The organism is Cytobacillus firmus DS1 (genome assembly GCF_000565285.1).
In the GTDB taxonomy this organism is placed as follows: Bacteria; Bacillota; Bacilli; order Bacillales; family Cytobacillaceae; genus Cytobacillus; species Cytobacillus firmus_A.
Genome location: NZ_APVL01000004.1, coordinates 57672 through 115342, shown reverse-complemented (window position 1 = coordinate 115342; position 57671 = coordinate 57672). Strand labels below are relative to the sequence as shown.

61 protein-coding genes (2 of these 61 cut by a window edge) are annotated in these 57671 nt (G+C 40.0%); 18 read left to right on the top strand and 43 right to left on the bottom strand.

The window, feature by feature from the left end:
- From ctaG to cyoE, 6 genes are all read right to left on the bottom strand, one after another.
- Window positions 1-583 carry the 5' portion of a cytochrome c oxidase assembly factor CtaG gene (gene ctaG, locus PBF_RS06720; RefSeq protein WP_035328688.1) on the bottom strand. 320 nt of this gene lie to the left of the window's left edge, so 583 of the gene's 903 nt are visible here — the first part of the coding sequence; the start codon lies at window positions 581-583; the stop codon falls past the left edge of the window.
- Window positions 584-763: 180 nt separating this feature from the next.
- On the bottom strand, window positions 764-1099 hold the full coding sequence (ctaF, locus tag PBF_RS06715; RefSeq protein WP_035328686.1) for a cytochrome c oxidase subunit IVB: 336 nt from the start codon (window positions 1097-1099) through the stop codon (window positions 764-766).
- A 4-nt stretch (window positions 1100-1103) separates the two neighbouring features.
- The gene (locus tag PBF_RS06710) at window positions 1104-1733 is read right to left on the bottom strand and encodes a cytochrome (ubi)quinol oxidase subunit III (protein WP_035328684.1); all 630 of its coding nucleotides are present in this window, start codon (window positions 1731-1733) and stop codon (window positions 1104-1106) included.
- Window positions 1733-3601, bottom strand: coding sequence for a cytochrome c oxidase subunit I (ctaD, locus tag PBF_RS06705; protein WP_035328682.1), 1869 nt, complete (start codon window positions 3599-3601; stop codon window positions 1733-1735). The genes PBF_RS06710 and ctaD overlap by 1 nt, the downstream gene beginning before the upstream one ends.
- Window positions 3602-3629: 28 nt before the next feature.
- Complete coding sequence (gene coxB, locus PBF_RS06700; RefSeq protein WP_035328679.1) at window positions 3630-4706, bottom strand: cytochrome c oxidase subunit II; 1077 nt, start codon at window positions 4704-4706, stop codon at window positions 3630-3632.
- 111 nt (window positions 4707-4817) lie between these two features.
- Window positions 4818-5756: a heme o synthase gene (cyoE, locus tag PBF_RS06695; protein WP_035328676.1), complete on the bottom strand. Its 939-nt coding sequence runs from the start codon at window positions 5754-5756 to the stop codon at window positions 4818-4820.
- A 638-nt stretch (window positions 5757-6394) separates the two neighbouring features.
- Between cyoE and PBF_RS06690 the strand changes: the two genes are divergently transcribed.
- A complete protein-coding gene (locus PBF_RS06690) occupies window positions 6395-7372 on the top strand; it encodes a COX15/CtaA family protein (RefSeq protein WP_035328673.1) in 978 nt (325 codons plus the stop codon).
- Between the two features lie 45 nt (window positions 7373-7417).
- Here the strand turns inward: PBF_RS06690 and pyc are convergent, their stop codons facing one another.
- From pyc to PBF_RS06675, 3 genes are all read right to left on the bottom strand, one after another.
- Complete coding sequence (gene pyc, locus PBF_RS06685) at window positions 7418-10858, bottom strand: pyruvate carboxylase (protein ID WP_035328671.1); 3441 nt, start codon at window positions 10856-10858, stop codon at window positions 7418-7420.
- A gap of 182 nt (window positions 10859-11040) precedes the next feature.
- A complete protein-coding gene (locus tag PBF_RS06680; RefSeq protein ID WP_035328668.1) occupies window positions 11041-12243 on the bottom strand; it encodes an FtsW/RodA/SpoVE family cell cycle protein in 1203 nt (400 codons plus the stop codon).
- A 258-nt stretch (window positions 12244-12501) separates the two neighbouring features.
- On the bottom strand, window positions 12502-12783 hold the full coding sequence (locus PBF_RS06675) for a YlaN family protein (protein WP_035328665.1): 282 nt from the start codon (window positions 12781-12783) through the stop codon (window positions 12502-12504).
- Window positions 12784-13058: 275 nt separating this feature from the next.
- On the opposite strand from PBF_RS06675, the gene PBF_RS06670 reads away from it, so the two are divergent.
- On the top strand, window positions 13059-13556 hold the full coding sequence (locus tag PBF_RS06670) for a hypothetical protein (RefSeq protein WP_035328662.1): 498 nt from the start codon (window positions 13059-13061) through the stop codon (window positions 13554-13556).
- 88 nt (window positions 13557-13644) lie between these two features.
- Here the strand turns inward: PBF_RS06670 and PBF_RS06665 are convergent, their stop codons facing one another.
- Window positions 13645-14976 (bottom strand): PhoH family protein, encoded by a 1332-nt coding sequence (locus tag PBF_RS06665; protein WP_200870022.1) that lies wholly within the window; start codon window positions 14974-14976, stop codon window positions 13645-13647.
- 332 nt (window positions 14977-15308) lie between these two features.
- On the opposite strand from PBF_RS06665, the gene PBF_RS06660 reads away from it, so the two are divergent.
- Window positions 15309-15914 carry a YhcN/YlaJ family sporulation lipoprotein gene (locus PBF_RS06660; protein WP_035328657.1) on the top strand — a complete coding sequence of 202 codons (606 nt, stop codon included), beginning with the start codon at window positions 15309-15311 and terminating at the stop codon, window positions 15912-15914.
- 76 nt (window positions 15915-15990) lie between these two features.
- On the opposite strand, the gene PBF_RS06655 is transcribed toward PBF_RS06660, so the two are convergent.
- A complete protein-coding gene (locus PBF_RS06655) occupies window positions 15991-16446 on the bottom strand; it encodes a pyridoxamine 5'-phosphate oxidase family protein (protein ID WP_035328654.1) in 456 nt (151 codons plus the stop codon).
- Window positions 16447-16967: 521 nt separating this feature from the next.
- Here PBF_RS06655 and PBF_RS06650 point away from each other — a divergent pair.
- Entirely contained in the window at window positions 16968-17168 is a 201-nt protein-coding gene (locus PBF_RS06650; RefSeq protein WP_035328651.1) for a YlaI family protein, read from the top strand.
- 65 nt (window positions 17169-17233) lie between these two features.
- Here PBF_RS06650 and PBF_RS06645 read toward each other — a convergent pair whose 3' ends face one another.
- Genes PBF_RS06645 through typA form a run of 3 tightly spaced genes read right to left on the bottom strand, consistent with a single transcriptional unit; the run spans window position 17234 to window position 19720 of the window.
- The gene (locus PBF_RS06645) at window positions 17234-17524 is read right to left on the bottom strand and encodes a hypothetical protein (RefSeq protein WP_035328648.1); all 291 of its coding nucleotides are present in this window, start codon (window positions 17522-17524) and stop codon (window positions 17234-17236) included.
- Between the two features lie 15 nt (window positions 17525-17539).
- The gene (locus tag PBF_RS06640; protein ID WP_035328645.1) at window positions 17540-17854 is read right to left on the bottom strand and encodes a YlaH-like family protein; all 315 of its coding nucleotides are present in this window, start codon (window positions 17852-17854) and stop codon (window positions 17540-17542) included.
- A 27-nt stretch (window positions 17855-17881) separates the two neighbouring features.
- A complete protein-coding gene (gene typA, locus PBF_RS06635; protein WP_035328642.1) occupies window positions 17882-19720 on the bottom strand; it encodes a translational GTPase TypA in 1839 nt (612 codons plus the stop codon).
- Window positions 19721-19938: 218 nt separating this feature from the next.
- On the opposite strand from typA, the gene PBF_RS06630 reads away from it, so the two are divergent.
- On the top strand, window positions 19939-20124 hold the full coding sequence (locus PBF_RS06630) for a YlaF family protein (RefSeq protein ID WP_035328639.1): 186 nt from the start codon (window positions 19939-19941) through the stop codon (window positions 20122-20124).
- A gap of 56 nt (window positions 20125-20180) precedes the next feature.
- Here PBF_RS06630 and PBF_RS06625 read toward each other — a convergent pair whose 3' ends face one another.
- The 3 genes from PBF_RS06625 to PBF_RS06615 form a co-directional block, all read right to left on the bottom strand.
- Window positions 20181-20627 carry a GNAT family N-acetyltransferase gene (locus PBF_RS06625; protein ID WP_235192214.1) on the bottom strand — a complete coding sequence of 149 codons (447 nt, stop codon included), beginning with the start codon at window positions 20625-20627 and terminating at the stop codon, window positions 20181-20183.
- Window positions 20614-21414, bottom strand: coding sequence for an inositol monophosphatase family protein (locus tag PBF_RS06620; protein WP_035328637.1), 801 nt, complete (start codon window positions 21412-21414; stop codon window positions 20614-20616). The genes PBF_RS06625 and PBF_RS06620 overlap by 14 nt, the downstream gene beginning before the upstream one ends.
- A gap of 253 nt (window positions 21415-21667) precedes the next feature.
- Window positions 21668-21862, bottom strand: coding sequence for a hypothetical protein (locus tag PBF_RS06615; RefSeq protein ID WP_035328635.1), 195 nt, complete (start codon window positions 21860-21862; stop codon window positions 21668-21670).
- A 195-nt stretch (window positions 21863-22057) separates the two neighbouring features.
- On the opposite strand from PBF_RS06615, the gene PBF_RS06610 reads away from it, so the two are divergent.
- Window positions 22058-22678: a YktB family protein gene (locus PBF_RS06610; RefSeq protein ID WP_035328633.1), complete on the top strand. Its 621-nt coding sequence runs from the start codon at window positions 22058-22060 to the stop codon at window positions 22676-22678.
- Window positions 22679-22754: 76 nt separating this feature from the next.
- Here the strand turns inward: PBF_RS06610 and PBF_RS06605 are convergent, their stop codons facing one another.
- Both PBF_RS06605 and PBF_RS06600 read right to left on the bottom strand, forming a co-directional pair.
- Complete coding sequence (locus tag PBF_RS06605) at window positions 22755-23030, bottom strand: UPF0223 family protein (protein WP_035328630.1); 276 nt, start codon at window positions 23028-23030, stop codon at window positions 22755-22757.
- Between the two features lie 42 nt (window positions 23031-23072).
- Complete coding sequence (locus PBF_RS06600) at window positions 23073-24032, bottom strand: NAD(P)H-dependent flavin oxidoreductase (protein ID WP_035328625.1); 960 nt, start codon at window positions 24030-24032, stop codon at window positions 23073-23075.
- A 242-nt stretch (window positions 24033-24274) separates the two neighbouring features.
- Here PBF_RS06600 and PBF_RS06595 point away from each other — a divergent pair, with 242 nt between their 5' ends.
- Complete coding sequence (locus PBF_RS06595; protein WP_035328623.1) at window positions 24275-25744, top strand: aminotransferase class I/II-fold pyridoxal phosphate-dependent enzyme; 1470 nt, start codon at window positions 24275-24277, stop codon at window positions 25742-25744.
- 48 nt (window positions 25745-25792) lie between these two features.
- On the opposite strand, the gene PBF_RS06590 is transcribed toward PBF_RS06595, so the two are convergent.
- Together PBF_RS06590 and PBF_RS06585 are read right to left on the bottom strand one after the other, a co-directional pair.
- Window positions 25793-25921, bottom strand: a complete 129-nt coding sequence (locus tag PBF_RS06590; protein WP_035328620.1) for a GapA-binding peptide SR1P — start codon at window positions 25919-25921, stop codon at window positions 25793-25795.
- Between the two features lie 210 nt (window positions 25922-26131).
- On the bottom strand, window positions 26132-26431 hold the full coding sequence (locus tag PBF_RS06585) for a DUF3055 domain-containing protein (protein WP_035328617.1): 300 nt from the start codon (window positions 26429-26431) through the stop codon (window positions 26132-26134).
- A gap of 175 nt (window positions 26432-26606) precedes the next feature.
- On the opposite strand from PBF_RS06585, the gene PBF_RS06580 reads away from it, so the two are divergent.
- A complete protein-coding gene (locus tag PBF_RS06580; RefSeq protein WP_235192213.1) occupies window positions 26607-27041 on the top strand; it encodes a DUF1885 family protein in 435 nt (144 codons plus the stop codon).
- Between the two features lie 37 nt (window positions 27042-27078).
- Here the strand turns inward: PBF_RS06580 and PBF_RS06575 are convergent, their stop codons facing one another.
- Window positions 27079-27927 (bottom strand): polysaccharide deacetylase family protein, encoded by an 849-nt coding sequence (locus tag PBF_RS06575; RefSeq protein ID WP_035328614.1) that lies wholly within the window; start codon window positions 27925-27927, stop codon window positions 27079-27081.
- 364 nt (window positions 27928-28291) lie between these two features.
- On the opposite strand from PBF_RS06575, the gene PBF_RS06570 reads away from it, so the two are divergent.
- Complete coding sequence (locus tag PBF_RS06570) at window positions 28292-29806, top strand: glycine betaine uptake BCCT transporter (protein WP_035328612.1); 1515 nt, start codon at window positions 28292-28294, stop codon at window positions 29804-29806.
- A 64-nt stretch (window positions 29807-29870) separates the two neighbouring features.
- Here the strand turns inward: PBF_RS06570 and PBF_RS06565 are convergent, their stop codons facing one another.
- Window positions 29871-30116 carry a hypothetical protein gene (locus PBF_RS06565; protein WP_035328609.1) on the bottom strand — a complete coding sequence of 82 codons (246 nt, stop codon included), beginning with the start codon at window positions 30114-30116 and terminating at the stop codon, window positions 29871-29873.
- A 285-nt stretch (window positions 30117-30401) separates the two neighbouring features.
- On the opposite strand from PBF_RS06565, the gene PBF_RS06560 reads away from it, so the two are divergent.
- Entirely contained in the window at window positions 30402-30788 is a 387-nt protein-coding gene (locus PBF_RS06560) for a hypothetical protein (protein WP_035328607.1), read from the top strand.
- A 46-nt stretch (window positions 30789-30834) separates the two neighbouring features.
- Here PBF_RS06560 and lpdA read toward each other — a convergent pair whose 3' ends face one another.
- From lpdA to PBF_RS06535, 5 genes are all read right to left on the bottom strand, one after another.
- Complete coding sequence (gene lpdA, locus PBF_RS06555; protein ID WP_035328603.1) at window positions 30835-32244, bottom strand: dihydrolipoyl dehydrogenase; 1410 nt, start codon at window positions 32242-32244, stop codon at window positions 30835-30837.
- Between the two features lie 6 nt (window positions 32245-32250).
- Window positions 32251-33597, bottom strand: coding sequence for a dihydrolipoamide acetyltransferase family protein (locus PBF_RS06550; protein WP_035328600.1), 1347 nt, complete (start codon window positions 33595-33597; stop codon window positions 32251-32253).
- A gap of 84 nt (window positions 33598-33681) precedes the next feature.
- Window positions 33682-34659: an alpha-ketoacid dehydrogenase subunit beta gene (locus PBF_RS06545; protein WP_035328599.1), complete on the bottom strand. Its 978-nt coding sequence runs from the start codon at window positions 34657-34659 to the stop codon at window positions 33682-33684.
- A 3-nt stretch (window positions 34660-34662) separates the two neighbouring features.
- Window positions 34663-35778 (bottom strand): pyruvate dehydrogenase (acetyl-transferring) E1 component subunit alpha, encoded by a 1116-nt coding sequence (pdhA, locus tag PBF_RS06540; RefSeq protein ID WP_035328597.1) that lies wholly within the window; start codon window positions 35776-35778, stop codon window positions 34663-34665.
- Between the two features lie 598 nt (window positions 35779-36376).
- Window positions 36377-37045 carry a YkyA family protein gene (locus PBF_RS06535; RefSeq protein ID WP_035328593.1) on the bottom strand — a complete coding sequence of 223 codons (669 nt, stop codon included), beginning with the start codon at window positions 37043-37045 and terminating at the stop codon, window positions 36377-36379.
- A 263-nt stretch (window positions 37046-37308) separates the two neighbouring features.
- Between PBF_RS06535 and PBF_RS25345 the strand changes: the two genes are divergently transcribed.
- Both PBF_RS25345 and def read left to right on the top strand, forming a co-directional pair.
- On the top strand, window positions 37309-37443 hold the full coding sequence (locus PBF_RS25345) for a YjcZ family sporulation protein (RefSeq protein WP_081757237.1): 135 nt from the start codon (window positions 37309-37311) through the stop codon (window positions 37441-37443).
- A gap of 176 nt (window positions 37444-37619) precedes the next feature.
- Window positions 37620-38171 (top strand): peptide deformylase, encoded by a 552-nt coding sequence (def, locus tag PBF_RS06530; protein ID WP_035328591.1) that lies wholly within the window; start codon window positions 37620-37622, stop codon window positions 38169-38171.
- 68 nt (window positions 38172-38239) lie between these two features.
- Here the strand turns inward: def and PBF_RS06525 are convergent, their stop codons facing one another.
- The gene (locus PBF_RS06525; protein WP_035328589.1) at window positions 38240-39016 is read right to left on the bottom strand and encodes a Cof-type HAD-IIB family hydrolase; all 777 of its coding nucleotides are present in this window, start codon (window positions 39014-39016) and stop codon (window positions 38240-38242) included.
- Window positions 39017-39643: 627 nt separating this feature from the next.
- Between PBF_RS06525 and PBF_RS06520 the strand changes: the two genes are divergently transcribed.
- Together PBF_RS06520 and rnjA are read left to right on the top strand one after the other, a co-directional pair.
- Window positions 39644-39856: a DNA-dependent RNA polymerase subunit epsilon gene (locus PBF_RS06520; protein WP_035328587.1), complete on the top strand. Its 213-nt coding sequence runs from the start codon at window positions 39644-39646 to the stop codon at window positions 39854-39856.
- Window positions 39857-39859: 3 nt separating this feature from the next.
- On the top strand, window positions 39860-41527 hold the full coding sequence (gene rnjA, locus PBF_RS06515) for a ribonuclease J1 (RefSeq protein WP_035328584.1): 1668 nt from the start codon (window positions 39860-39862) through the stop codon (window positions 41525-41527).
- A 74-nt stretch (window positions 41528-41601) separates the two neighbouring features.
- On the opposite strand, the gene PBF_RS06510 is transcribed toward rnjA, so the two are convergent.
- From PBF_RS06510 to PBF_RS06500, 3 genes are all read right to left on the bottom strand, one after another.
- The gene (locus PBF_RS06510; protein ID WP_035328582.1) at window positions 41602-42261 is read right to left on the bottom strand and encodes a potassium channel family protein; all 660 of its coding nucleotides are present in this window, start codon (window positions 42259-42261) and stop codon (window positions 41602-41604) included.
- A gap of 470 nt (window positions 42262-42731) precedes the next feature.
- A complete protein-coding gene (locus PBF_RS06505) occupies window positions 42732-44555 on the bottom strand; it encodes an ABC transporter ATP-binding protein (RefSeq protein ID WP_035328581.1) in 1824 nt (607 codons plus the stop codon).
- Window positions 44556-44566: 11 nt separating this feature from the next.
- Window positions 44567-46321: an ABC transporter ATP-binding protein gene (locus PBF_RS06500; RefSeq protein WP_035328579.1), complete on the bottom strand. Its 1755-nt coding sequence runs from the start codon at window positions 46319-46321 to the stop codon at window positions 44567-44569.
- 256 nt (window positions 46322-46577) lie between these two features.
- Here PBF_RS06500 and PBF_RS06495 point away from each other — a divergent pair, with 256 nt between their 5' ends.
- Window positions 46578-47438 carry a mechanosensitive ion channel family protein gene (locus PBF_RS06495; protein WP_035328578.1) on the top strand — a complete coding sequence of 287 codons (861 nt, stop codon included), beginning with the start codon at window positions 46578-46580 and terminating at the stop codon, window positions 47436-47438.
- Between the two features lie 179 nt (window positions 47439-47617).
- Here PBF_RS06495 and PBF_RS06490 read toward each other — a convergent pair whose 3' ends face one another.
- The 8 genes from PBF_RS06490 to PBF_RS06465 all read right to left on the bottom strand — a co-directional run bounded on the left by PBF_RS06490 (window position 47618) and on the right by PBF_RS06465 (window position 53513).
- Window positions 47618-48742, bottom strand: a complete 1125-nt coding sequence (locus tag PBF_RS06490) for an N-acetyldiaminopimelate deacetylase (protein ID WP_035328576.1) — start codon at window positions 48740-48742, stop codon at window positions 47618-47620.
- 121 nt (window positions 48743-48863) lie between these two features.
- On the bottom strand, window positions 48864-49574 hold the full coding sequence (gene dapD / locus PBF_RS06485; RefSeq protein WP_035328575.1) for a 2,3,4,5-tetrahydropyridine-2,6-dicarboxylate N-acetyltransferase: 711 nt from the start codon (window positions 49572-49574) through the stop codon (window positions 48864-48866).
- Window positions 49575-49676: 102 nt separating this feature from the next.
- Window positions 49677-50561: a LysR family transcriptional regulator gene (locus tag PBF_RS06480; protein ID WP_035328572.1), complete on the bottom strand. Its 885-nt coding sequence runs from the start codon at window positions 50559-50561 to the stop codon at window positions 49677-49679.
- A 145-nt stretch (window positions 50562-50706) separates the two neighbouring features.
- A complete protein-coding gene (locus tag PBF_RS06475) occupies window positions 50707-52206 on the bottom strand; it encodes an MDR family MFS transporter (RefSeq protein WP_035329106.1) in 1500 nt (499 codons plus the stop codon).
- Window positions 52207-52333: 127 nt separating this feature from the next.
- Complete coding sequence (gene cbpB, locus PBF_RS06470; protein ID WP_035328570.1) at window positions 52334-52780, bottom strand: cyclic-di-AMP-binding protein CbpB; 447 nt, start codon at window positions 52778-52780, stop codon at window positions 52334-52336.
- Between the two features lie 71 nt (window positions 52781-52851).
- Window positions 52852-52995, bottom strand: a complete 144-nt coding sequence (locus tag PBF_RS26420; RefSeq protein WP_200870019.1) for a hypothetical protein — start codon at window positions 52993-52995, stop codon at window positions 52852-52854.
- Between the two features lie 51 nt (window positions 52996-53046).
- The gene (locus PBF_RS26090) at window positions 53047-53196 is read right to left on the bottom strand and encodes a hypothetical protein (protein WP_160169246.1); all 150 of its coding nucleotides are present in this window, start codon (window positions 53194-53196) and stop codon (window positions 53047-53049) included.
- Window positions 53197-53276: 80 nt separating this feature from the next.
- A complete protein-coding gene (locus tag PBF_RS06465) occupies window positions 53277-53513 on the bottom strand; it encodes a YkuJ family protein (RefSeq protein WP_035328567.1) in 237 nt (78 codons plus the stop codon).
- Window positions 53514-53696: 183 nt separating this feature from the next.
- On the opposite strand from PBF_RS06465, the gene PBF_RS06460 reads away from it, so the two are divergent.
- Together PBF_RS06460 and PBF_RS06455 are read left to right on the top strand one after the other, a co-directional pair.
- Complete coding sequence (locus tag PBF_RS06460; RefSeq protein WP_035328565.1) at window positions 53697-54647, top strand: MBL fold metallo-hydrolase; 951 nt, start codon at window positions 53697-53699, stop codon at window positions 54645-54647.
- Between the two features lie 60 nt (window positions 54648-54707).
- Window positions 54708-54944 carry a glutaredoxin family protein gene (locus PBF_RS06455; protein WP_035328562.1) on the top strand — a complete coding sequence of 79 codons (237 nt, stop codon included), beginning with the start codon at window positions 54708-54710 and terminating at the stop codon, window positions 54942-54944.
- A 38-nt stretch (window positions 54945-54982) separates the two neighbouring features.
- Here PBF_RS06455 and PBF_RS06450 read toward each other — a convergent pair whose 3' ends face one another.
- The 3 genes from PBF_RS06450 to PBF_RS06440 form a co-directional block, all read right to left on the bottom strand.
- Window positions 54983-55684, bottom strand: a complete 702-nt coding sequence (locus tag PBF_RS06450; protein WP_035328559.1) for a DUF3993 domain-containing protein — start codon at window positions 55682-55684, stop codon at window positions 54983-54985.
- Between the two features lie 258 nt (window positions 55685-55942).
- On the bottom strand, window positions 55943-56182 hold the full coding sequence (locus PBF_RS06445; RefSeq protein ID WP_035328557.1) for a hypothetical protein: 240 nt from the start codon (window positions 56180-56182) through the stop codon (window positions 55943-55945).
- Between the two features lie 75 nt (window positions 56183-56257).
- Entirely contained in the window at window positions 56258-57472 is a 1215-nt protein-coding gene (locus tag PBF_RS06440; protein ID WP_035328554.1) for an EAL domain-containing protein, read from the bottom strand.
- Between the two features lie 197 nt (window positions 57473-57669).
- Here PBF_RS06440 and PBF_RS06435 point away from each other — a divergent pair, with 197 nt between their 5' ends.
- Window positions 57670-57671, top strand: partial view of a C39 family peptidase gene (locus tag PBF_RS06435; protein ID WP_035328553.1) — a 2-nt sliver only. The gene runs 781 nt beyond the window's last position; just 2 of its 783 coding nucleotides fall inside the window; only part of the start codon is in view: it crosses the right edge, with 2 bases visible at window positions 57670-57671; its stop codon lies beyond the right edge, outside the window.

The window sequence follows — 57671 nt, the reverse complement described above, 5'->3', positions numbered from 1 at the left end:
ATAAAACTCCATTTGCAAAAATGTATCCCACCTTTTTCAAGCCGTCCAGTGACTCCATTTCAGGAAGCTCATTAATAGTCGGCCACCACATAAAGATTGCCAGAAGAAACAGGCCAGATGTATACACAGTATGAAACAACATATCCGTTTTTACCACGTCAAAAACATCTGGTATGTGGTATATAGAAAATACTCCATTAAACAGGATAATGGCGATTAATGGCTTTGTAAAAATACTGAATACAGGTTTAATAGCTTTGCGATTAACCACTCTTCTCCACACCCACTGAGGGATTCCCATGACTACAAGGGGAGGAACAACTAAATACAGGATAGCCATCTGTATCATATGGGCATAAAACATTAAATGGCCCATCAGATCCAGCGGAGAGCCTTTGATCGCATACAACACAATCATAGCGATTGTAAAATACACACCCTGCCTTTTAGTTAATGGCTCACTATCATTGAACTTTCCACGATACTTCACTGTTAACATAAAGTAGCCTGCAAGAATCACTGCTACAAATAAAAAGAAATATGGACTCCAAAGTGCACGGAAACCGAATATTTCCAAAGACATGCTATCACCTCATTAAATAATTCCCAACCGGCCTTATACGTTCCCAATACTAAGCGATATTGACAAGTACTATTATACTCTCTTCAGTCTGCAATCTCAATAAATCGGAAATTGGGTATTAATTGCAAATACTTCATTACATAAAAAGAAAATCGGCCAACAGCCGATTTTCTTTTTAACTTACCACCAAATAACAGTCAAGAAAGCAATGATTGTGATAAATCCGACAAATGCTCCTGAGTATAAGAACAAAGACGGTGCTTCATGACCTTTGTGGCTCATATGCATGAAATAATATAATTGGAAGATTACTTGCACAAGAGCAAGAATCAGGATGAACGGCACTATAAACCATCCGGAGAAACCTTCATAACCTGCTGCTACGAACGCAACAATTGTCAGGAAGATCATTAGTGCAAACGTGATAACTTGATGTCTCATCTCTTCTGCACTTTTTTTGCGTCTATATTCAATGTCTACTCTTGGGTTACCTGAGTTTGGTTGTTGATTGGCCATCAGTTTATCCCACCATTCCCATTAAATATACTACTGTGAAGATGAATACCCATACAACGTCGATAAAGTGCCAGTATAGGCTGGCGACATAAAACTTAGGAGCATTGTAAAGGCTCAATCCTCTTTTGCTGTTTCGGATCATCAAAGTAGTGATCCATAATAAACCGAATGCCACGTGAGCACCATGGAATCCAACTAACGTGTAGAAGGCTGAACCAAAGGCACTGCTTGTGAAGCTATGATGGAATTCATGCACATAGTGATTGAACTCGTAAATTTCCAAACCGAGGAATCCAAGTCCAAGCAAAACAGTAATTCCAAGCCATAGCTGCATTTTTTTGAAGTTGAAGTTCTTCATGTGATACATAGCATATACGCTTGTGAGCGAGCTTGTTAATAGCAGCATTGTCATAATAAATGCCAGTGGAATTTCAAACAAGTCTTTCGCAAGAGCCATGTCACTGCTAGGTACTTTGTCTTTTAAAGCAAGGTAAGTGGCGAAAAGGGAGGCGAATAAAACCGTCTCTCCCCCAAGGAAAAACCAGAAACCTAAGAATTTGTTCTTGGCTTCGAGGGTTTGCTTTTCAGGCGACGCAGGCCATGTTTCATAAGTCATTTTTTGCTCAGTAGCCATTATGCCTTAACCCCCTTATCATTAGTGTCTTCCAAATCTTCTTTATGAATGTGGTATCCATGATCATCTTTGACAGAACGCACAAACATGGAGCCTAGAGTAATAAGCATACCCACGATTAGTACTGGGATACCCCAGCTGTGTTCTGCGCGGTACATTGCACCAAATGCAGCAACAAATAAACCGAAAGAAATCACAAATGGAATGAACGAGTTGTTTGGCATATGGATATCACCAAGCGGCTCAGCAGGCGACATGCCTTTTTTACCTTCCATTTTTTCAAGCCAGTATGCATCAAGGCCGCGAATAAGCGGAAGCTGCTTGAAGTTATAGAATGGAGGCGGTGATGGAATGGCCCATTCTAGTGTACGGCCGTCTCCCCAAGGATCATTGCCAACTTTTTCATTTTTAACGCTGGTAATAACAATATTTATTAACAAGATGATTACTGCAGCTGCCATGAAGAAAGCACCTACAGTACTTACCATATTCGACGTTTCAAATCCCTGTCCAGGAAGGTAAGTGAAAATACGGCGCGGCATTCCCCAAAGTCCAAGGAAATGCTGGATAAAGAATGTTAAATGGAATCCAATAAAGAATAATACGAACGTAATTTTTCCAAGGAATTCGTTTAACATTGTACCGAACATTTTTGGCCAGTATAGGTGAGCACCTGCAAATAATGCAAACACAACACCTCCGACAATAACATAATGGAAGTGGGCAACTACAAAGTAGCTGTCATGGTACTGGTAATCCTGTGCAGCAGACGCCAGCATAACACCAGTAACACCTCCGGCTACGAATGAAGGAATAAAGGCAATAGCCCAAAGCATCGGTGTTGTAAAAGTGATGCTTCCGCCCCACATTGTAAATAGCCAGTTAAAGATCTTAATACCAGTCGGTACGGCAATTGCCATTGTTGCAACAGCAAAAATCGCGTTTGCAATCGGCCCCATACCAGTTGTAAACATATGGTGAGCCCATACCATGAATCCTAAGAAGCCAATAAGAACCGTTGCGAATACCATTGAAGAGTATCCGAAAAGGCGTTTTCTTGAGAAAATTGCAAAAATCTCGGAGAAAATACCGAAAGCCGGCAATACCAGGATGTAAACTTCAGGGTGTCCAAAAATCCAGAAGAAATGCTCCCAGATAATTGTATTACCACCCATTGCAGGATCAAAAAAGTTAGATCCAAACATGCGGTCGAAAATTAATAGGAATAATCCTACTGTTAAAGCAGGGAATGCAAATAAAATCAATGCTGATGTAACAAATGTAGCCCAAGTGAACATAGGCATACGCATGTATGTCATACCAGGAGCACGCATGTTAATGATGGTAACAAGGAAGTTGATACCCCCGATTAACGTACCAGCACCTGATATCTGCAGTCCAAGTGCATAGAAGTCGATCCCATGCCCTTCAGAAGCAATTGATAAAGAAGCATAAGAAGTCCAGCCGGCATCAGGAGCTCCGCCTAAGAACCATGATAGGTTCAAGAAAACTCCGCCAAAGAAAAACAGCCAGAATCCTAAAGAGTTCAAGAATGGGAATGCAACGTCACGCGCACCGATCTGAAGCGGCATAACAGCATTCATAAAAGCAAAAATCAGTGGCATAGCTGCCAAGAAGATCATCGTTGTACCGTGCATAGTTAAAATTTCATTATACAATCCGGCACTTACAAAGTCATTATTTGGTACTGCAAGCTGGATACGGATGAACATGGCTTCCAATCCGCCAAGCAAGAAGAAAAATCCGCCAGCTATAAGATAAAGGATTGCGATTTTTTTATGATCAACCGTTGTTAAGTAATCCCATAAAACCGCTCCGAAACCTTTTTTTTGTGCTAAGGTACTCACAATTTTACCTCCCTTTTCAAAAAATCCCCTATTGTTCCATAACCTTTAAGCCCATTAAATATTCTGTCAGGGCATCAAGCTCTTCTTCAGACAATTCACCATAAGTACCTGTCATTTTATTTCCAGGTTTGAATGTTTCCGGATCTCTTAACCAATCCTTAAGATCTTCTTCAGTATGATCAAGGATACCGGCTATACGGTCACGATCACCGAAGTTTGTTAAGTTAGGAGCTAAACGAGCTGCTTCAGGAGCAGTGTTTGCCGGTGTTACAGCATGACAGCCGATACAGCTGTTATTGAAGACTTCCTGACCAGCTTGTGCCAGATCTGTCTCTGCCTTTTTAGGTTCTTTTACTTCTGCCATTGCAGTTGCCCATTGATCGAATTCATCACGTGGAACCGCTTTAACTTTGAAATCCATTAATGCATGGGAAGGACCGCAAAGCTCAGCACATTTTCCATAAAAGTAATTATCGGCTTCTGCAGCCTTTTCACTGTCAAACTTCAGCCAGAACTTATTCACGTTGTCCGTGTTTGTATCCAGCTTACCGCCTACAGCAGGTATCCAGAAGGAGTGCTTAACATCAGAAGCAATAAGATTGAAATAAACTTTTTCATCCGTTGGCACAACTAATTCCTGGCCAGTGATAATTTCCTGGTTTGGATACTCAAATTCCCACCAGTATAAGTTTGCACGCACATTAACAACAAGTGCATCTGTTTTGCCTTCTTCATTCTTTTTTTCCATTGGGCCTACATCAGCAAGCTTAAAGGTAGCTGAAACTGTCGGTACAGCAAGAATAAGAAGCAAAAGAATAGGAATAACAGTCCAAATGATTTCCAGTTTGTGGCTTCCTTCAACTTGTTTTGGAATTCTGTCGTCCTTGCGGCGGAATTTAAAAACAACAATAAAGAAGATTACTGTTACGACCGCAATTACTCCTACCATTATTACAGTACTTAACACCATCAAATCAAATTGTGTCTGCGCCACTTCGCCGGCAGGTTTAAGCGTAGATAAATACGGTTTGCCGGAGCAAGCGGAAAGAATGAGCGCCATCATTGCAAACAGAGAAAAAAGACGCCACTTTGCAAGCCTTTTCATAGCTTAATCAAACCCCTCTTTCGTAAAGATTTCATTTTTTGAATTGTTTGATCAAAAAATATGGATAAATCCCCTCTCGTTATTAACGAAAGAAGGAATTTCCTAACTAAGTTAAATAAGTGTGATAATTACCATGGCTACAAACATGATGGTCAGATATTGCAGGGAGTATACAAACATTAATGTAGCCCATTTAATATCATCATTAAACTTCCTTGCATATAACCCAGTCAATAACCAGCCAATGTTTAAAACCCCAGCAAGTATCATGAATGGCAATCCAAGTGATGGCATAAGAAACGGAAGCGGCAATAATGCTGCAACCCAAATGTAGATATGCCTTTTAGTGGTTTTAAACCCTTTTACAACTGGGAGCATTGGAACTCCCGCGGCCCGGTATTCCTCCGCCCTTCTCATAGCCAGTGCATAAAAATGAGGAGGCTGCCAGATAAACACGATAGCGAACAGCATCCAAGCCATAGGGTCAAGATTGCCATCCGCAGCGGCCCACCCAATCAATGGTGGAACTGCCCCTGAAATGCTGCCTACAATCGTATTGGAAACAAACCTGCGTTTCGTCCACATTGTATATAGGACAACATAGCTGAAAACACCAATTAATCCAATTACAACTGCTGCTGCTGTTGTAAACATTAAAAAGGCGGTACCAAGGCCAATAAGCAGAAAACTCAAAAGTGCCACCTTGCCCGGGTTCACTTTCCCTGTAACAGTTGGCCTCCCTTTTGTCCTTTCCATTAATGGATCAATGTCGCGGTCAATATAATTATTTAAGCTGCAGGAGCCTGCAATAATCAATGAGGAGCCGATTACCGTATAAAGAACCAAGTCCAGATTATTGAAAAATCCGTTTCCGGAAAAATGCAATGCAAGCCAAAGACCGGTGAAGGTTGTAATCAGATTGGAATTCACAATGCCAATTTTGATAAGAGCAAGGAAGTCTTTCCAAACTGTAGTCTCAGGTATATCTTTTTGAAGGCTTCGCTCTCTATTCTCAAAAGCAGCATCACTCAAAGCCCGTGAATCAGACATATCTTTTCCTCCTTAATCCCTTATCGTGAACATTACACCTACTATAAAGGATAAATGCCCTGAAAGCCATATTCACGATAAAAAACGAGGGTGAACCCTGGATGAATAATAATCATACTAATAGTTTTCTACCATTAATAATGTATTTAAACTGTTTACTATCTAAATGAATCTAAACCATTTCTCTGTATATTAAATCACACTTTAAAACTCTTTTGTGAATTTTTTTAGAATAATTTATGACTAATTTGTGTCAAAGTCTAAATTCACTTTAAAGAAAGGGTTTATTTTTGAGATAATAAAACAGCTTCTGAAAACTATGGAGGAAAGAAAATATACTCACTTTTATGTATTTATGGGTTACTATCCGCGACAGGGGACATCCATTTTATACCCCCTTTATATTTCTAGCAAACTCTATTATAAGTTTCAACCTTTTTTACTATAATTAACTTTATAATTTTTATAACTGTTGTAAAAAGCTTTTTATTCCTGTACTATCGAAAAAGTAAATGGACGCACATTCATATATGGCTTTTTATAGAATCTTTGTTAAGATAGATAATGGACAAATACGCAGTAAATCAATTATTGACATTTATTATTAAACCTAGAATATTTAAAGAAGGTGAAAGGCTTTGCAACGATCTTTAAAATGGCTTGCTGTTCTTACATCAATCGGCATGCTTTTGGTTTTGCTGGGCGGTGCCCTTGTAACGAAAACAGAATCAGGTATGGGGTGCGGGAAATCGTGGCCGCTTTGCAATGGCGAGCTAGTTCCCACCGATATTACTCCTGAACTGATTATCGAACTGGCACATAGACTAGTTTCAGGCGCTATCGGATTTATGGTTCTTATATTATCGGTTTGGACATGGAAAAAAATAGGACATATTAGAGAGACAAAGTTTTTAGCGCTGACTTCGCTTTTTTTCCTAATCCTGCAGGCTTTAATTGGCGCTGCCGCAGTAGTATGGGGGCAATCTGATTTTGTGCTTGCCCTTCATTTCGGAATTTCTTTAATATCATTTGCTGCAGTACTGCTCCTGACTTTGCTTATTTTTGAAGTAGATAAAAAATTTGAGGCAGAGAAGCTTATTATCGATAAAAGAATGAGGAAACATATTATTGGAGTTTCTTTATACAGCTATGCGGTTGTTTACACTGGCGCTCTTGTGCGTCATGTAAATGCAAGCCTTGTGTGCCGTGACTGGCCGCTTTGTATAAATGGATCTTTCGCACTTCCCGCTAATATGTACGAATGGGTACAAATGGGGCACCGGGCTGCCGCGGGCTTAATTTTCATATGGATTGGTTACATTACCTATCTGGCCATTAAACATTACAAGGACCAGAAGGTAATTTACTGGGGCTGGATTATTTCATTTATCTTAGTTTCACTCCAGGTTGCCGCTGGAGCATTGGTTGTTTTAACCAGACTTAACTTGTATATAGCTCTTGCACACGCCTTCTTTATTTCCTGCTTATTTGGAGTATTAAGTTATTTTATCCTCCTGTCTTCACGAAGCAGAAAGAATGAACTGGCTGTTTCAGCAGTTATGGAAAAAGAGAAAAATGATGAATCTGCTATCCCTACCATTACTTCCATACCATAAAAACAATAAACAAAAGAGCTTCGGCAATTGCCGAAGCTCTTTTGTTTATTTTGACAACTCTATCAGCAGGTCTCCAGTTTGAATCGCTTCACCATTTGAGACGAAAATATCCTTCACAATTCCAGAGAATGGTGCCTGTACAGTGGTTTCCATCTTCATAGCCTCTGTAATCATTAAGTGATCGCCTTTTTCGACTTTTTCACCTTTTTCTACAAGTAACTTGATGACAGTTCCCGGCATGCTGGCTGCAATATGGCTTTCATTATGCGGATCAGCTTTTGCCTTGGCTGCTGCTGTAGCTTTTATGCTTTCATCTTTTATGCTGACTTCACGCGGCTGGCCATTTAGCTCGAAATACACAATTCTTGTGCCATCAGCTTGAGGCTGACCTATCGAAACTAATTTAACTATTAATGTTTTACCTGTTTCAATTTCAATTTCCACTTCTTCACCAAGTCTTAGACCATAGAGGAATGTAGGTGTATCAAGAACAGAAATATCACCAAATTGATCGCAAGTCTTTATATAATCCATAAATACTTTTGGATACAGTGCATAGGCAATTGCCTCAAAGCTTGTAACCTGTCTGCCCAATTCATTAAAGAGTTTTTCTTTCAAGGCATCGAAATCGACATCTTCAAGAAGTTCCCCCGGTCGGACTGTGATTGGCTCCCTGTCTTTCAATATGACCTTTTGCAGTTCAGCAGGGAATCCACCATATGGCTGTCCCAGATAGCCTTCAAAAAGCTCTACAACTGAGTCTGGAAAATCCAGAGATTTGCCTTTATTCAGAACATCCTGCTCTGTCAGCTGATTCTGGACCATAAACAACGCCATATCACCAACTACCTTGGAGGAAGGTGTAACTTTAACAATATCACCAAACATTTGGTTCACACGGGAATACATGTCTTTAACTTCATCCCACTTATCTCCAAGGCCCACAGCTTTGGCCTGCTGCTGAAGATTACTGTATTGCCCGCCAGGCATCTCATGCTGATAGACTTCTGAATGAGGTGCTTTCATGCCGCTTTCGAAGTCCTGGTAATATTTGCGGACATCTTCCCAATAGTAAGATAATTGCTCGAGCGACTGGATATCAATATTTGGCTGTCTGTCATTTCCCTGCAGCGCGTAATATAAAGAGTTAGCACTTGGCTGGGATGTTAAGCCTGCCATTGTGCTCAGGGCCGTATCCACAATATCCACTCCAGCTTCAATAGCCTTTGCATATGTGTAAATCCCATTTCCGCTCGTATCATGAGTATGAAGATGAATTGGAATGTCAACAGTCTCTTTCAATTCAGAAATAAGGGTGTAGGCTGACTGCGGCTTCAATAAACCAGCCATATCTTTGATGGCCAATATATGAGCTCCCTGATTTTCCAGTTCCTTTGCCAAGTCTTTATAGTATTTGAGATTGTACTTCGTCCTGGCAGGATCCAGAATATCCCCTGTATAGCACATAGCGGCTTCAGCAATTTTTCCTGTCTGGCGGACAGCATCAATTGCAACTTCCATCCCTTTAACCCAATTAAGGCTATCGAAAATCCGGAATACATCAATGCCAGCGTAGGCTGATTTTTCTACGAACTCTCTTATTACATTATCCGGATAGTTTTTATACCCGACTGCATTGGAAGCACGAAGAAGCATCTGGAATAAAACATTTGGAATTTTTTCCCGTAAAGTCAATAATCTATCCCAAGGATCTTCTTTCAGGAATCTGTACGCAACATCAAAAGTTGCACCACCCCACATCTCAAAAGAAAACATATCCGGAAGCAATTTTGCTGTCGGTTCTGCGATATGCTTCAAATCATTCGTTCTTACCCGCGTCGCAAGCAGAGATTGATGCGCATCACGGAAGGTTGTATCCGTTATCAGGACTTCTTTTCGTTCTTTAATCCATTTTACAAGCCCTTCAGGACCTTGATTATCTAAAATTTGCTTTGTGCCGTCCTGGTAATCTGTGCTGTATTTTAATTTCGGTACTCGAGGCTCATCAAATACCGGACGCTTTTTCTTTTCAATTCCCGGAAATCCATTTACTGTAACATTCCCGATATAATTCAGCATCTTCGTTCCGCGGTCTTTCCTTTTCGGGAAGAGGAATAGTTCAGGTGTCTCATCAATAAATGATGTATCATATTCCCCTCTTAAAAATTTCTCGTGCTTTACTACGTTCTCAAGGAAAGGAATGTTTGTTTTAATGCCCCTGATTCGGAACTCCTGGAGATTTCGCACCATTTTTGATGCTGCCTGCTGGAACGTCATTGCGTGCGTTGAGAGTTTAACAAGCAGTGAATCATAATAAGGAGTGATTACTGCGCCCTGGAAACCATTTCCCGCATCAAGCCTCACTCCGAAACCGCCGCCCGATCTGTATGCCATTAATCTGCCAGTATCAGGCATGAAATTATTTAATGGGTCCTCTGTTGTAACACGTGATTGAATGGCATAGCCATGTACATGAATATTTTCCTGTTTAGGAACACCAACTTCTTTGCTGTGCAGCGAGTAGCCTTCAGCCACCAGAATTTGAGTTTGTACAATATCAACACCTGTTACCATTTCGGTGATCGTATGCTCAACTTGCACACGCGGATTTACTTCTATGAAATAAAACTGATCCCCTGAAACGAGAAATTCCACCGTTCCTGCATTTATATAATCTACATTCTTCATCAGGTTGACAGCAGCCTGGCATATATCGTCTCTCAGATGCTCCGGCAGGGAGACACAAGGTGCAACTTCAACAACTTTCTGGTGGCGCCTTTGGACTGAACAATCCCTTTCATACAGGTGAACAATATTTCCTTCATGGTCACCGATGATTTGAACTTCTATATGCTTTGGTCTTTCTATGAATCTTTCAACATAAACCTCATCATTGCCAAAAGCTGCTTTTGCCTCTGATTTTGCACGCTCATATGATTCCTTTACTTCTTCCAAGTTCCTTACGATGCGCATGCCTCTTCCTCCGCCACCCAGTGAAGCTTTAATAATAATTGGGAAGCCATGATTTTTGCCAAAGCTAATCACTTCATCCAGGCTTTCTACTGGACCATCACTGCCTGGAATAACCGGAATTTCAGCAAGCTGGGCTTGAGTTCTTGCTTTAACTTTATCTCCAAACATATCCAGATGCTTTGAAGTAGGTCCGATAAATATGATTCCTTCTTCCTCGCAACGTTTTGCGAATTCAATATTTTCAGAGAGAAATCCGTAGCCCGGATGAACGGCATCAACATCACTGCTTTTTGCTATATCAATGATTCCTTCAATATCAAGATAGGCATCTATCGGTTTTTTGCCCTCCCCTACCAGATAAGCTTCATCTGCTTTATAGCGGTGGTAGGATCCGGAATCTTCTTTTGAATAGATGGCTACCGTGCGAATATCCAGCTCTGTGCAGGCACGGAATACACGAATGGCAATTTCTCCTCTGTTGGCTACTAATACCTTGTTAATTCTTCTGCTCAAACAAAACACCCCGTCTTTATGTATTTTTTACAAATATTCTGCCAAATTTAAGTTTAGACCGGGCGGATTTTCCGCTAACCGGCCATAATAACTTTGATTGGCTGCCCCCTGATGGAAGCAATTATGTAATCAGCATCTGCTGATTTGATATATAAATAAAGCACTGTGAAAGTTATATGTGCCTATTTATGAATGGATAATGTTTTTTCGGAAGCCATTTCCATGGATTCCGGATTTGTCTCTTCATGTTTATTTTTGTATTTCTTTTCATAATTGACGAACATTGATACATTTACTAGAATTCCCATTGCAATTGAAAGCTGAAGCAGGGATGATCCTCCATAGCTTATAAAAGGAAGTGTAACACCAGTGAGCGGCATAACACCCGAAATTCCCGCTAAATTAATGAACGCCTGAATTCCTATCATGGCGGAAATCCCGATAGCAAGCAAGCTGCCAAAAGCATCTTTACACTTTAAACTGATAAAGATCCCCCTCAGGACAATGTACCCCAGAAGCAAAATGACAAAACCTACACCAAATGCCCCGAGCTCCTCAGCAATTACGGCCATAATGAAGTCTGTATGAGCTTCAGGAAGATACCCAAGTTTTTGTATACTCTCGCCAAGGCCCAGTCCTTTTAATCCGCCTGCTCCAAGGGCTATATAGGAATTCGAAAGCTGATATCCGAACTCCGAACCAAAGGGATCTCTAAATGCTTCTACCCTCCCCATTCGATAAGGAGCAAAAATTTTATCTCTTAACAAAAGGATAAAAGGAGCAGCCAGCAACACACCGAAAAGCCCCAGTTTAAATATGTTCTTGAAGTTCATGCCTGATGTAAAGATTACAGCTCCAGCCACAAGCAATATGATCATGGCTGAACCAAAATCAGGCTGGATGGCAACGAGGATTACGGCAAGAATCAGATAAGCAAGCGGGGGAAGAACCCCTTTGTTAAATTCATTAATATAGGGCTGCTTCTTTGCATAGACAGCAGCCAAATAGATAATGACTGAAAGCTTGACAAACTCCGCAGGCTGAAGGCTTCTTTTGCCGAATTCAAACCAGCTCATAGCCCCGCCCGCTACTTTTCCAAAGATAAATAACGCAATCAGGCCAAATAGCGAAAGGAACACCATCGGAACAAGAAATTTGTTGCTTTGCATAGCTTTGTATGGAAATAGAGCGACAAAAACGAAGACAATGCCTGAGATAATTAAATTCAGCTTTTGTTTATTGTAGAAAAAGTCGCTGTCCTGATCATAAATCTGCACAGCTGTTACCATGCTTGCACTGAAAACCATAATGAGTCCAAAAACCGATAACAGCGCTACAGCTATTATCAGGGTGTAATCATATGATTTTAATATTTTTTTAAACATCCAGCCCTCTTCCCTTATCTTCTAAGTTTATTACTTATTCTACTATAGTATTGAATATCCTGCTTTGAAGAAAAGAAAAGTTAATTTAAATGTAACACAGCGAGGAAAATAATTCTATGATTATGTTATACTATTTTTAAATTAAGTTATACAATATTAATAATTCTTTTCTTTTAGCTATACTAATTCCTATTTTTAACATAATACGGTTATAAAAAAACTCAAACAATCTTTGGAAGATGTTTGAGCTTTTTATCTTTATTTTTTTACTGAAGCTTCGTGGAGTATGGACAGCTCCCTTTCCAATTCATCTAAAATAGCCTTGCCTTCAGTCTCGTCAATTAATCCAAGACGGACAGCAAAATCTATTTCTCTGGATAAACCAAACATCTGGGTATCAAGAACTTCCTCATAGAGAGGGCATTGAGGCATGGTTAGATTATCCATTTGCACCTTTATTAACTTTAATATTTTAGCAGCATCTGCCTTTAATAGGGCATTTGCTTTTTCTTTGTGATCTATAATCATGTCAGAAGCCAACTTTCAATCCCTCCATTTCCGAGCGATTATCCTATCTATAAATTTTATACTTAAGCATGGAAAAAAGCAAGGATTATAAGGGATTCGATAGAGAAATGATTCCGGCATCAATTCAGAACTACACTAATAAGGCGGGTCATCAATCATTGATTCGTTCTGTTCAATTAACGGCTTTAACCAAATAGCACTCGGGAGTGTATGACAAGCGCTTTAAAAATCTGTATACTTAAATCATACATATATTTAGAATAAAAGCTGCTGCCAGGAGGTTCAATATGGAAAATATTATTGCTTTCAAAGGAAATGTAAAATATCAAATCACTTTAGATCCGGGAGTCTGGATATTCGATGACCGCAGGGTGGATTTGACAACATACTTTATACAGGACAATATAAGAAAAAATGAACTTGAGGAATACACTAAAGCAGTCTCAAAGCATTGGGATAGAGAAATCATGGAAGGCGCAGTTTTTCCTCCAACACTTAAAACAGAAAAGAAATTTGAAAAAGAAAAAGTCCTGACAGGCACATTCGGTATACCTTTTAAACCATTCCTAATGAATGCAGAGCCCGATGAGAGTGCAGAAATCGTTGTTATTGAAAGTGAAGATGGTGAAGCCAGATTGACACTATCTGAAGCCGAGGAATTAATATTGGGGTTCTCAAAGGATGGAAAACCATTAAAAGAGGATGGGCCAGTTCATGCCTATTTTGGGGATGGCAGCAACCAAAATTCCCCCATAAAAAGAGTGAAAGCATTTAGAGTGGAATGACCGGAGAGGGCGATTTGCATCGCCCTTTTTCTTCGCAGTCTCTTCCCCGGCATGAAAACCTTAGAATTCGCAAACTCTGTCATGCAGACTATAACAGGTCAGCAGCAAGCTGGGCAAGGCCTGATCTCTCACCTTTAACAAGTTTGACATGACCCGAGATAACCTGATCTTTAAATCTTTCCACGACATAGGTGAGACCGTTGTTATAAGCATCCAGGTAGGGATGGTCAATCTGCTCCGGATCTCCCATCAGTACAATTTTACTTCCTTCCCCTACCCTGGTTAATATGGTTTTTACTTCATGCTTCGTCAGGTTCTGAGCTTCATCAATAATAATGAATTGATCCGGTATGCTTCTGCCTCTGATATATGTCAGAGCCTCCACCTCAATTGAGCCCATACCTGCCAATATGGCGTCCAATTCACCTGGCTTTTTGACATTAAACAGGTACTCCAGATTATCGAAAATCGGCTGCATCCACGGTCTTAACTTTTCCTCTTTTTCACCCGGAAGAAATCCCAAATCCTTGCCTACCGGCACAATGGGGCGGGCGACAAGCAATTTTTTGTACTGGCCATAATCTTCTGTCTGCATTAAGCCGGATGCCAGCGCCAAAAGAGTTTTTCCAGTCCCCGCCTTGCCGATAAGCGTAACAAGCGGCAGATCGTTTCTCAGCAGCAGCTCAAGAGCCATTGTCTGCTGCACGTTCCTGGGCTTGATCCCCCATATATGGTCATGATCAAAAATGAGTTTTTTCACTTTCCTTCCACTTTTGTCCACAATACCAAGTGCAGATGATGAGGAACCAAGCGCATCTTTCATCACCAGAAACTGATTCGGATAGAAAGGATGATTTGCTATTTCAGATAGCGGCAGCTCTCCTTTTTCATAAAAACGGTTCATAATATCGAGACCTATATATACCTCCAGAAACCCAGGATATAAATGATCATTTTCAACTACACGATCACTTAAGAAGTCCTCTGAAATTAGTCCGATAGCATCCGCTTTAACTCTGACAAGGGCATCTTTGCTTACCAGAATTACCGTTCGTCCATTTTCTTTTGTCTCTTCCTCCAAGGATAAGTTTTTTGCAACTGCCAAAATCCGATTATCATTCGTTTTTTCTACAAAGATCTCCTGAAGTTCATGAAATGATCTATGATTTAACTCAATTCGTAGGCTTCCGCCATTTTCAAGAGGTATTTTCTCATGGAGCTTACCTGTCTCCCTCATGCTGTCAATCAGCCGGGATACTTGCCTTGCGTTCCTCCCAATTTCATCCATATATCTTTTCTTAGAATCAACCTCTTCCAGAACTACAGCCGGAATAACTACTTCATTATCTTCAAATGAAAATATGGAATTAGGATCCTGCAACAAGACATTGGTATCTAATACGTAAATTTTACTCAATATGATGCCTCCTGCTCCTCTTGTGTCTTGATAAAGCAAATTACAAAAGCAAAGTCCCCTGCCTGCAGATTTGCTGTTTCATGAAAAAGACCTTCATTCTTGATTGATTATAATCCTGTTGTTTTATATTATTCAGCCTTCGATAGATGTTGAATAATTAGGAAGAAAGGCTTTCTTAAGAAGTGGACAAATCTATATTGGTAAAAATATATGTAATGCCGAATAAAGATAGAAGAAATTTTGCACAATAACATTAAACAATCCTCAATATTCCTGAGCCTGAAAAAATTCAAGCTTTCTTTTCAGGAAATATTGATGTCCCGGAGGTGTCAAATATGAAGAAATGGCTGCTGTTATGGATGACAGGATTACTATTAACAGGGTGCGGCATGAACAACAATCAGGCCCAAAACCATCAGGTACAGAAAAACACCAACACTGTAAATGTTAAAAATAGTACAATACAGGAAGTTGACAGGGAGACTGGACAGCAGGTTTCCAGACATCTTGTCAATTTGGCTGTACGCGTTCCCAATGTCAATGATGCTACAGCAGTTGTCCTTGGACGCTTTGCCGTAGTAGGTGTAGATGTGAACAAAAACCTCGACCGTTCTGAAGTAGGTACAATCAAATATTCAGTTGCAGAAAGCCTTAAAAATGATCCTCATGGTGCAAGAGCAATAGTAGTGGCTGATCCGGATATTAATGCAAGGCTGCGGGAAATAGCCGCTGACATTCAAAACGGCGAGCCCCTGCAGGGAATCATGAATGAACTGGCAGATATCGCTGGCCGGCTAATGCCTGAAGTCCCTGCCGACCTGGTTGATCCAAAAAAGGAAAATGAGAAAAACGCAACTGAAAATCCAAAGAAAAAACTCGACAATGATCAGGAAAAACAGCTTGAACAAAAACAGGAAAAACAATCGAATTATTATAAGTAAGGTGCCGCCACCTATTGAAATAAGCGGATAGATAAAAGCCGCTTTTAGAGCAACAAAAGCTTAGTTCCCTGGGGAACTAAGCTTTTTTCATCGCTTCCATTACCTGTTTGTCCAAACGGGCTGCTGCGTCTTTATCGTATGTTTTGTCATACTGAGGTTCTACAGTAATTTTAGAGCCGTAAAACATGACATCACGGACTTCCTTCACAGTGATTGCCATAAGCGCCAGTTTTAGGGGCACTCCTTCCATCTTTTCCGCTTTAACAGATGCTTCACCTGCAATGGAGTATGTAGATTCATTCGCAATTATATTCAGAACAACTTTGTTATTGCTATTTATGTTTTGAACAATTCTCGAACGGTTATCAACTGCAAAATATAATGTTTCCTCATCTTTTGCCAGTATCCATGAAATCGCATTGACATTAGGTGCGCCAGTTTCAAAGTCAACAGTGGCAAGTGTGACGAAGCGTTCCTTTTGCAGTTCGTCATATAGTGGTTTAATTAATTTCGGTTCTACCTGATTTGCCATTCTTTTCCCTCCTTTATTAATTTCATCATAGTATGATAACGCTTTTCTTTCAACCAATAACTTCTCTTCTTCAAGTTTGATTTAACCTGCAGCGCTTTCTATACTAATATAAACTAACACAGGAAACCCGATACGGGATGACCGTAAAAAAATTTATTTGCCGCAAAGCATTCGAATCAGATCTTAACTTATACTATAATGGTAATAACAACAGTTAATACAATAAGCTCTTTTTCAATGATTGTTGTTTATGTTTCTGAATTCTGCCCGTTGATTTCCGCTCCAGGCACTCAGCGAACCCGCGGGGAGGAATGCGAGCCTCCTCGGCTTCGCCTGCGGGGTCTCAGACTTCCCTCTCCTCCCGCAGGACATTGAATTAGCTTTCTCGGATAAACACCGCACCAAGGAAATGCGTCAGCATTTTCGAGGATCAAGTGCCCACAGCGAAGATCAACTCAGTAAACTAAGTTATTAAAAAGCAACAAACTTTAGGAAAACAGCAAAACAATATGAGGTGTCCCATGCGAGTAAAATGTGTATTATGTGATAAAATTGAATCCATTGAAAACGAGTCCTTACAGGCTAAACGCCTACGCAACCGCCCGATTCACACATATATGTGCAGACCATGCGAAACAAGAATTACAGAAAAAACACAAAAAAGAGCTGATACTGGAAACTTTAAGCTATATCGGAGCAAAGTCCAGGAGGAAGAATGGTAAACTGCTCAGCATTCACAAACAGCAAAAGAAGCCGCCCCAAACAATTTGTCTGGGGGCGGCTTCTTTTAATCCTCCGGATAATTCACATATTTTTCAGGTTCACTTTGAATCTGTTTAAGCATTACTTCTATCAATTCACGGGGAAATCGGCTCTTATTCCGATCTTCACCCTTTGTGTAATGTACATAGTACATTACATCATCTTTTTCAACCTGGATATCAGTAATATAATGCTCTTCGGAAAGAATCTCAAGGAACATTCTTTCAGTGTCTGCTGCTGCTGTATCGTCCGGACGATCCTCACAGACAATTTTTATCGTAAGCCAGTTATACAGTGAATCCTGCAAAGATTTCATCTCAGCCTCTCCCTGTTATTCCGCCTTTGCCTGTTCCTTCTTTTCCTGGTTAAGGCGGATTTTGTAAATGATCAAAATTAAAGCAGCCACAACAAGACCTTCCGCTACAGGAAGGAACACTCCAAGAAATGTCAGCATCGTACAGCCTAAAATCAAGAAAGTGTATATCATAGCTGATTTTAAAATAGGGAGTTTCTTGGCAAATCCTAATTTAAATACCAATATTGACAGCAGAACAATTGTTATATAAAGAAGCCACATTCCGGTTGTGGGATTCTCATCGACTTTGAACAAAGCAGCAAAAAAAGACAGGCGCTGTGATACATCCATATCCTTATCTCCTCCCCCTTCTTAGTCTTAGTTAGTTTCAGCGTACTTCTTCTTCTTGGCCATTCTTTCTCTTTCATTCTTATCAAGAAGTTTCTTTCGCAGTCTGATTGACTCTGGTGTTACTTCAAGCAGCTCATCATCATTCAAGTATTCCAGAGCTTCTTCAAGTGTCATAATACGCGGCTTTTTAATTACATTCGTCTGATCCTTATTGGCAGAACGGATGTTGGTCGCATGCTTCACTTTAGTGATATTGACAGTAAGGTCATTTTCACGAGTATGCTCTCCTACAATCATGCCTTCATAAATTTCTGTGCCCGGCTCAACGAAAATTGTTCCCCGGTCCTCAACTTGCATAATTCCGTACGTGGATGACTTGCCGCTTTCCATAGACACCAGGACACCTTTGCTGCGGCCGCCGATTTGACCTTTAATTTCAGGCTGGTAGCTGTCGAATGTGTGATTGATAATACCATAGCCGCGGGTTAGCGTCATAAATTCTGTGGAATAGCCGATCAGTCCGCGGGCAGGGACATTGAATGTCAGTCTTACTTGACCATTGCCGTTATTGACCATATCAAGCATTTCGCCTTTACGGGTACCCATAGATTCAATAATGGATCCAGTATTATCTTCCGGCACATCGATTTGAACACGTTCTACCGGTTCACAGCGAACACCATCAATTTCTCTAATAATTACTTCAGGCTTAGAAACCTGCAGTTCAAAACCTTCACGGCGCATATTTTCAATCAGGATCGATAAATGCAATTCCCCACGTCCGGATACAACCCAGGCGTCAGGTGAATCTGTATTTTCAACACGAAGACTTACGTCCGTCTCAAGCTGTGCACGAAGTCTTTCTTCAACTTTTCTAGAAGTAATATATTTACCTTCTCTTCCTGCGAATGGACTGTTGTTAACAAGGAAAGTCATTTGCAGAGTCGGTTCATCAATCCTTAGAACAGGAAGTGCTTCCTGGTGCTCGACAGGGCAAACAGTTTCTCCGACGTTAATGTCTTCCATCCCGGAAACGGCAATAAGGTCTCCAGGATAAGCTTCCTGGATCTCTTCACGCTTCAGCCCAAAGAAACCAAAGATCTTTGTAACCCGGAATTGCTTAACAGAACCATCAAGTTTCATTAAAGCAACCTGCTGTCCGACCTTGATTGTCCCCCGGAATACCCGGCCAATTCCAATTCTCCCCACATAATCATTGTAATCAAGGAGCGCCACCTGAAATTGAAGCGGCTCTTCACGGTTATCAGCAGGTCCAGGAATATGTTCAATGATTGCTTCATAAAGAGAATGCATGTCATCATCCTGCTTATCAGGGGTAACACTTGAAGTTCCCGAAATAGCGGATGCATAAATAACCGGGAATTCAAGCTGATCTTCATCTGCACCCAGTTCAATAAACAAATCAATTACCTCGTCGACAACTTCTGTTGGACGTGCAGATGGTTTGTCAATTTTATTTACAACAACGATTGGCGTCAGCTTTTGTTCTAAAGCCTTCTTAAGAACAAAGCGCGTTTGCGGCATACATCCTTCATATGCATCGACAACTAATAATACGCCGTCAACCATTTTCATAATACGTTCAACTTCTCCGCCGAAATCAGCATGTCCCGGAGTATCCAGGATGTTGATTCTTGTATCTTTATATTTCACTGCAGTGTTCTTAGCTAAAATCGTAATACCGCGTTCTCTTTCCAGATCGTTTGAATCCATCGCACGCTCTTCCACGTGCTCATTTGAACGGAAAGTCCCGGACTGTTTTAGAAGTTCGTCAACCAATGTTGTTTTACCATGGTCAACGTGGGCTATAATCGCAATATTTCGAATATCTTCTCTTAATTTCAAAAGATTTCCTCCTATTTATAAAAACTGAATCAAATTCATTTTTCAACATTTTTCACAACTGATACATTATATCACAATTACTATAGAAACCTAAAAACTTTTTGTGTAAAATAATCTAGAGAATTATTTATTTTTAATAAATTATACTGCCGGGCAGTATATTCTCTACATATTTTTCACCAGTATTCAACTAAATTAATCCTCTTGGGAGTGATATTATGAAGAATATCAAGTGGCCTTTATTAGCCTTTGCGATAGGAGCAGCTATATGCATGATGGGTATTGGCGTTGCGGTGGCTGAAAGAAGCATTTTTGGGATTTTCCTGGCCATTATCGCTTTAATCCTTGTGATGGGATATGGTTTTAAGACTAAGAAGAAAATGAGAGAAGAGGGTTCGTTATAATTTAAAGCTGCAGCGGATGGCTGCAGCTTTTTTTCATGTTAATGGACAGACCATTATTAAAAATTCCCGGCCATCGCGGAAGTCTCCGTCTTAAACTGCTCAAATCCGGCATCAGATAAAAAGTAAATCCAATAGTTCCGATTTTCAGGGACACCTGCAAAGAAAGACTTTTCTCCTTTCTTCTTTAATTCAGCGGTCAACAGTTCGATAACCTTTGTTCCGATTCCTTTTCTTCGCATTTCTTTTTTAACCAGGATCGTACCGAGCCATGGTTTACGGTTAGAAGGGGAAAAATCCGCATGGAAAGTGACAGCTATTCGTTCTTCATTAAGACGCCAAATTCTCCACTCCCCATTCAATTCCTGATACCTTGCCATATAATTGCTCAGGTTATTCCCGCTTTTTTCTTCTTCTTCCCAATCAGCACTATCCTTGATGACTTCTAAAAAAAATGGCAAGTCTTCATCAGTGAACTTGCTGCTTGATATGTTACCAGTTGCCATTTTTCAAGTATTCTTTCATAATTTCCTGATGCAGCCCTGGCTTAGAGACAAAAACAGAATTATTTTCAAGGTAGTTCAGCTGCTCCCCTTTAACTGTTGTCGCAATTCCTCCTAATTCTTCAATCAAAATTACACCCGCAGCAAAATCCCATGGAGCCAGACGCATGGTTATGTATGCATCAACTCTTCCGGATGCTATATATGCCATTTCCATTGCTGCTGAACCGTAGGATCGGGTTCCTCTTGCATTTCTTACAAGTGGAGCCAGCAGAGATGGATCAATCCTTCTATTTTCGGTAACCCATGTTGCATTCAATCCAATGATTGCTTTTGATACATCCGTTTCCTTTAAGGGAGGAAGTTCCAAATCATTCATGAATACACCATGCCCCTTCATGCAATGATATAATTCGTCATGAACTACATCATATATTAATCCGATTTTGCCTTTTCCATTTTCATAGATGCCTACGGAAATGGCAAAGTTTCTCTGCTGATGGACAAAGTTCATCGTTCCGTCAATCGGATCAATAATCCAGACGACTCCATCCAGATCGTTTAATTTATCCCCAAAGCCTTCTTCACCAAGGATCCGGTGATCAGGGTATTTTTCATTTATTCTCTTTATGAAGAATTGTTCGGTTTCCTGATCTATATCTGTCACTAAATCATTCGCATTTGACTTGGTGGTTATGGTCAGAGTCTTGCTGAAAGAATTTCTAATATTCCCGCCCGCCTCTTTAATTAAGGCTTTGGCATATGTATGAATCTCACTCCAATTTGTCATGGGTCAGCCCTCCGCATAGTGATAGCATTAAAATATAACTAGCTTAAATGAATTAGCAGGGTTCTTCAAGTTATATACTCTCCAATGATAGGCGTTATCATTTCCGGGTGAATAATTATTTACTGAAAGCCAGCCGTGATTTTTTTTCATCAAAAATAATAAACGAACTCCTCATATCATCATGGAGTTCGTTTCTAATTTTTCCTTCTTATTTGCATTTTTTCTGCCTTTTCTCCTTTATTGACAATTCATCTTAAAGTGCTTTTAATCTAAGAAGTTCCTGCCTGATTTTTTCCAGCTTTAGTTTAGATTGTTTTTGAAGGTCTTCATTTTTTTCTGACATGGCATCAAACAAAGTAGCCAGTTCATAGTCCATTTCCAGCCTTAAAACCGCTGTTCTTTCCCTATCACCATTTTTCTTTTTCACTGTATTCATTAGTTGTTTCATTAGACAGTACACCCCTTCCAAAAGTGTTTAATTTTCTGACTATTTTTACTTTTATCATATGAAGGATATTTCTCAGTTGCAACTAATTTGTGCGATAACCTAAAACTTTTATTCACCCATTCTATAGAGCTTTAAATTTTTGGAATGTTCCCGGTTATGCTACAATATTTGACAAAGCATACAGGAGGTCAGCTTATGTCTTTTTCCGGTTTTACAAACGATGATTTTAATGTCTTTAAAATAGATGGATTGGATGAAAGAATGGACAGATTAAAATCTGTTATTAGGCCTAAATTAGAAGAATTGGGCCGCCACTTTGCACCATCCCTCTCAAATCTGTCAGGAGATGAAATGTTTCCTCATGTTGCCAAACATGCGAGAAGAACAAAGAATCCGCCAAATGATACTTGGGTTGCATTTGCAAGCAATGCGAGAGGGTATAAAATGCTTCCGCATTTCCAGATAGGATTATGGGAAACGCATGTATTTATCTGGTTTGCCATTATCTATGAAGCACCAAACAAAATGTCTGCAGGCAAGTCATTTGAAAACAGCCTGAACAAGATTCATAAAGAAATACCCAACGATTATGTCTGGTCCGGCGACCACACAAAACCAGATGCTGTTTTGCATGAGCAAATGGACAAAGAAGAATTGAGGTCCATGTTTCAGCGTCTGCAAAATGTTAAGAAAGCGGAAATTCTTTGCGGCTATCATATTTCTCGAGAAGATGCCGTTCGCATGTCACCTGATCAGTTTATTGAAAAAGCTGAATCTGTATTTAGAAATTTATTACCCCTATACAAATTGGCATAAACATGTTTTGCAGAACGTGTATTTGGCATAAAAAAACAAAACCTTCAGCAAGTTGAAGGTTTTGTTTTTTTAAAGTCTATTTCTGCATTTTTAATTTGTCCCCGGCTGAACGTTCTTTAGCCAATTTTACTGTCCTGTAGGAGGAATAGCCGCTTTGTTCTTCAAAGTCATCGCAGATGCTTTTCTCCTGGGCTTTCCCCGGAACGATTTCCTTGAAGCGTCTATATGCACTCATGAATTGTTCCCGCTCAATTCCTTTTTCGTATGCCATTTCAATGCTTTCAAAATATTTAATAACATCCACTATTTCTTCTGTTGACCAATCCTGGTCAATCGGGTACTGATATTCCATTATATTTCACCTCATTTATGATATTCATGATGCATTTTAACATTAATTATTCCATTTCCCTCTGATAGTTTCACCTTCTGCGATCATCCGCTCGAATAGTTCTTCCACTGTGGGGATATCCTTAATTAGTCCCATAACTTGTCCAGCCCATGCAAATCCTTCCTGATCTTTCCCTTCATATATATATTTCTTATTAGCATTCCCGCTAATGTAATCTTTTAACTGCTCATAGCCGCCATTTTGTTTTTCGATATCGAGTATCTTATCCGACCATGAGTTAGCAATTACTCTTGCAGGTGCGCCTATAGTTCTTTTTATGACAACTGTGTCATTTTCTGTTCCTTGGACTAAGCGGTTTTTATATAATTCAGAAGCATGGACGCATTCCTTTGTTGCAACAAATCTTGTCCCCATCTCAATACCCTCTGCTCCAAGACTTAATGCTGCCATCAGCCCCCTGCCGTCTCCGATTCCTCCTGAGGCAATCACAGGTATGGAAACAGCATCAGCCACCTGAGGAACTAGTATGAAGGTTCCAATATCATCCCTGCCTAAATGCCCGCCGCCTTCCTGCCCTACAACCATCACTGCGTCAGCACCAAGCTCCTCCGCCTTTACCGCCTGTCTTTTAGCAGCCACAAGAACAAGCTTTTTAACATTTACACCCTTTAGTTGATCAAAAATAGGCGCAGGATTTCCTCCTGTCATAGAAATCACGGGAACTTCTTCTTCAATGGCAATATCCAGATAATCAGAGAAAGGCCTTCCATGCTGCCCAATAGCAAAATTAACCCCAAATGGCTTATCTGTCAATTTCTTGACCTTTTGAATCTCGTCTCTTAATTTTTCCGGGCTGCTGAGAGACATTGCAGTAACCTGCCCTAAACCTCCTGCATTTGAAACAGCTGCAGCCAGATCTGAATAGGCAAGATGGGCAAGGCCGCCCTGTATAATTGGATATTTAATTTTCAGCAATTCTGTCACACGTGTATTCCAGTTCATTTATGTACCCCTCCATTTCTTCCTAACTTTTATTTCGATTTATATGGTTTAAATTCCTGTTAACTTCTAAAACTAAACGGAAACTGAAATATGGAGGAGAATGTCCGGAGACGACAGGCATTAACAGAATGAATAAACGATAGTACTTTCTATGCAAAGGGATTGAATAATGCTATAATGCAAATGTTTTAATTCAGCTTGAGCTTTTTGAAATATAATTATTAAAGAGGTGTGGGAATAAGTTGTCTCAATACAAAACACCGTTATTCAGCGGTTTGCTTGCACATGCAAAAAAGGAGCCCGTACAGTTTCATATACCCGGCCATAAAAAAGGAGCGGGGATTGATCCGGAATTCAGGGAATATATTGGTGATAATGCACTCGCTATTGATCTGATCAATATTGGCCCGCTTGATGACCTCCATCAGCCAAAAGGCATTATTAAAGAAGCCCAGGATCTTGCAGCTGAGGCCTTTGGAGCGGACAAAACATTTTTTTCAGTACAAGGAACAAGCGGAGCCATCATGACTATGGTTATGGCTGTCTGCGGCCCCGGGGATAAAATAATTGTTCCGAGAAATGTTCATAAATCAGTCATGTCTGCCATTGTTTTTTCAGGCGCAACTCCTATCTTTATACATCCTGAAATTGATGAAAACCTGGGCATATCTCATGGGATTACAACTGAATCAGTATCGAAAGCCCTTGAACTTCATCCGGACGCAAAAGGGATATTAGTGATTAACCCTACTTATTTCGGTGTTTCGGCAGATTTGAAGAAAATCGTTGAAATAGCACATTCATATAATGTGCCTGTACTCGTGGATGAAGCCCATGGTGTGCATATTCATTTCCATGATGAACTGCCCTTATCCGCCATGCAGGCAGGTGCTGATTTAGCCGCAACATCTGTCCACAAACTTGGCGGGTCCATGACGCAAAGTTCAATTTTAAATATGAAAGGGAATCTTGTTTCGGCCAAAAGGGTTCAATCCATCTTAAGCATGCTGACAACAACTTCCACTTCCTATTTATTGCTTGCCTCCCTGGATGTTGCCAGGAAACGTCTGGCTACAGAGGGAAAGGAACTCATTCAAAAGACGATTGATTTGGCCCAATCCATTCGCCGCAGGATCAATGAGATTGACAGGCTCTATTGTGTCGGTGAAGAAATCCTGGAAACCAAAGCGGCGCATGACTACGATCCGACCAAATTGATTATTTCGGTCAAGGAGCTTGGCATGAATGGGTTCGATGTGGAGAATTGGCTTCGGGAGCATCATAATATTGAGGTAGAAATGTCTGATTTATATAATATCCTTTGTATTGTTACCCCTGGTGACTCTGAACGGGAAGCCGATATTTTAGTTTCTGCTCTTGCCGAACTCGCCAATGAGCGAAAAGGGAATACTGAAAAGCTTGAAACTCAAGTGCTTCTTCCTGATATTCCCGTTTTATCTCTTACACCACGTGACGCATTTTATGCTGATACAGAACTTGTACCATTCGACGAGTCTGAGGGCAGAATAATTGCTGAATTCATCATGGTTTACCCGCCTGGGATACCCATTTTCATCCCTGGTGAAATCATAACCGGGGAAAACCTTCGTTATATAAAAACGAACATGGAAGCTGGACTGCCGGTTCAGGGACCGGAGGACTATGATTTCAAATATCTTCGTGTTATTGAAGAGCACAAAGCCATAAGATAAATGCAAAAGAGCCTTCCAATTAGGGTAGGCTCTTTTTATGATTAACGGCTATTTGTTTGTCTTCTCTACTTTTTCTTCGTCACAGCAGTTGCATTTTTTTGAATATAATACAGTTACTTTTTCATCCTCAAAGTGATCAATAGTTGAATTGCAAGCTTGGCATACGATTGTACCCATCTTTTCATTCTCCTTTTCAATGAGTTTTATTTGAAAGCGCTTTATCTTTACATCTATAATAATATATCATTATTAATTTATCAAGCCTAATTGTATAACATAATTATTGGTCTTTATTGGCTATTACCTTCTTAATCATTGAAACTCTTCATTAATAGTATGTCATAATATAAAATAAACAGACCAATTATGGCCTGTTTATTTATTATTTTAGTCGTATTGTTCTTCAAAACGGGCACCTGGGATTGCTTCTAAGAAAAATTCGCTTAAATCTGCAGCCTGTTCATATAAATCAAGTTTGAATGCCTTTTGCAAGTATTCTATGTCTTCGAGATCTTTAGGGTCGAGGAGAGTTGAGCGGCCTGTCTGCATACAAATAACCAGAGGCTTGGAAAAGAAGAGGTTTGTATATACGATTCCAAAATCATAACGTGTTGACTCCGTTGTAAAGCCAACAAAACGGACATTCACGTTTTCATGCTCATCATAGAGCTTCTCAAAAAAGTCCATAAGATTCCTCCTTATTTATAATAATATTTAGAATATTATTATAATTTATTCTAGGCGCTTTGACAAGTAATATAATTTTATCTTATTATTTTAAGTTGTCATAAGATTTTATCTAATGCTAGAATGGAAGTGGATGTTCATTACCATAATTATTGGGATAATGGGGGGAAAGAAGTTGGCAGCTAATTCTTTTATCAAGCTGGTTCCTTCATCAGCTAAGGAAAATATTTCAACTGAAGAGCTTAAAGAACTTTTTTTATATTATAGGGATATTACCGGGAAAACAGGCACCCAAATTAAATGGGACTATAATGATGCCGCTTTTCCTTATGAAATTAAAGAGAAGCCTGAAGCAGAAGGAACCTGGTTTTACCTGCATTCTCAACATGACCGATATAACGCCATATTGCTTGGCATTGACAAAGAAAAAGTAAAGGATGAAGATGGTTCTGTACGTGAGCAGTCATACATACAAGTTACATTGCCGGAAGGTGCAACATTCGGAGATAAAGGCAAGGCAAATGAATTTTGCAAATTCCTCGCTAAAAAACTTCAAGGTGAATTGCATCTTTTCAATGGAAGAGTCATGTATTTTTATAAAAGAAAATAATTGAATTCTTAAAGAATGAGAACAGCAGCGGCTGTTCTCATTCTTTTTCCGTGCTGATCAGAGCTGGATCGACTGGCGTAAATCCTTTATTCTTAAGCCCCTTCACAATATCCTCTAAGGCTTCTTTTGTCCATTCCCTATCATGCATTAATAAATTTGCACCCTTCACTAAATAAGGTGAATTAACCATTATATCTGCTAAAGCTTCTTTTGATTGATATTCCTTCTCCCAGTCATACCCGTATGTCCAATTCATGAGCACCATGTTTTCTTCTTCAGCAATTTTCCTGCTGTAATCTGTAATAGACCCGAATGGTGCCCGAAAAAATTTTGGCCTCTCTCCAATAATTTCCTCAACTCGATCATTTAGACTAACAATCTCTTTATATTGCTGTTCTTCAGATAAGTTTTCCAGGTTAGGGTGGCCATAGGTGTGATTGCCAATAGCAAAGCCCAGTTCATAAATTTCCTTCAAAACTTTAGCTTCTTCCGGGGTATCTATAAAATGCCCGTTAACAAAAAAGATTGCAGGTGATGAAAGTTTTTTTAAAATCCTGGCCATTTCCAATGCGTTTTTATCAGGAGCATCGTCAATGGTCAGTAATACAACTTTTGAACTGGCCTGATTTATTGGTTCTATTGTCCAATTATTTGCATTTATCCTGTATTGCGGTTCTGACAAGGAAACCGCTTTTTCTTTTGGCTTTTCAGCAGCATCGGCCTGTTTTTTTTCCGATTTGGATTCTTGAACATTAGAACGATCAGCAAATTTATTTTCTTCTTCTTTTTTCATTTCTGACGGCTTACCTTCAACAGCAGAAAAATCCGTACATGCAGTCAGGATAATTACGAAAAAAACACAAATATAAAGCCCAGCTATTCTCATTGTGACCTCCTTAGTGCATATTTCTTTAAACTCACTTTTATAAGTGTTAGTATGTAACATGGCCATTTTAAAAAGCAGTTCCCCTTTAGAAACCTTACCATTACCTACTGATTTTACCCGAATCAGGTTCGTTTTGAACATTTTAAAGTAAAATTTAGAAATTAGCTGTATCTCTGCATCCTTTCGATTTTACTTAATAGAACTTGTTCGGGAAGCTGCTCTCCCCTGCTGAGCTCCAATTGCTTAAAAAATCAAGCAAAAACTGTCAGGAAAGCGGGATAATTAAATGCCTGCATTTTTAGGATTGGAAGTTTAACAGAATTATTTAAATTAAGGTTTATCTTATTAAGACTGGAGGGATTTGATGAAGAAACTGACACCCGTCTTTACGGTTTCAGTCATATTCACAGCAATATTTATTTTATGGGGACTTGTACCTAAGACCATACTGCCAAAAGGCAACCTTGATTCTGTTACAGCATCTGTTCAGGGATTGATATTGGAAAAGTTCGGCTGGTTTTACCTTTTATCAGCTTCTATCTTTTTAATTTTTTCAATCCTATTAGCATTCAGCAAGTACGGAAATATTCGACTGGGAAAGGATGCAGACCGGCCAGAATATAGCTACTTAAGCTGGTTTGCCATGCTTTTCAGTGCAGGGATGGGTATTGGCCTGGTTTTTTGGGGAGTTGCGGAACCAATGTATCACTACTATGCGCCACCTTTTCTTGACGGGCAGACACCAGAAGCAGCAAGAGCTGCCATGAGGTACTCCTTCTTCCACTGGGGACTTCATCCATGGGCTATTTATACAGTCATTGGGCTTGCACTCGCTTATTTTCAGTTCAGAAAAGGTGCACCGGGAGTTATCAGCTCCATATTGAGGCCAATTTTAGGAAGCAAAGTGGATGGTCCACTTGGAGTATTAATTGATTTTATAGCCGTCTTTGCTACAGTTTTTGGTGTTGCCACATCATTAGGGCTGGGAGCCATTCAAATATCCGGCGGACTTTCTGAAACATTTGACGGTATCGGCAATAATTCCACCACTCAATTAATTATTATTGCGGTCGTGACGATCTTGTTCATGATTTCAGCGCAAACCGGTTTAAACAAAGGAATTAAATACTTAAGTAATTTAAATATTATTTTAGCTATCTCATTATTGCTATTTCTGCTGTTTGTTGGGCCTTCAAATTTTATTATGGACCTGTTTACAACGACGATTGGCTCTTATCTTCAAAACCTTCCTTCCATGAGCTTCAGGCTTAGTCCTTTTGATCAGGAATTGACATGGTTTCAGGATTGGACAATTTTTTATTGGGCATGGTGGATTGCATGGGCTCCATTTGTCGGTACATTCATAGCCAGAATATCCCGCGGAAGGACAATAAGAGAATTCGTCATTGGCGTGCTTGCTGTTCCTACCCTTTTTGGAGCGCTTTGGTTCTCAGTTTTTGGAGGAACAGGCATATACCTTGAATTCTTTGAGGCTAAGCCTATAATGGAAACAATTGACCAGCAGGGAATGGAAGTTGCACTGTTCACTGTGTTTGATAACTTCCCTTTCAGCACTGTTCTAAGCTTATTGGCTATATTCTTGATCAGCACATTTTTTATAACTTCTGCAGATTCAGCTACCTTTGTTCTTGGGATGCAGACGACGAACGGAAACTTGAACCCTCCAGGCAAAGTGAAATTTGTCTGGGGCATTATCCAATCTGCTTCTGCAGCCATCCTGTTATGGACGGGAGGGCTGGAAGCACTCCAAAGAGCTTCTATTATAGCAGCGCTTCCCTTTACTGTAATTATGCTTTTAATCGTTCTATCGCTGGCTAAATCGTTTAAAGAAGAAACCATACCGAAAAAAAACAGATAAAAAGTCTAAAAAAACCGGCACCTGTAAATGGGTGCCGATTTTTTAATTCTTGTCATTTTGCCAATTACCAATGTGTAATGCAGGACATCGCCAAATGGAAAGAAGCATATAAGCTTAGGCTCATGATAGTAACCATAATCGTTTTTTTTGCTGATTTAATAACCCAATTTCCAATATTTATTGCCAAATAGAAAAAAACAAAAAACATAATAACTTTATATATGAGCAGATCATACTTTGACAGCCACTCAATTAAAGTATATCCGCTCCAGATTAACATCTGCAGCAAAAGAGCTGTATAAATCTTCATACACTCCACCACCAAATTTTTTAATCCTTACCCGTTTTTTAAATAAAAGAAACACTTGTGTTTGTAATATATGTTGAAAAGGATATTCTTATTTTTCATTTCTGTATCATTTGAATGACAAGCTAATATTTCCATTTGCTATATGATAAAATACTCATAATTATTAGGAGATTATTATGAATTGCTCACCTTCTGTCAGAAGGATGGAAAATTCTCGAGACTTCTATCCTGTTTTAGGTCAATTAAGTAATAAGGTGGAATTTTTTATAAAGTGAGGGCAAAAGGATGAAAGGTCTGCCATTGTTATTGATTACTGCACTCTTGCTTGTGACCTCTTCATGCAATCATAAGGAAGTAAAAAATGAGCTGAAGATAGATGACAGTGTTAAGCAGCTTATTTTTTTTACTGATCATAAACAATATGAACAGGAAATATCCTATTATGATGCCATCATCGAATTAAAGACAAGCTATCCTGAACTGATTAAAGATATGAAAGTGATAACAGCAGCAGAAGCAAGTCACTTAAGCAATTATAAGATAGAAAACTGCCCTGCCATCCTGCTGGTATATCAGGACAAAGTTTTAGTAGAAATAAAAGGCACTGTATCTAAAGATAAAATAGTTTATCCGCTCGCCAAAGCAATGGATGAAGAAAACGAAAATCCGTAATCATCAAAAAAAAAATCCTTCCCTGGCAGGGAAGGATTTTTTTGTGTTATTTTACAATGTGAATTGGGCTTCCAATAGCAACTTCTGCTGCTTCCATTGTGATTTCACCCAATGTAGGATGTGCGTGAATAGTCATCGCAAGATCTTCTGCAGTCATGCCTGCTTCTATAGCCAATCCAAGCTCTGCAATCATATCAGATGCACTTGCACCGGCGATCTGCGCTCCAATTACAAGTCCATCCTCTTTACGTGTCACAAGTTTTAAGAATCCATCAGTGGAATCAAGTGCAAGAGCACGGCCATTGGCTGCAAATGGGAACTTCGCCGCTGTTACTTCGATTCCTTCTTCTTTAGCCTGCTGCTCGGTATAGCCGACAGAAGCTAATTCAGGCTCAGAGAATACAACCGCAGGGATTGCCAAGTAATCAATTTCTGCGTTATGGCCTGCAATTGCTTCAGCAGCAATCTTGCCTTCGTAAGAAGCTTTGTGGGCTAATTGAGGACCTGCAACAATATCACCGATCGCATAAATGTTGCTCACACTCGTACGGCATTGTTTATCAATTTCAATAACACCGCGTTCAGTCATCTTAACACCGGCTTGCTCTAAGCCAAGTTCATCTGTATTTGGACGTCTTCCGACCATTACAAATACATAATCTGCATCAAGAGACTTTTCTTCACCCTTTTCTTCAAACTTAACGGTAACACCATTTTCATTCTCTTCAACACCCTTAGCAAGTGCCTTCGTGATGAATTCTACACCTTTTTTCTTCAGGTTGCGTTTAACAAGAGATGACATTTGCTTCTCAAAGCCGATTAAAATATCATCTGCGCCCTCAAGGATCGTTACTTGTGAACCAAAGTTCGCATATGCTCCTCCAAGTTCGATTCCGATAACACCGCCGCCGATTACAACGATTTTCTCAGGAATTTCCTGAAGAGCAAGGGCGCCTGTAGAATCAAGAACACGTTTAGAGAATTTAAAAGTTGGCAATTCAATTGGACGGGATCCTGTTGCAATAATTGCATTTTTGAACGTGTAAGTTTGTGCTGAATTTTCATCCATTACACGAAGGGTATTACCATCAACAAAATAAGCCTCACCGCGTACGATGTCAACTTTATTTCCCTTTAATAGACCTTCAACTCCGCCTGTAAGCTTCTTGACTACACCGGATTTGAATTCCTGTACTTTTGTAAAGTCCACTTTTACGTTTTCAGCTGTAATTCCCATTACTTCTGAATGCTTAGCATTTTCGTAGCGGTGGCCTGCTGCGATTAAAGCCTTTGAAGGAATACATCCAACGTTTAAGCAAACTCCGCCCATATTAGCTTTTTCTACAATTGTAACTTTTTGTCCAAGCTGTGCTGCACGAATTGCTGCAACATATCCCCCTGGACCCGCACCGATGACTATAGTATCTGTTTCGATTGGAAAATCTCCTACTACCATTTGTTATTACGCCTCCATTAACAATAGTTCTGGATCGTTCAGTAAACGCTTGATGTGATTCAATGCATTTTGTGCAGTTGCTCCATCAATAATTCTGTGGTCAAAGCTTAGTGATAATGCCAATACTGGAGCAGCAACAATTTCTCCATCTTTCACTACCGGCTTTTCAGCAATGCGTCCAATTCCAAGAATGGCAACTTCAGGGTGATTGATAACAGGAGTGAACCACTGTCCGCCTGCAGAACCGATATTTGTTATTGTGCAAGAAGCACCCTTCATTTCGTCAGGAGCAAGCTTACCGTCTCGTGCTTTACCAGCCAATTCATTGATTTCATTTGAAATGGCGAATGTAGATTTGCGGTCTGCATCCTTAACAACTGGCACGAGAAGACCTTTTTCAGTGTCTGCCGCAATACCGATGTTATAGTAATGCTTCTGGATGATTTCACCTGCTGCATCATCGATTGAAGTATTTAGTGCCGGGAATTCACGCAATGCACTTGTTAATGCTTTTACCACATATGGAAGGAATGTAAGCTTAATTCCTTTATTTGCTGCAACTTCTTTAAACTTCTTGCGGTGTGCAACAAGTTTCGTAACATCAATTTCATCCATTAATGTAACGTGTGGAGCTGTATGCTTAGAGTTTACCATAGCTTTTGCAATAGCCTTACGGATTCCGCTCATTTTCTCGCGAGTTTCCGGATATTGCCCAGCAGGGACCGCCTGTGCAGCTGCCGGTGCAGTTTCTTTTGCTTCAGCTTGTGGTGAAGCTTCCTGAGCGGGCGCTTCCTTAGCTTGAGCACCGCCATTTAAGAATGCATCAATGTCATCTTTCTGGATGCGTCCATTTTTGCCGCTTCCAGCTACCTGGCGAATATCTACGCCTTTATCTCGAGCATACTTTCTGACTGACGGCATTGCAATAATGCGGCGGTTAGGATCCACATCCGTATCAGAAATAACCACGCCTTCTTTTGGTGTCTCCTGTGCAGGAGCTTCCTCTTTCTTTACATCCTGTCCAGCTTCAGCAGTGGCCTGTACCTGTGCTTCTGTTTTTTCTTCTTTAGGAGCCTCTTCTTCATGGTCTCCCTTGAATTTAAGATCTTCATATCCTGGAGCATCAAAAGTAATCAAAACTTGACCTACAGTTGCGACTGTACCTTCTTCTACAAGGATTTCTTCAACTTTACCTTTAACTGGCGAAGGAATCTCTACAACCGCTTTATCATTTTGAACCTCACAAAGCACGTCATCTTCTTGTACTTCATCACCTGGCTTTACAAACCATTTGACGATTTCACCTTCATGGATACCTTCACCGATATCAGGCAATCTAAATTGGAATGCCAATGGAATTCACCCTCCTATTATTTCAATCGTTCTAGTAAAACACGTCAGGGGGATATTTTCCCCCTTGTGTCATTAGTTATTCAATTAAAATTCAAGTACTTTTTTAGCTGTTTCAATTACATCTTTATAGTTTGGAAGCCAAACTGTTTCAGCCTGCGGGAAAGCAAATACTGTATCTGGCGCAGCTACACGCAGAACTGGTGCTTCCAGGCTAAGAATTGCACGGTCATTAATTTCTGCCACGACATTTGCTGCAATACCAGCTTGCTTTTGTGCTTCCTGAACCACAATTGCTCTTCCTGTCTTTTCAACAGATGAAATAATTGTTTCAATATCGAGAGGTGCAACTGTACGCAAGTCGATAACTTCGGCAGATTTCCCTTCTTTTTCAAGCTCTTCAGCCGCTTTTAAAGATTCATGGACCATTGCTCCGTAAGTAACAATTGTCAGGTCAGAACCTTCACGTTTAACTTCTGCTTTGCCAAGCGGAATTGTATATTCCTCTTCAGGTACTTCCTGGCGGAAAGAACGATACAATTTCATATGCTCAAGGAAGATAACAGGATCGTTATCGCGAATAGCTGAGATAAGCAGTCCCTTTGCATCGTATGGAGTTGAAGGGATAACAACCTTTAGTCCAGGCTGCTGAGCCATTAAGCCTTCAAGGCTGTCGGCGTGCATTTCAGGAGTATGTACCCCTCCCCCGAATGGTGAACGGATTGTTACCGGGGAATTATATCTTCCGCCGGAACGGTAACGCATACGTGCCAGTTGACCGGAAATAGAATCCATTACTTCATAAACGAATCCAAAGAATTGGATTTCAGGTACCGGACGGAAGCCTTGTAAACCAAGACCGACTGCCAGACCGCCGATTCCGGATTCAGCTAGCGGTGTATCAAATACACGCTCTTCGCCAAATTCTTTTTGAAGGCCTTCGGTAGCACGGAAAACGCCGCCGTTAACGCCCACATCTTCACCGAATACCAATACATTCGGATCGTTGCGCAATTCTGTGCGAAGAGCATCAGTAATTGCCTGAATCATTGTCATTTGCGCCATGGCTTACTTCGACTCCTTTTCTTTGTATATTTCATACTGTTCTTTTAGGTTGTAAGGCATTTCTTCATACATGATGTTCATAAGGTCAGTTACCTTTTGCTTAGGTGTATCATCAGCCTTTTTAATTGCTTCTTTAATATCTTCTTTTGCTTGTTCAATTACTTCGTTTTCCATATCTTCGTTCCAGATTCCTTTATCTTCAAGGAATTTGCGGAAGCGAACAAGAGGATCTTTCTTTTCCCACTCGTTATCAAGGTCTGAAGTACGGTAGCGAGTTGGATCATCCCCTGCCATTGTGTGTGGTCCGTAACGATAAGTTAGAGTTTCAATAAGTGTTGGGCCTTCACCATTTACTGCGCGCTCTCGAGCTTCACGTACTGCAGCATACACAGCAAGCGGGTCCATTCCATCAACCTGGATCCCCGGAATTCCTGCAGCAACTGCTTTTTGTGCAATAGTTTTAGCAGCAGATTGCTTCTCAACAGGAGTAGAAATAGCAAAGCGGTTATTTTGAACAATAAAAATTGCCGGTGCTTTAAATGCTCCCGCAAAGTTAATTCCTTCGTAGAAATCACCTTGTGAGGCACCGCCGTCACCAGTGTAAGTAATCGCAACTGTCTTTTCACCACGCTTCTTCATTCCAAGCGCGACACCTGCTGTTTGAATGTATTGAGCACCAATGATAATCTGAGGGGCAATAACATTTACACCTTCAGGGATATTTCCGCCTTCATAGTGACCTCTTGACCATAGGAAAGCCTGGGATAATGGAAGACCATGCCAAATGATTTGAGGCACATCACGATAACCCGGAAGAATGAAATCTTCTTTTTCCAATGCAAATTGGGAAGCAAGCTGCGATGCTTCCTGGCCAGCTGTTGGAGCATAGAAGCCTAAACGGCCTTGTCTGTTTAAAGAAATGGAGCGCTGGTCAAGAATGCGGGTATAAACCATGCGGCGCATTAATTCCTGAAGCTGCTCATCGCTTAAATCAGGCATTGCTGATTCATTAACAACCTTGCCTTCTTCATTTAAAATTTGTAGAGTTTGGAACTGTTCTTCAACTGTTTCGAGCTGTTTTTTCGCATCGAATTGTGCCTTCTTTGTTTTAGAAGCCATATCAGTCACCCTTTCCTTTCATAAAAAGACGTTAATTAAGAGTTTTTATACACAAAATTTAGGTTACCCAAAACGAAGCCATATTAGATACTCTTTCAAAAAGCGAAAAAAGATACTCTTTCAGGCATGTTTTTAATAGCATCTCTAAATAGCAGAACGTTCTTTTCTGCCATATGCATACTTATAAATAGTGTTCCACAGATCACTTCTAAAAAAACGTCTTTCTGTTCATCTTTAACTATCATATTCTGTATTAGTTTATTTTGCAACAAAATTGATACAGAAATACTTACGAGATTTAGTTTAATACACCTTCAGGACCTTCGTCAATCACCTTGCTTTTTGTTTTTCACAGTTACCATACTTTTTATATTCAATATCAAATCCTAAAACTGTATTAACGCTCACACCCTTTCTGTACTATAAAAAACTACTATATTTTCATGTGTTATAGTAAAGAAACTACACCAGTCATTATTTTAAAATAAAGACGCCAGCGTAAAAAAATGAAAGCGGATTCATTCCGATCGGGTGTTTCCATACGCATTAATAGCCAAAAAAACAAAAATGCCGCGCATTTATCATGCCGGCATAAATATTATTCGTCTGTATTTAATTCGAGCCCTGCTTCTTTATAGAAATCCAGTTTTGCTTCATTATACTCTTTTGTTTTTTCATTGAACTGTTTATTTGAAGACAGGATCTTTTCATACATTTCATTTATTTCGCTAATTTGATTTTCAAGCTGTTCGAGAGTAAGGTCTTCCTTTTTAAACATCGCGTACAGTTCTTTATCTAATTGCAGCGCTTTGGAATAATCCTCAAAAAGAGTGTCATGTATTTTATACCTGTCCATCATAATTTCGTACAGTTCTTTAGCTTTAGCTTTCAATTTTTGACTCTCTATCTCCTCTATGATCGGAGATAATGATTCAAATTCCTTTTTTGAAGCCTGTATGCTTTTCTGCTCTTTCTCCATATGATTTTTCCGCTTCTCCACAATGGTGGAAGCCTCGTCAGACAGCTTTTTTATTTCCTCGAAATCCTTCATTCCAAGGTTGATTATTTTATCGTATAATTCCTTTTCTCTTTTCTCCAGCTTCACGAGCGGTTCCTGCTGCTTTTCAAAATCCTTTTCTTTTGCAACTACATTTTCCAGAACATCATACATTTTTTCCTCAGGTTTTGGCTTGTTTATACAGCCAGAGAGGAAGATAGCCACAATTATAAAAACAAGCAGCAGTCTGCTTTTGTTCAAAATTGACACGTTGAAACCTCCTTACTTATAACATTTTTAACTATAAAGGTACCTGCCCTGTTTGACAATAGCCTTTTGGTTTGACACTTTTCAGAACAGTTCACAGGTTGTCCTTGTTAGAAGTTTATATAAAATCTATTCATTTCATTTTTCCTTTATGACTTGGGTAAAGGCCTACACCATTCATCATTTAAAACATAGGCTATATTAATCGTCCGATGTGGCTAGTCAAAAAGATGGACGATAATCTTACTTTAGGGAGGTTATCCTTCATGTACGGATATGGCGGATACGGTTATGGATGCGGTTATCCAGTAGCGGGTGCCGGCTGCGGCAGAGGTTTTGCGTTAATAGTAGTATTATTCATTCTCTTAATCATAGTTGGCTGCGCTTGCTGGAAGTTTTAATTACTTGAGAAGGTGCCAAAGGCGCCTTCTCTTATTAACTTTTTTGCACCGCTCTGATAGACTGAATATAATAAAATAAAATTAATACCTAGCGTATTTTTGGCTTTCCAATATGGTCTTCTTGCCAATAATTTAGCCATTTTTTTATTCTTTATTACATAGCGGGAGTGATAATCATGCTGAGCATGAAAGATATTATACGCGACGGCCACCAAACTTTAAGGAAAATTGCTTCGGAAGTAAACATGCCTCCATCTGCAGAAGAAAAACGAATCCTGCGGGAAATGATGGAATACGTAAAAAACAGCCAAGATCCTGAGCTTGCTGCAAAATATGGCTTAAGGGCAGGCATTGGATTAGCTGCTCCTCAAATTAATGTTTCCAAGAGGATGATCGCTGTTCATGTAACCTATAACGGAGAGCTGTTCAGTTATGCATTCTTCAACCCTAAGATCATCAGCCATTCTGTGCAGCGTTCTTATCTGGCTGCAGGAGAAGGCTGTCTGTCTGTTGATGAATCCATACCCGGTTTTGTGCCCCGATATGCAAAAGTGACTGTTAAAGGTACAGACCTGGAGGGCAATGAAATAAAACTCAAGCTAAAAGGGCTGCCTGCCATTGTGTTTCAGCACGAAATTGACCATCTTAACGGAATCATGTTTTACGATCACATCAACAAACAAAATCCGTTTCAGCCAATTGAAAATGCCATTGCTATAGAACGATAGAAAGCAAAAGCAGTCTCAGCATAACAAAAGAAAGCCTCCAGCTATTGAATTGGGGGCTTTTTGCGATGCTATATTAATTGAAGTTCCTTTAATCCCTTCCAGATTCCTTCCTGGTCTACTCCAGAAGTTACATGGTCTGCTGCCTTCTTAACCACTTCTTCTGCGTTGCCCATTGCTATCCCCGTTCCGACTGCATTCAGCATCTCTATATCATTGAGCCCATCTCCAAAGGCATATACATCCTTCAAGTCAAACCCAAGCCTTTTTATCATTTGCTTTATCCCTTCAGCTTTGGATCCGCCGGCAGGCAAAACATCAACGGAATATGGATGCCATCTGATAAAGCCAAAATCAGGATATACAGATGATGAAATATACTTACCCTCATCCTTTTCCTCGCAGAAGAGCAGTGATTGATATAATTCCCTGCCGCTGTAAAACTCCTGGTCTTCCTCAGGGTGCGGGAACTTTAAGCTCCCCATGCTTTCCTCAATAAATGGATGATGGGTTACCGAAGCTTTCATTGTTTTCTCATTCATAAACACTAACGGATGTCCATTTGACTGTGCATGCCGGTATAGCTTTTCAATTTCAGCTGTTTTAAGTGGATTGCGGTATATGGGCTCGTTTTCAAATACGACATATTGGCCGTTAAAGCTGACAAATGAATCAATATCAAGCTCGCTGCGCAAGTTCTCATACATGAAAGGCGCTCTGCCGGTAGCAATCGCCACAAAAGTCCCATTCTTTTTCAGCTTGTCAATCGCCTCTTTCGTACTGTCCGGCAAATTTTTTTCGTGATCCAATAAGGTTCCATCTATATCAAAGAAAACAATCTTTTTCATATATAACAAACTTCCTTTCAAACGTTATTCAACCGGCTTTTATTTCATAGTTTATCGTAATAAAACACTAAACCCATAAAGTGAAAAAGTCAATTTCGTTACTTTTAAAAATGTTAATTTCCATTTTTACCCACGATAGATTTATCTATTTTACCATATAATATAATAAAGAAAAGCGGAATACCCTTACCTGCGAAGGATCGCAGACAAAAAAAGAGAAGCTTGTACAGCCTGCCAAAGCGGGCCGGACAGTATCAAAAGCAGCCACATTAATTACAAAAATCTGTTTAAAACGCCCCTGCTGCCTTTACTTTGGACAAGGATCGTTTAAAATAGAAAGTAAGGAGTTGATCCACTATGTTAAAGAAGCTGAGAAAGAAGCTTTTAAAACAGTGGAATGAATTGCTTCGAAAAAAATCTATTGCCTGACAATTTTGAGCCCTTCAAACTTGCGAAGGGCTCCTTCCTTATTGTAAATTGGTTATCAGTATACTTTTTACATAGATTCGGAAGCGTATTAGCATTGAGAAGAATAAATATTCATATCCCGCAGGAAAAAACATGTAATACATGTTATTATTTTATATAATAGATAAAAGTTTTTTATCGGATTAAGGAGAGATAGAAATGATTTTCAAGGTATATTATCAGGAATCCAAGACAGAGGTACCGGTTAGAGAAAAAACAAAAACTATTTTTGTGGAAGGCGATTCAGAAAGAGACGTTCGCAAGAAGCTGGCTGACCGGAACTATAATATTGAATTTGTAGCATCTGTTCAAGGAGATTTCCTGGAATATGAAAAACAAAGTGAAGACTTTAAAGTATTGGAGATTGAGTAATTTATGAAATTTGTTAAAAATGATCAAACAGCCGTTTTTGCCCTGGGCGGACTTGGGGAAATCGGAAAGAATACTTACGCGGTACAATTCCAGGATGAAATTATCCTGATTGATGCCGGAATTAAATTTCCTGAGGACGAACTTCTCGGAATCGATTATGTTATTCCTGATTACACTTACTTAGTTAAAAACGAAGATAAGATAAAAGGGTTATTTATCACTCATGGACATGAAGACCATATTGGAGGAATTCCATATCTTCTAAGAGAAGTTAACATCCCGGTTTACGGCGGAAAGCTGGCTCTGGGGCTCCTGAGAAATAAACTTGAAGAACACGGACTATTAAGACAGACCACTCTTCATGAAATCAAAGAAGACGATATCATTAAATTCAGAAAAACATCCGTGACTTTCTTCAGGACAACTCATAGTATTCCTGATTCATATGGAATCGTTGTCAAAACACCGCCAGGACAAGTTGTTCATACCGGGGATTTCAAATTTGATTTTACCCCTGTAGGAGAGCCGGCCAACCTGACGAAAATGGCTGAAATCGGTAAAGAAGGCGTCCTTTGCCTGCTTTCTGACAGTACAAACAGTGAAATTCCTGAATTCACCATGTCTGAACGCCGGGTTGGCGACAGCATTCATGACATCTTCCGGAAAGTTGAAGGACGGATTATTTTCGCCACCTTCGCTTCAAATATCCACCGTCTTCAGCAGGTGACTGAAGCAGCCGTTACAAATGGCAGAAAAATTGCTGTCTTTGGCAGAAGTATGGAAGCAGCCATAAATATCGGACAGGAATTAGGATACATCCAGGCACCAAAGGATACTTTTATTGATGCACATCAAATTAACAGACTTCCAGCCAACCAGGTGACAATTCTTTGTACAGGAAGCCAGGGAGAGCCGATGGCGGCCCTTTCAAGAATTGCTAATGGAACGCATCGCCAGATACAGATCATTCCTGGCGACACTGTTGTATTCTCTTCTTCACCTATTCCAGGGAACACAATCAGTGTCAGCAGAACGATTGACAGACTTTCCCGTGCAGGTGCAGAAGTCATTTATGGCAAATTAAGTGATATTCACACATCCGGACATGGCGGCCAGGAAGAACAGAAACTAATGCTTCGTTTAATAAAGCCAAAATTCTTCATGCCGATTCATGGTGAATACAGAATGCAGAAAATGCATGCTAAATTGGCTGTAGATTGTGGAGTGGAAGAAGAAAACTGCTTCATCATGGATAATGGTGAAGTTCTGGCTCTCAGCGAAGATTCTGCTCAGGTTGCCGGAAAAATCCCGTCTGGATCTGTCTATATTGACGGTAGCGGAATCGGTGATATCGGAAATATTGTTTTACGGGACCGCCGCATTCTTTCTGAAGAAGGTTTAGTGGTTGTCGTAGTGAGCATCAATATGAAGGACTTCAAAATTGCTGCCGGCCCTGACTTAATTTCCCGCGGGTTCGTCTACATGAGGGAATCCGGAGATTTAATCAATGATGCACAGGCACTCATTACAAAACATTTAAGCAAGGTTATGGAACGCAGGACAACTCAATGGTCAGAAATCAAGAATGAAATTACTGACACGCTTGCACCATTCCTTTATGAAAAAACAAAGCGCCGTCCAATGATCTTGCCGATTATCATGGAAGTTTAAAAAATCCCACGAGGTATAAGTATATACTAAAAAAAGGCTGTATCGCTCACATGAGAGATACAGCCTTTTTCAAATTAAGACATCACTTTCTTTTCAAAACGGTTGATATCTACGTCTGCTCCAATAACAATAAGAATATCGTCAAATTGTATTTTTTCATTTGCCTGCGGAGAAACGATAATTTCTTTTTTTCTTTTAATTGCAACAATGTTGATTCCGTACTTTGCCCGGATATCAAGATCTATAATGCTGTGGCCGGCAAGTTTTTCATTAGCCACGATTTCTACTATGCTATGCTCATCAGAGAGTTCCAGATAATCCAGAACATTATTTGACACAATACTGTGGGCAATCCTTCTGCCCATATCCCTTTCAGGATGAACAACCTGATCGGCACCTATTCTCCTCAATACTTTAGCATGATAATCATTTTGCGCTTTAACCGTAATCTTATTAACTCCTACCTCTTTTAATATTAAGGTTGTAAGGATAGAGGCCTGAATATTATCGCCAATCGCCACAATAACATGGTCAAAATTACGTATTCCCAAACTCTTGATAACGGATTCGTCTGTGGTATCGCCAACTACAGCGTGCGAAGCAACTCTCGCAAATTCGTTCACACGGTCTTCATTTACATCAATCGCCATTACTTCCATGCCTTCTTCTGCCAGAGCATGGCAGATGCTTCCTCCAAAACGTCCAAGTCCGATAACAGCAAATTCTTTTTTCATCCTATCTTCCCCCAGCAAAGTTAGCAATATAGACAATAATACCATAATAGCACACACAGGAGTATAGCGATTAGACATTACTTAATGACATAAGAAAAGCGCAAGCGCCTTGCCCACGAATGAACGCAGACTAAGAACGCCACGTCCTGTGGCAACGTCTGCATGACCCCCATCCTGGGGGCCTCAAGCACAAGACGAGCCTCCCGGAAAGGCGTTCTTTGCCTTTTTGGGAGGCTTGCTCGAAAAGTGGAGGCGACTGCCCAGGGACGACAGGCATAAGACGGTTCCTGCAAGAAGGCGTTTTTCCTTCTGGAAGGAAACAGCTTATGACCCAGAGTCACTAGGAGCCGCAACTAGACAAGCTTGTGACCTCGAGGGGGTAGGCTGCTTGCGCTAGACAGGTATCTACGTTCAAAATTTTATACTTTCTTATCTTTAAATAAAACCTCCTCACGGAGGTTTTTTGTTCATTAAATTGCTTCAAGCATATTGTATTGTGCCTTAACCAAATGAAAATATTCACCTTTCGCATTCATCAATTCCTCATGATTTCCTTGCTCTAAAATATTTCCATGATCGAGCACGAAAATTTGATCAGATTCCCGGATTGTGGACAGCCTATGGGCGATAATTATGGCTGTTCTGCCCTTCAAAAGTGTCTTTAAAGCCTGCTGGATCTTCATCTCTGTCTCTGTATCAATACTTGCAGTAGCTTCATCAAGTATAAGAATACGCGGGTCTGCAAGCAAAGCGCGGGCAAAGGAGAGCAGCTGCCTCTCTCCGACCGATAATATATTCCCTCTTTCCTCCACTTCGGTTTCATATCCCTTTGAAAGTTTTTCAATGAATCCGTGTGCACCGACAGCTTTGGCTGCTTCCACTACTTCTTCATCCGTTGCATCTGGCCTGCCAAAACGGATGTTATCGCAGATTGTGCCGGAAAATATGAAAGTATCCTGCAGCACGACACTGATTTGCTTGCGCAAACTTGATAAAGAAACATCCTGTAAATCATAGCCATCTATTTTTACAGTACCTCCCGAAGGGTCATAAAAACGGCTGATTAAGTTCGCTATCGTTGTTTTTCCAGATCCTGTATGACCGACAAGCGCTGCTGTCTGCCCCGATTTTATCTCAAATGAAACTCCATTTAGGGCTGTTCTTTTATCATCGTAAGAAAAAATGACATTCTCAAATTCAATCTTGCCATCTATCTCCTGCAAATTCACAGCATTGTTCCTTTCTGATACGATTGGCTGCTCATCAAGAAATTCAAAGATTCTTTCAGAGGAAGCCATTCCCATGAGCAGCTGGTTATAAACCATACCAAGCCGGGAAATAGGCTCCCAGAACATCCCTAAATAAAAGGCAAAAGAAACAAAGACACCGATCGATATTGACCCGGTCTGAATCAGATGCGCCCCAAACCAAATCAGTACAGCTGTACCCAGGGCATTGGTCAATTCAACCAGCGGCCTGAACATAGCATTCTTCTGGGAGGCAACCCTCCAGCTTTCAAAGTTCTCCGTATTCACACCATCAAAGAATGTCATATTCTCTTTTTCCTGTGTAAAAGACTGGGTAATCCTGATACCCTGAATACTCTCATTTAAGTGAGAATTCAATTTGGATTGTTTTAACCGGACAGTTTGCCAGGATCTGCGGATATTTCTCCGCAAACTGGTTGAAATAAAAAACATGATGGGCAGGATGACCATTATTGCCAAAGTCAGTTCAGGACTTAGTGTAAATAAAATAATAAAAATCCCTGCCAGCATGATCAAATCCATCAGCAGATTTATGACTCCATTTGTAAAAAGCTCCTGGAGAGAATTAATGTCATTCATGATCCTTACCAGTATGGACCCTGCCGAACGCTGATCAAAAAAACGATGTGAGAGCGTCTGTACGTGTGTAAATAAATGTTTTCGAAGATCATAAATAACACTTTGGCCGAGCTTATTCATCCATTTAATCCTGAAATAGTTTGCAGCGTAAGAAATCGTGTAAAGTGATGCAATCAATGAGACCAGGATGACAAGCAGCCGGCCTTCTTTTTCGATTAACGCTTTATCTAACGTATACACACCGATCAAGATAGGAATAATCAGTCTGACTGCCGTATTTACTAATACCATTATAATGGAGAGCGGAAGTAAATTTTTTCTGTAGGGCTCCATATAACTGAATAATCGCAGCATCTGCTTCCAATTAAATGGCTTCTCGATCACTTCGTCAGCAGAGTATTGGAACCTGTTTAACACTTTGTCATTTTCCGGTTTAGATTTTTTCAAGAACGCACCTCCTAGCCTGCATTTGATTGGAGAACCTTATCCCGGTCCTGATATTGAATATCGTAAATCCGCTGATATGGACCATTGTTTTTAAGCAGCTTTTCATGTGTCCCCCGTTCAGCCACTCTCCCGTTCTCAAGCACAAGAATTTCATCTGCATGCTTAAGGGAAGAAATCCGGTGCGCAATAATAAACGTAGTTCGATCAGCCATTACTTCTTTCAATGCTTTTTGTATCATGAATTCAGTTTCCATATCCACAGCGCTTGTTGCATCATCCAGAACTAAAATGCTGGGATCTGCACAAATAGCCCTTGATATCGCAATCCTTTGCTTCTGGCCGCCTGAAAGCCCCATGCCCCTCTCGCCAAGAACGGTATCGTATTGATCAGGAAGCTCCATGATAAATTCATGAGCCTGCGCACGTTTGGCAGCTTCAATAATTTCCTCCATGGTTGAATCCGGCTTCCCGAATGCAATATTCGCTTTAATTGAAGAAGAAAACAAGAAAGATTCCTGAAGTACAAAGCTGATGTTACTTCTCAGAGACTGGAGAGAGTATTCCTGCACATTTATCCCATCAATCATCACACTACCTTCAACTGGCTCATAAAATCTTGTCATAAGCTGTGTTAAGCTCGTTTTACCTGATCCCGTAGAGCCGATTAATCCAATCACCTTTCCCGGCTCTGCATGAAAAGAGATATCCGATAAAGCGTCATTGTCATCCTTCGTATATTTCAGAGTAACATTACGGAATTCCACCTCACCCTGCAATCGCTCTGCATTAACACATAAATCGATATCCTCAATCTCATTATCTGCTTCAAGGATCTCAATGAGCCGCTCTCCTGACGCTTTTGACTGTGAAAATAGGTTAACAATAAAGCCTAAGTTCATAATGGGCCACATAATATACCAGACAAGGCTGTAAAAGGCGACAAGTTCCCCTGGATTCAGACTGCCGGCCATAACAAGATAACCACCGTAAGCCAGAAGCAGTACAACACTTAAATTGCCCAGAAACTCCATTAAAGGAAAGTATTTGGCCCAAATATCCGATGTAAAGAGATATTTATCCTTATAATCACTGTTAGAGTCATTGAATTTATTAATCTCAAAATCTTCCCGCGATAATGACTTCACAGTATTAATTCCGCTTATATTCTCCTGAACTTTTGTATTCAGGCGCCCGAATGATTTCCGGATGCCCCGGAATGCCGGATGCACAGCTTTGTCGAATTTAAAGGTGACTACTGCCAGAAAAGGCAGGGTGATAAGTGTGACAATAGCCAGGGGAACAGAATAATAAAACATGACCGACATACTGATAAGGATCAATAAACAAAAACGAATGAGTTCAGAAAATCCGAATGAAAGAAAGAACCGGAATCCCTCAACATCTGCAGTAAGCCGGGACATTAAATCGCCTGTTTTCGCATTGTCATAATATCTGAAAGGCAGAAACTGCAATTTTTCATATAATACATTTCTAAGCTTATAGACCGATGTGATTCCAAATAAATCACCGGTGTACTGATGGATATAAGTCGCTGCCCCCTTTACGGCCATTATGGCAATAAAGCCTAAAGCCAAAAAGGGTATCCACCCATAATTCCCTCCAATGACCACTTCATCAATTGTCACCTGCAGGATCACTGGATACACAACCGTTATAGCTGTCACGATAAAAAGAAAAAATATGGACCAAATAAAGTAATGTTTAAATGGCCAATAATATTGCTTTAACTTTTTAAATGTTTCCATCTGCATACCCCCTTTTAATTTGCGGAAAAATTCGAAAAGTTAGAACGTAATATTAAATATATCGAGTTTCGAAGTATTTTTCCACCCCTTTTTGTTTGATTTTTCACTTTTTTCAAAATCAACCTTATAAGTACTCAGCTGTTTTTTTCCCAATATTTTCTCTGGCATTGCATTGGCTGGAAAGGCTAACCGTTTGCATATAAAACATTGTTGCGATAAAATGATGACTTTACTAATATTGAAAGGACAGGAGAAGATGGAATACCTAAATTTTTCGCAAATAAATTGGGAAGCCTTGCTGATTGATGCAGGCCTTATTTTATTAAAGCTTGCAGCTATCTATTTTGCATTTTTAATCGTTAAATCAGCGGGGAACAAAATCATCCAAAAGAGCTTTGAAGGAATATCGAAGAAGGAAAGAATATCTCCCGGAAGATCGAAAACACTGCTAAGTCTTGCTCAAAACATATTCTCATATGTTCTTATTTTTATATTCGCTGTTACGATTCTGCAAGTTTTTGGTATAAAGGCAACTGCCATTCTGGCCGGTGCGGGGGTAATTGGTTTAGCAGTCGGCTTTGGAGCACAGGGACTTGTCAGTGATGTAGTAACAGGATTTTTTATCTTGCTGGAAAGGCAAATTGATGTAGGCGATTATGTAACAACAGGAAGCTACTCAGGAATAGTGGAGCAAATTGGATTAAAAACGACTCAAATCCGAGGGTTTGACGGAACTTTGCATTATCTGCCCAACCGGGAGATTACCAGTCTGAGTAACCATTCCCGCGGCAACATGCGCGCACTGGTTGATATAGGAATCTCTTATGATGACAATATTGATGAAGCTATCACAGTCCTTCAGGAAGCATGTGACAGGATTGCTGAAGAAAACCAGGCAATTGTTGAAGGACCTAATGTCATCGGCGTACAAACATTAGGCTCATCTGATGTAGTATTAAGAATCATTGCCAAGACAGAAAACATGGAACAGTGGGCTGTCGAACGGCAGCTTAGAAAAGCGCTGAAGGAAGCTTTGGAAGCTAACGGGATTGAAATTCCTTTCCCCCATCAGGTGCTGATACAAAAACAGACAGGAACAGAAAGTTCCACCGGATAAAGTGAATCTTCAATCAGTGGGATTTTCTTTATCCCCCACTTATCCCCCATTGGCTCCACTGAGCCTTGTAGTGGGGGTCTTACTGCCCGTTAGACTGTGTTAAATCGAAAACAAAAAGCTGATTTCGCAGATCCTAATAGGATCATATGAAATCAGCTTTTTTTATGGGTAAATGTGCTTCAGCCTTTATACTTTAAATATGCTGCAATCAATTCAATTGCAGTTTCGATTGCATTTTCATTTGGATTCAGCCTGGCATGATGAAGTCCATATTCTGAATCGACGCCAAGCCAAAACATGAAGCCCGGAATTTCTTCAAGCATATAGCCGAAGTCCTCACCTGTCATGGCTTCACGGCATTCAACCACATTGATGTCTGTATTGGTGCGGGCAAAATCCATGAATTCCCTTGTTAAGGTTTCCTCATTATAAACCTGATGATACATGCTGCCATAGTCGATTGAAGCTTCACATTCATACCCAACTTCAATTCCTTTGACAAGTGCCTGAATCCTGCTTTTTACTTTCTTCATTGATTCTGGGGATAGTGTGCGAATGGTACCTTCAAGCCTTGCTTTTTCAGCTATGATGTTTTGAACAGTGCCACCTGTTATTTTTCCGATTGTAACGACTGCGCTGTCCAGGGGATCAACATTCCTTGAAATAATGGACTGAAGCTGGCTGACCAGGGTACATGCTGCCACGACCATATCATTGGTGTTATGCGGATATGCGGCATGTCCCCCTTTTCCTTTTAAATCAATAAAAAGTTCCGACGTATTTGCAAACAGCAAGCCTTCTCTCAAAGCGATGGTTCCGACAGGATATTCCGGAGCAATATGGAGGGCCAATATCATATCCGGCTTCCAGTCTTTCATTATTTCAGATCTAAGCATGGGTTCTGCTCCGCCAGGCCCTTCTTCAGCCGGCTGAAAAATAAACAGCAAATCATCGTTAATTGGTTCAGCTGTGAATTTTGTTATTAGCCCCAGTGCAATCGACATATGGAAATCATGTCCGCAGGCATGCATTTGTTCATCATGCTTTGATTTGAACGGCAGGCCTGTCTCCTCTGCAATCGGAAGGCCGTCTATATCAGCACGATACCCAATCATCCGGGAAGGATTCATACCGCTTATTTTTACAAAAATGCCTGTTTTCCAAGTTTTAATTTCCATGTTGTCCTGAGGAAGACTATACAGATAATTTAATAGAAACTGCTGTGTTTTATATTCACGGAACCCAAGCTCCGGTATTTTGTGCAGCTCTCGACGCAGCTCAATAAATGGATTAGTTGTGACCAAGCTTTCTCCCCCTTGTTAAAATTGCCCCTTATGTCTCATTCAAGCTATATTTCTCCTTGGTTCGCCTATTGATAATTTCCTTTAGAAAAAGCGCGGATCGAGATCCACGCTTTTTAAACTATTATAATTGGCGAAGTTCCTGCTTAATTTCTGTCTTAGACTTAGTTTTTTCATCAATCTCTTTAATCACACGGGCTGGTGTGCCTGCCACCACTGTGTATGGAGGCACATCATCAATAACAATCGCACCTGCAGCAACTACAGCTCCCTTGCCAACCGTTACACCTTCGAGAACAACCGCATTTGCTCCGATTACTACATCATCTTCTACAACGACAGGTTTTGCTGAAGGAGGCTCAATAACGCCTGCCAATACAGTTCCTGCTCCAATATGGCAATTCTTGCCGACTGTAGCTCTTCCGCCAAGGACAACATTCATATCAATCATTGTGCCTTCACCGATCACTGCTCCGATATTTATGGAAGCACCCATCATGATTACAGCGTTATCACCGATTTCTACCTGGTCACGGATGATGGCACCCGGCTCAATACGCGCTTTAATATTTTTCATGTCCAGCAACGGAATCGCTGAGTTCCTGCGGTCATTCTCAATTACATAATCTTCAATTTTTGACTGGTTTGCTTCAATAGCCTGGCTAATTTCAGACCATTCACCAAACACAACCCCGGTACTGCCATTTACAAAGGACTTAGCTGAAGCTCCAAAGTCGATTCCCTCTAAATCACCTTTAATATAAACCTTTACAGGCGTGGATTTTGTGCTGTTCTGGATAAAAGAAATAATCTCATTGGCATCCATCATTTTCATAATAAAAATCCTCCTCTATGTATAACATTGCAACTAGGATTACTTTAACAAACAAAAGCGCTGAAAACAAGAAAAAAAAATGACGGAAGAAAAAATGGGTTTTCACTTTCTTTCTTCTTCAATGTGCTCCTTTATTAACTCAACAAATGCCTGCACCTGCTTGAGCTGAAAGGCCGATTCGTATCCCAGAAGCCACGTATCACGCTTAATCGGCAAATTATTCTCGTCAAGCAGCGGGATCTTAAAAATATTTTTCTCTGCACCATTCAGCGTAATGGCCGGGAGAATGGCGTACCCTATTCCATTGAAAGTCATTTGCTTGCATGTTTCAATTTGGTCAACTACTATTGTCCTTTTTGGAGAAGTTTTGAACTGCCGCAGCCACCAGTCCTGAATTTCCTGATAATAGTTTGAATCACTCTTAAACTGAATAAATGGCCGGTCTGTTTCAAGAACCTGCTCCGGCCTTGTAATTTCTGTATCAACCAGATAAAGACTGTCCTTAAATAAAGGGATTTTAATCCCCTTCCAATCAGGAGTTCCTCTGATAATTCCAATATGAACCTGATCATCATAAAGAGATTTTAATATTTCACTGCTCCAGCCGGTAATCAGAGATATTTTTGCCTGGGGATAGCGGCTGACAAACTTTTTAAGAACTTGCGGCAGCCAATTCTGTCCGACAATTGAAGCAACTGCAATTTTTAATGTTCCATGAACCTCCGAATTAAGGGCAGTAATTGACTCCCTCACTTTTTCTTCTTTGGCCAAAACTTCATTTACAAATTGAATAACAATTTCTCCAGCCGGTGTCAGAGACAATCCCTTTTGTGAGCGGAGGAATAGCTTGTTGCCCCATTCCTTTTCAATATTCACAAGGCGCTGTGAAAGCGCCGGCTGCGATACAAATAAACGCTCAGCTGCTTTTCTCATATTCATTTCCTGTGCCAGTACCGATAAAAGATGAAATTCTGTAAGTGAAGACATAAACATCTTCCCTTCATAACTTTTTCTTATAGTATATCTTAATTACTTTTGAATTTCTTTATCATCGATAATGGTTTGGGAGATAAAGTTCCAGAAGTTAAACATTAAAAATCTCTGCACGATAAATGCAGAGATTTACAGGCGCCTAATCGGCGATTTCCTTTTCATGCTTCGGCAGTGCAATGACCAATAAGAAGCTTATCACTGCAAATAACAGCACTGCATAATACACCGAATGAAGCGAAACGGTAAGGCCATTTTGCAGAATTTCCTTCATTCCTGCATCCATGCTGTTTCTTGCTTCTTCATTTAATAGTACATTTGCTGAATCCAACGATAAGCCGGCGTCTATGCCTTCACCATTCTTCTGTATATATGATTTGATCTGACTGTTCAAAATTCCGCCCAGCAAGGCTGCTCCTATGGTGTTGCCCAGATTTCTCATAAACATATTAGCAGCAGTGGCAATTCCCCTTTGATTCCATTCCACTGTACTCTGAATGGATACAATAAAAGCTGTAGTGGTCAAGCCCATGCCTGCCCCAACCAAAAAGCTCCCCGCTGCAGCCCATACGGGTCCCGCTTCAGGAGTGAGGGTAACAAACATAATACTCCCCGCTATCAAAAACACTCCGCCTATGACAGATGTACTTCTAAAACCAATTTTTAAAAGCAGTTTGCCTGCCGCTGCAGAAGCAATCGGCCATCCAATCGACATCGTGGTAAGCGTAAAGCCGGCTACTATCGGAGATCTTTCCATGACACCTTGCACAAAGGCCGGAAGAAAACTGGAAATCCCTATCAGCATGACACCGGTTGTTAAGGAAGCCAAATTGGCAATTAATATCGGCTTGTCCTTCCAAATATTAAAAGGCATCATTGGTTCCGCAGCTTTTTGTTCCTGCAGGATAAATAAAATAAAAGCAATTATACTGACCGCTAAAAGGCTGATTGCTTCAATGGAATTCCATGCCCAATTTGTTCCTCCTTCCACAAGCACAAACATAAGAGATGAAATGGAAACTGTTAATAGCACAGCTCCTGCATAATCGATCTGATGCTTTTTCCTTTCCACATTTTCATGAAGGAAAAGCCACAAGCCTGCAATCGCCATGATGCCAAGTGGTATGTTAACCCAAAAAACATATCGCCAGCTGACAAATTCAACCAGAAGCCCGCCTATTGCCGGGCCCATGATAGCTGAAATTCCCCAAACACTTGATAAATACCCCTGCACCTGTGCCCTTTCCTCTTTTGTATAAATATCTCCGACGATGGTTGTTGCAATCGGCATTACTGCTCCGGCACCAAAACCCTGGATTAACCTGAAAATGATCAGTGCTGTCATCGATTCCGCAAAACCGCATAAAATAGAACCTATTAAAAAGATGATAATCCCGAACGTCAAAACGGGCTTCCGCCCAAATAAGTCTGAAAGCTTGCCATAAATCAATACAGTCACAGCATTCATTAGCAGGTAAGCTGAAAACACCCAGCTATATAAAGCAAATCCGCCTAAATCTCCAACAATGGCAGGCATTGCAGTTGATACAATGGTTGCCTCAATAGCCCCCATAAACATGGCAAGCATTACTGAAGCCAGCACAAAAGGCTTTTTGGTTACTTTCCTCTTTCCTTGAGGCATTTTTTTATGTAAAGTTTGACTCAAGTATTTCCCCTCCAAGTATAAATCCGAAAATAACGGCTATAAACCGGCCTGAATACTTATTATTGAAAATAAAGCAAGCTCCCACTGCGGGGAGCTGTGATATTTAACGTTTATTTAATCGTCTGATATGTTTATTTAATTGATCTAATACTGTTCTGCGAGTCAGTATTCCCTCAAAGTAGCCTTCCTTGTTTTCAACACATATAAATGGATGGTCAACTAAGAGAGCGATCGATTCCTGAATAGAAGATTCAGCATCAAGCCGGGGGATATTTCTGTTCATAGCCTCTTCAACCCTTTTTTTCTCCAGCTGCTCAAATTCAATCCGCTCTAGACCGAGAATGGAATCCATGATAATAGGTGTGCTGATTAAGCCCTGCAGCTTATATTGCGGGTCCAGTACAGGTATTGCTGTATAACCGCTTTTCGTTAGTACTAAGAGGGCATGCTCAAGGTTATTGCCAACCTGGACATGTGCTACCCGTTCAGAAGGAATCATGAAATCACTAATGTTAAATTCTAAAAATTCCTCGCTATGGAGACTGATCATCACTGAAAACTCCTCAAAAATTAGTTATGCTTCTCAACCATTTTATCACAGTCTCCGGTATTTTGCGCCTATTATCCTTTACTGGTTTGAATGTCTCTAACTTCATAGCTGCAGTCAGGACAGTGATAAATAACATTTTGATTGGATTGTGCAGTTAATACGGCATCAATTTCTTTTTCTGCCCTGCAGGCTGGACATGTTACAGTTGGCATCATTCTGCTTCACCTCAACTTAAAGGATCATATACTGCTTATTATTCTCAATGCCTATTTTTTCGAGTCTCTATTGTCTTTTAAAATTTCTTTCATTTCTTCAAGAGTTTTCCTGATCCGGATTACTTCTTTTTTTGTATTAATTAAATCTGCAAGCAAAAGCAGCACTGTAAAAAACAGCATAATCATGAGCAGGTAATACATTTCCCACCTCTGGCATTTGGTTTATTTTTACAGGGAATATAAGAAAAGAGGCCAAAAAGGCCCCTTATGTATGTTTTGAATTATTGAATCAAATCGAAAATTTCGATTGTGATCATATCAATGTTGTCGAATTGATATCTTTTTGGCTTTTCTTTATCGTTATATACTTCCAGCTCAAATGTTTCATTTTTCGGATGAAAAGTTACCTGGCATTTTCTTTCACCATTCACCTCAAAAAATCTTTGCATTGGCTCTCCGCCTGTTGCTTGTTCCTGTAAGCTCTTTAAGCGTGTTAATATACCTTGAAGCTGTGACATGCTCTCTCTCCTTTCCAAAACAAAACCCATAATTCACATTTAGGTTTCTCTTTTGGCATGTTTCTATCCTAAAGAAATAAATTCAGAATATTCAAGCACAATGCTTTACATACCAATATTAACAGAATAAAATATTGTCAGGTGTTTGTACAAGCAAAAGCTTTATAAAGGACGTGATTTTTTTTGGCAAAACCTGAAAAATTGGTGGAAAACCTATATTTAATTGATGATTTTGACCTTTCTTTGGAAAAACGTACCGGTACATATGTCCTGACAGAACAAAAGCTGACTTTGATTGAAACCTCGGCCAGCCCCTCCATCCCCTATATATTAGAAGGACTAAACCAGCTTCATTTTAAACCGGAGGAAGTTGAATATATCATCGTGACGCATATTCATCTTGATCATGCAGGCGGCGCCGGTTTATTATTAACCCACTGTCCGAACGCAAAGGTTATTGTCCACCCAAAAGGTGCAAGGCACTTAGCAGACCCTTCACGCTTAATTACCGGTGCAAAAGCTGTTTATGGAGATCAATTCGATGGACTGTTTAATCCAATTTTGCCAGTACCGGAGGATAAGATTATCACAAAAGAGCATGAAGAAGAGCTTGAAATAGGTCCAAATTGCACATTGAAATTTTATCATTCTCCCGGACACGCCAATCACCACTTCAGCATCTTTCACCCTTCATTAAATGGGATGTTTACGGGAGATACTGCTGGTGTATTTTATCCTCAGTTAAAAGCACATGGGATTGAAATGTATCTGCCCTCGACTTCACCAAACCAATTCAGTCCAGGCAAAATGCTCGAATCCATTGACATGTACGAAAAAATGGACATTGAATTTATTTTCTTTGGCCATTACGGCATGAGTTCAACCCCTAAAGAAGTCTACAGGCAAATAAAAGATTGGCTTAAGATATTCATGAATGCAGGGGAAACTGCCTTTTCTGGCGGGGGCTCTATAGATCAGCAGTCACAGGCAGCACAAGCCATCCTCGAAGAGAAAGTTAAAGCTTATTTAAATAGCAGAGGCATCCCATCTGACCATCCTGTATACGAGATTCTTTCTGTCGATATCGCTGTTTGCTCGATGGGCTTGATTGATTACCTGCATAAAGCAAACTGATTGCCTGCTTGAACTTCCTGCTTTATGATAGAGTAACAAAAGGCCGGGAGGATGCTAACATTGAAAGAGATTGTTTTATATACACAGCCGGATTGTCCGCCCTGTGAAATTACGAAGATGTTTTTAAATGAGAATGGATATACCTATACAATTAAAGACATAAAAAAAGATGCCGCTGCACATAAAGAGCTGACCAAGCAGTTTAGCTCCTTTTCCACGCCAACGGTGGTCATCGGGGACACCGTCATAAGGGGATTTGACCTGGAAAAACTAAGAACAGCACTGGGAAAGGAATAAAAAAAGAGCTTAAAAGCCCTTTAAGCTTTTAAGCTCTTCTAATTGGCTGCCAGCTGTCCGTTCAGCTCCTGCTGTTCAACTAAACCAATTAAACCTCCATTATCCGTTAAGAACAGGCTTCCTGAACGAAACATGGCTTGGAATGGATTTAACAGGAATCCGAATTGATAGGAAGGATTGTTTAGCCAATTTGTTTCAGGTGCCTTAAAAGAGGTTTGTTTTGCCGCTTCTTGCCCGCCATCAGCTTTGTTTATTATTTTCCCGGGAATATTTTCACCCAGGAATTTGGCGACTTTCATTTTCCCTCCTTGTTCTGCCAGCAAGATTCCCTCATAGTGGCTATCATAACCTACAGGTCCTTCATGGTTTTCCGGAAAATATTCATACACATAAACTTTACCGTTATCTTCAACAATTTGGGTATTATCCGAATAGGTGAAAAACGGAATGTAGTATGGGGCTGCATCTCCTCCAAGGGTAAAGTATTTGCCATTTTCTGAAACAAGGTTTTCTTTCAGAAACTGATTTTTAGCTTCTTCAGAAAAATATGGGGCAAGCACTTCTTCGACTTCGTTCATGCTTCGCTCTTCCCCGCTAAGCTCAACCTGTGCCTGAAAGGCATTCTGCAGGAATTCGTATACCTTTTCTTTATTCGTATTTCTCTCAGCATAAGTATGAGAAGGAATAGCTGCGATCATGACTGCAATTGTGATAATAATTCCTGTTATGTGCTTGTACATTCCACTCTCCCTTTCTATATCCATCACTTAGTTTGCACCCTCAATTTTACCAGTAAATAAATCTTCTGATGCCTGCATTCGTTCCCGAAATTCTCTTATGTTTTGACAGGAAAATTCTTTTCTTGTTAAGAATCTACCCGTATTGACAAAGAATTAACGCAGAAGACGGAAAAGCACATATATAATATAGATGTAAATATTGTCAATTGATCAAGTTTATAAAAAACGTCAAAAAAAAGACCCTCCAGTGAAGGGCCTTTACCAAGTCCATGTAAGTGCAAAATAAGTAATCATTACAAGAAGAATTCCAAAGCAAATGGCATATGTCAAAAAAATTGGATTCCTGATATATGCATGCTTTTGAACATTATCCGGCAGTTCTGCATCGATATCGCCCTTTACTGCCTTTCTTTCTTTTCCAATAAACAAAGTGTAAACTAGGGAATAAACAAGTATCCCAATTCCGATCAGTAGTATGATCAATGTGTAAATGCTCATGATTAATCTCTCCTTGAGGAAAGTTCTACACTTACATTCCCTCAAATCAAGAGTGATTATACTTAAAATTTTATCTTATAATAATCCATCATGCTCATATAAAAACTCGTATGATAAATCCACAAATAAGTAATCACTGGAATTAAGCGGGAAGGAAAACGTCCTTATGGTTTCACCTGTCTCAATATCGGTATATAAATCAGAGAGAATTCCCTTCTTATTTATTCGCATTTTCATTATATTTTCAAGGAAATACGGCCGCCAGCTCCAATTTTTATGAAGATATTCATTTTGGGTTAGCCATCCTCCCTCCCGTTTGAAGTAATTTGCAGATTTCTGAAATCCGTCTTCATCGCATATATAAAGGCGAAAAGCTGCCCCGTCCAACAGGAGAGCGATCTGCTCCAAAGTTTCTTCATATACAGAAACCTTTTTATTTTTATTTACAAAATCCATCAGCATGTCATTGAACTCAAGTGTAACCTGATACAATGACTCCAGTTTTTTCTTTTCATGCACCATAAACCTGTGGCATTCATTTCGTAATTTTTCCTTTAAAATATCTCTGTCAGGGAAATTTTCTGCAGGTTTTTGCAAATAATAGCCCTGATAGTAACGGCCACCATTTTTCCATGCATACTGAAGCTGGTAAACCATTTCAATATTTTCAAAAAGCAAGCTCGCTCCAATTTTCCTGGCAAGCATGGATAAAGAATAGAGGATATCATTAAAATTATAAGCAGATGCATTTGATTTCATGGACTCAAGATCCACTTTTAAAATGTCAGGAGCCAATTGTCCGATCCGATCGAGATGACTGCTTTCATTTCCAAGTTTATCAATCGCTAGCTTGATTCCATATGTCCTGTAATAATTTAAAAGATGATCCAGGTGGTCAATATCGCCTTTGTAATTCCTTTCGGTAATTTCCAATACAATCCGGTCAAGGCTTATGCCTTTTTTTTCATATTCCTGGAGGGTATTTAAAAATTGTTCCCCATCATTATACATGAGCAAGTCAGCATCTCTATTTATAAAAATCAGAACATCTTTATCAAGATGCTGCGCCTTGCCTAAAGCTTTCTTTAATACTTCATAATCCACCTCAATCCGGTATTCTTCAGGAACATTCTCATCGTGGAAGAATGGCCCCAGACTGACAGTCCCATCAGAACCTTTATATCGTCCTAATACCTCATAACCAATGACACGATGCTCATCTGCACTGAATATTGGCTGGAAATAAGGAAATACATTATCCAAATCTGTAAGGATATCCAATGCATCCATGTCCTAGCCTCCCTATGTAAATAAAGTGAAACTGCGATTAATGAGTTATTATACCATATTCGCTTAAAACTTTTACTATTCAAAATATAGCTTCCACTTCTTGATGAAACATGATTGTTTGGCAAAAGCTTTGCATCATATTGCCGTGTTATACTCCACAAGCTAATATCAGGACATCAAAAGAAAGAGGGTATTACAT

Bases quoted from the DNA above. Each gene is read 5' to 3' on its own strand.
- cyoE (WP_035328676.1), bottom strand. From the start codon at position 5,756: ATGTCTGATTCACGGGCTTTGAGTGATGCTGCTTTTGAGAATAGAGAG.
- PBF_RS06510 (WP_035328582.1), bottom strand. From the start codon at position 42,261: ATGAAAAAAGAATTTGCTGTTATCGGACTTGGACGTTTTGGAGGAAGC.
- PBF_RS06445 (WP_035328557.1), bottom strand. From the start codon at position 56,182: ATGAGCATTTACACATTGATCATACTACTGATCGGAATTGGGATACTT.
- PBF_RS06520 (WP_035328587.1), top strand. From the start codon at position 39,644: ATGATTTTCAAGGTATATTATCAGGAATCCAAGACAGAGGTACCGGTT.
- PBF_RS06660 (WP_035328657.1), top strand. From the start codon at position 15,309: ATGAAGAAATGGCTGCTGTTATGGATGACAGGATTACTATTAACAGGG.
- PBF_RS06525 (WP_035328589.1), bottom strand. From the start codon at position 39,016: ATGAAAAAGATTGTTTTCTTTGATATAGATGGAACCTTATTGGATCAC.
- PBF_RS06640 (WP_035328645.1), bottom strand. From the start codon at position 17,854: ATGGATGTATCACAGCGCCTGTCTTTTTTTGCTGCTTTGTTCAAAGTC.
- PBF_RS06650 (WP_035328651.1), top strand. From the start codon at position 16,968: ATGCGAGTAAAATGTGTATTATGTGATAAAATTGAATCCATTGAAAAC.
- PBF_RS06615 (WP_035328635.1), bottom strand. From the start codon at position 21,862: ATGAAACAACTAATGAATACAGTGAAAAAGAAAAATGGTGATAGGGAA.
- PBF_RS26420 (WP_200870019.1), bottom strand. From the start codon at position 52,995: ATGATGCCAACTGTAACATGTCCAGCCTGCAGGGCAGAAAAAGAAATT.
- PBF_RS06710 (WP_035328684.1), bottom strand. From the start codon at position 1,733: ATGGCTACTGAGCAAAAAATGACTTATGAAACATGGCCTGCGTCGCCT.
- PBF_RS06670 (WP_035328662.1), top strand. From the start codon at position 13,059: ATGGAAAATATTATTGCTTTCAAAGGAAATGTAAAATATCAAATCACT.
- PBF_RS06495 (WP_035328578.1), top strand. From the start codon at position 46,578: ATGGAATACCTAAATTTTTCGCAAATAAATTGGGAAGCCTTGCTGATT.
- PBF_RS26090 (WP_160169246.1), bottom strand. From the start codon at position 53,196: ATGTATTACCTGCTCATGATTATGCTGTTTTTTACAGTGCTGCTTTTG.
- PBF_RS06465 (WP_035328567.1), bottom strand. From the start codon at position 53,513: ATGTCACAGCTTCAAGGTATATTAACACGCTTAAAGAGCTTACAGGAA.
- PBF_RS06440 (WP_035328554.1), bottom strand. From the start codon at position 57,472: ATGGATGCATTGGATATCCTTACAGATTTGGATAATGTATTTCCTTAT.
- PBF_RS06560 (WP_035328607.1), top strand. From the start codon at position 30,402: ATGAAAGGTCTGCCATTGTTATTGATTACTGCACTCTTGCTTGTGACC.
- PBF_RS06590 (WP_035328620.1), bottom strand. From the start codon at position 25,921: ATGGGTACAATCGTATGCCAAGCTTGCAATTCAACTATTGATCACTTT.
- PBF_RS06645 (WP_035328648.1), bottom strand. From the start codon at position 17,524: ATGAAATCTTTGCAGGATTCACTGTATAACTGGCTTACGATAAAAATT.
- PBF_RS06605 (WP_035328630.1), bottom strand. From the start codon at position 23,030: ATGGAATATCAGTACCCGATTGACCAGGATTGGTCAACAGAAGAAATA.
- lpdA (WP_035328603.1), bottom strand. From the start codon at position 32,244: ATGGTAGTAGGAGATTTTCCAATCGAAACAGATACTATAGTCATCGGT.
- coxB (WP_035328679.1), bottom strand. From the start codon at position 4,706: ATGAAAAGGCTTGCAAAGTGGCGTCTTTTTTCTCTGTTTGCAATGATG.
- dapD (WP_035328575.1), bottom strand. From the start codon at position 49,574: ATGAAAATGATGGATGCCAATGAGATTATTTCTTTTATCCAGAACAGC.
- PBF_RS06500 (WP_035328579.1), bottom strand. From the start codon at position 46,321: ATGGAAACATTTAAAAAGTTAAAGCAATATTATTGGCCATTTAAACAT.
- PBF_RS06570 (WP_035328612.1), top strand. From the start codon at position 28,292: ATGAAGAAACTGACACCCGTCTTTACGGTTTCAGTCATATTCACAGCA.
- rnjA (WP_035328584.1), top strand. From the start codon at position 39,860: ATGAAATTTGTTAAAAATGATCAAACAGCCGTTTTTGCCCTGGGCGGA.
- PBF_RS06610 (WP_035328633.1), top strand. From the start codon at position 22,058: ATGTCTTTTTCCGGTTTTACAAACGATGATTTTAATGTCTTTAAAATA.
- PBF_RS06475 (WP_035329106.1), bottom strand. From the start codon at position 52,206: ATGCCTCAAGGAAAGAGGAAAGTAACCAAAAAGCCTTTTGTGCTGGCT.
- def (WP_035328591.1), top strand. From the start codon at position 37,620: ATGCTGAGCATGAAAGATATTATACGCGACGGCCACCAAACTTTAAGG.
- PBF_RS06655 (WP_035328654.1), bottom strand. From the start codon at position 16,446: ATGGCAAATCAGGTAGAACCGAAATTAATTAAACCACTATATGACGAA.
- PBF_RS06575 (WP_035328614.1), bottom strand. From the start codon at position 27,927: ATGAGAATAGCTGGGCTTTATATTTGTGTTTTTTTCGTAATTATCCTG.
- PBF_RS06450 (WP_035328559.1), bottom strand. From the start codon at position 55,684: ATGTACAAGCACATAACAGGAATTATTATCACAATTGCAGTCATGATC.
- pdhA (WP_035328597.1), bottom strand. From the start codon at position 35,778: ATGGCTTCTAAAACAAAGAAGGCACAATTCGATGCGAAAAAACAGCTC.
- PBF_RS06480 (WP_035328572.1), bottom strand. From the start codon at position 50,561: ATGTCTTCACTTACAGAATTTCATCTTTTATCGGTACTGGCACAGGAA.
- PBF_RS06630 (WP_035328639.1), top strand. From the start codon at position 19,939: ATGAAGAATATCAAGTGGCCTTTATTAGCCTTTGCGATAGGAGCAGCT.
- PBF_RS06565 (WP_035328609.1), bottom strand. From the start codon at position 30,116: ATGAAGATTTATACAGCTCTTTTGCTGCAGATGTTAATCTGGAGCGGA.
- cbpB (WP_035328570.1), bottom strand. From the start codon at position 52,780: ATGATCAGTCTCCATAGCGAGGAATTTTTAGAATTTAACATTAGTGAT.
- ctaF (WP_035328686.1), bottom strand. From the start codon at position 1,099: ATGGCCAATCAACAACCAAACTCAGGTAACCCAAGAGTAGACATTGAA.
- PBF_RS25345 (WP_081757237.1), top strand. From the start codon at position 37,309: ATGTACGGATATGGCGGATACGGTTATGGATGCGGTTATCCAGTAGCG.
- PBF_RS06680 (WP_035328668.1), bottom strand. From the start codon at position 12,243: ATGTTTAAAAAAATATTAAAATCATATGATTACACCCTGATAATAGCT.
- PBF_RS06625 (WP_235192214.1), bottom strand. From the start codon at position 20,627: ATGGCAACTGGTAACATATCAAGCAGCAAGTTCACTGATGAAGACTTG.
- PBF_RS06620 (WP_035328637.1), bottom strand. From the start codon at position 21,414: ATGACAAATTGGAGTGAGATTCATACATATGCCAAAGCCTTAATTAAA.
- PBF_RS06600 (WP_035328625.1), bottom strand. From the start codon at position 24,032: ATGAACTGGAATACACGTGTGACAGAATTGCTGAAAATTAAATATCCA.
- PBF_RS06585 (WP_035328617.1), bottom strand. From the start codon at position 26,431: ATGGACTTTTTTGAGAAGCTCTATGATGAGCATGAAAACGTGAATGTC.
- PBF_RS06545 (WP_035328599.1), bottom strand. From the start codon at position 34,659: ATGGCGCAAATGACAATGATTCAGGCAATTACTGATGCTCTTCGCACA.